Source organism: Paenibacillus sp. FSL E2-0178 (genome assembly GCF_038593005.1).
In the GTDB taxonomy this organism is placed as follows: Bacteria; Bacillota; Bacilli; order Paenibacillales; family Paenibacillaceae; genus Paenibacillus_AQ; species Paenibacillus_AQ phytohabitans.
Genome location: NZ_CP151953.1, coordinates 2,710,169 through 2,767,839, shown reverse-complemented (window position 1 = coordinate 2,767,839; position 57,671 = coordinate 2,710,169). Strand labels below are relative to the sequence as shown.

The window sequence follows — 57,671 nt, the reverse complement described above, 5'->3', positions numbered from 1 at the left end:
TATACCATTCCCAGCTTTCAGGGGGACGTCCCGGTGCTTAGCTTCGCCCGGAAAATCATGTATGAGAATGACTATCTGGGCGTGCTCGTCGTCCACATTAAGGCCAAGGAAATCCGGCAGCTGCTGACCGGCAATTCCTCCGGGTCAAACCGTATCATGGCCGACAGCGAAGGGAAGCAGATTCTGAGGATCGGGGAGACGCTCGAACAGAACGAGTGGTCTAAGTGGATCGATCTCAAGAGTAAGAAGTCGGGGTATGTGCATATTCCGGGCAAAGCAGGTGCCGGCAACACTCTGCTGGTCTATTCCCGAATGGATAACTCCATCTGGACGCTGATCGAATTCACGTCATGGAAGCAGATTACGGCAAGCAGTCTGAAGCTCGCAGAGTGGATTGGCCTGATCGGTATTGCAGCGATCCTGCTGGTGCTGCTGCTGACTCACTATCTGAGCAAGCAGTTTACCAAGCCGATCAAACAGCTTGTAAGCGCTATGAAGATGTACTCTGTTGGAGGGCATAAAGAGGAGCTGCCCACAGATTATGAGAACGAATTCGGTTATTTATTCTCCGGCTACCGTAAGCAGAATGAGCGGATTGAGGAGCTGTATCTCTCGCTGGAACGGCGTTATGAGCAGCAGCGGAAAGCTGAGATTGAAGCGCTGCAGGCCAATATCAATCCCCATTTCCTCTATAATATGCTGGATCAGCTGAACTGGATGGCAATCGATGCCGGGCAGGAGGAGCTCAGCCGGATTCTGGAGCTGATGGGACAGATGTTCCGGATCGGCTTATCCAACGGGGCGAGCTTCATTAAGCTCTCTGAAGAGCTGCTGCACATCCGGTGTTATCTCGAAATCCAGCAGCTCCGCTGGGGGGGAGGGCTGGAATACAAGATAGAGGCAGCCCCGGAGCTGCAGGATGTGTACATCCCGAAGCTTACCCTGCAGCCGTTCGTGGAGAATTCAATCGTACACGGATTCAATAAGCAGAGCAGCGGTGTTGTATCTGTCTATATAGGCAGAGCGGAGGAGACGCTGCAGATTATTATTGATGATAACGGAGCAGGCTTGAAGCAGCCGGAGGAGCGGCCGCGTAACCGCCATACCGGCGGCTATGGCATTCGCAATGTGCGGGAGAGAATTGCCGGATATTTCGGCAATGACTATGGGGTTACATTGAAGGAACGTGAAGAAGGCGGAACCAGAGTAGAGGTGAGTCTGCCTCTGCTTACAGAGGCCCCGGGGCAGCGGCTAAGCGAGCATAGAAAGAGCTAAGTGGAAGGCAGAAGTGGCAGCGCTTCCCTCGCTGTGCAGGGCAGATAACGTTGCAGCGGATAGTGATAGCAAGGAAGCTTAAGGAGGCAGAGACGATGTGGAAAATCGCCATTATTGATGATGAGCGCCAGGTCCTCCAGGGGATGAAGCGGGCGATCCCATGGGATGAGCTGGATGCAGAATGGGCCGGGGAAGCACTTAACGGGGAGGATGGCCTGGAGATGATCCGCGCAGCCTGTCCGGATATTGTGATCACCGATATCTATATGCCTGTGATGAGCGGCCTTACGATGATGGAGCATCTGAGGAAGGAAGGCTTCAAGGGCAAGATTATTATTTTGAGCGGATATTCAGACTTTGAGCATGCCAGGCAAGCACTCAGGCTTCAAGTAAGTGACTATGTCTCCAAGCCGATCAGTCTGCCGACGCTTAAGTCGATACTGGGCAAGATCATTGAGGAGCTGATCAAGGAGGAGGAGGAGCGGATCAGACAGGGGGAGCTTGAGCTGAAGATGCTGCTGTATGAGCCCTTTGTCGAGAAAGAATGGGTTCGTTCCGCAGCAGTCGGCACCTTGGACCCCTCTTACCGGAACAATACCCGCCTGCCGCCTTCTTATCAGTATTGGCTGGAACGCAAGCATGCCACCATCGGTATTGAGCTGATCCGCGATGAGCGGGCCAGCTCCTTCTCTGTCTCCGACTGGAATCTGTTTCGCTTCGCCGTCAGCAATATTGCCTGTGAGGTTGCGCGCAGGTTTTTCACGGACATGGAATATACAGAGCTGAACAGCTATAGGGCATTATTAATTATTCATCCCGGGGAAGAGTGCGCGCACCGGCTGGAGGAGCTTGGGACCCGGCTGATCGACAGCATCAGCTCATACCTGAGGCTGGTAATACGTATCGGAATCGGGAGCCTGAAGGATACGTGGATGAAGATCCCCGAATCGACGGAAGAGGCCTTCCGCGCGATGGATCAGGGAGCCTTGCGGATGAATCCGGCTTATGAGGTGTATCAGTACCGGGAGAGCAGCAGCGGCGGGCAGGAGAGGGGGGCATTGTTTCCGGTCAAGTTCTCCTATAAGCTGGCTGCTGCGATGAAGGCTACACAGGAAGCCGAAGCGCAGCAGCTTGTAAGCGAATATGTCACCGAGCTGCAGAAACAGCAAGGGGTCTCCGCCGGCTACGTGCAGATGCTTGGCAGTGAACTGTGGGGAATCATAACCTACTCGCTGTATGAATCGGGACTGGTACTGGATGATCTGTTCACCAATGACCAGATTGCCAAAGAGATCGGCAATCTGGCAGTGCCCGACCAGCTGGCAGGCTGGTTATCCGCCAAAATAACCGCGATCTGCGCCAGCCGGCAATGGAAAGGCAGCAGCAAACACAGACAGGTTGTTGATTTCATGACCAGTTACATTCATGAGCACTATGCGGAAGAGCTTACGCTGGCGGATCTGTCAGACAAGGTATATATCTCGCGGAATCATCTGTCCATTATATTCAAGAATATTACCGGGGAGACCTTCAACAATTACCTGACCCGGGTGCGGATTGAGAAAGCAAGAGAGCTGTTAATGGAACGGAAGATGCTGGTCTACGAAGTGGCGGAACGGGTAGGCTACAAAAACATCCCTTACTTCAGCACACTGTTCAAGAAAATTACCGGCATGAACCCTACAGAGCTGATCAACTAAGTAAAGCGTAAATGTAACATTCGGAAATTCGGGAGCGTGAGAGATTATGATTCGCATAGCTATAATCGGTACGGGTTCAATAGCGGCTGTTCATCTGCAGGCCTTCGCCTTGTTTGCAGACCGCTGCACAGTAGTTGCGCTGGCAGACAACCGGAAAGAGCGGGCTGATGCGCTCCGGGACCGATTCCGGCTGGAGAGCAGGTTTGTACAGGATTACCGCGAATTGCTTAACGATGAGGAAGTGGATATGGTGTCCATCTGCACACCCCCTCATTCCCATGCGCAGATTGCTGCCGACTTCCTGTGGGCTGGCAAGCATGTGCTGGTGGAGAAGCCTATGGCACTGTCGCTTGAAGAGTGCGACCGCATGCTGGCTGCGGCGGCTGAATCGGGCCGTATCCTGTCCGTCGTCGGACAGAACCGTTTCCTGGATTCCAACAGGAGATTGAAGGCTACACTGGACTCCGGATTATTGGGCAGGATTGTACATGCCCAGGCGGATTCCTTCTGGTGGAGAGGGCAGAGCTACTATGATGTATGGTGGAGGGGAACCTGGGAGGCAGAAGGGGGAGGCTCTACGCTGGGCCATGGAGTACATCAAATGGATCTGCTGCTGTGGATGATCGGCATGCCGGAGACCGTTCAGGCAGTCATCCGGAATACCTCGCATGACAAGTCGCAGCTGGAGGATCTGTCAATCGCCATTCTGTCTTATCCGGGAGGCGGCTTGGCCCAGATTACCAGCTCCATCGTTCATCACGGAGAAGAACAGCAGCTGGTGTTCCAGGGGGAGAAGGCGCGTATCTCAGCACCCTGGAAGGTGTATGCCTCTTCTTCGCGTGACAATGGATTCCCGGAGCGGAATACCGGGCTGGAGGAAGAGATCGAGCGGTATTACAGCAGCATAGGCCCCCTGCAATATACGGGACATGCCGGACAAATTGACGATATGCTGAAAGCGATCGAGGACCCGGCGCAGCGTGTTCTGATTGACGGGCATGAAGGAAGGAAGACGCTGGAGCTGGTCACCGCCATCTATGAAGCCTCGATTACCGGGCGGCCGGTAACTCTTCCATTAACTAAGGACAGTATGCTGTACACGAGGGACGGTATTCTCGCCCATGCTCCACGATTTCCTGTTGGCAGTTGATAAGGGAGGTAAGAATATGACAGTTAAGTTCAGTATTATCGGCGGTGCGGGCTTCCGCGCCCAATATTTCCTCAGAATCGCCCGTTCCATGCCGGACCGCTTTCAGATTAGCGGGCTTGTAGTAAGGGATGCCGCCAAAGGCAGAGCCATGGAAGAAGCATGGGGGGTTCAGACTTACCGTTCTCTTGAAGAACTGCTTACGAGCGAAACCCCGGATTTCGTACTGGTCTCGGTCAGCGGCCGGGACTCTCTGGATTATTTGTACCGCCTGGCAGAGCGCGGTATACCGGCGCTGACGGAGACGCCGCCAGCCCCAAGTCTGGCGGAGCTTGAGCAGCTGCACAAGGAACTGACTATGCACGGAGCGCGGATTCAGGTTGCCGAGCAGTATCCGTATCATCCGGTGCAAGAGGCGCGGCTGTCGCTGATCCGCTCGGGCAGGCTCGGACGGATCACGGAAACAACGGTATCCGTTTCGCAAATGTATCATGGAGCAAGCCTGATCCGCAGAATGCTCGGCATTGAGTTCGAGGAGGCCAATATTAGGGCTATGCGGTTCGGGTCCCGCTGGGTTAACGGCCCTACCCGCAGCGGCCCTCCGGCCAAGGACAAGCTGATTCCTCTGCAAAGGGATCTGGCCTGGCTGGATTTCGGAGACCGGCTGGGGATTTACGACTTCACCAAGGATCAGCACCGTTCCTGGACCCGTTCGAATCACCTCTCCGTGCGCGGAGAACGGGGAGAAATCTTCGATAACCGTGTGCTGATTCAGCAGGACAACCTGGTGCCGCTTCAGCTGGAGCTGAAGCGCATCAACAAGGGGGAACAGGAGAATGCCGAAGGCTATTATCTTCAAGGGATAATCTGCGGCGAACAATGGCTCTACAACAATCCGTTCACCCCTGCCAGATTATATGATGATGAGATCGCGATTGCGGCTTGCCTGGACAAGATGTCCGCCTATGCCGCCGGCGGCCCCGGATTCTATGGACTGGACGAGGCCTCACAGGACGTGTACCTGGGATTGATGATTGAGCAGGCAATACAGACCGGGGAGACCGTAAGAGCAGAGTGCCAGTGCTGGGCGATTGAGAGATAAGGCGAGTTAATTCAATTCCACAAAGCCTGTATCAGCTAAGCTATTCAATGAGAGATTTCCTTGCGCGGGTGTGGTAGCAATTTCCGCCCTGCGGGAATCTCTTTCGTATTATTAGGTCAGCCAGAAACTTCTGGTTGGCCTATTTATTTGTGTTTTTGACACTGGTAAGATGCTTCTTTCTTAGCAAAATGATTAAGACTATAGAGTGAATCTGCGGTTAATCCAAAATTTTATATTAAATTTACAATTTTAAAGGAATAATTATCCAGAATAAGATATAATATGATCTGTGTTATATTTCTCATTTAATAAGATGTGGAGGTTGAAATGATGAGGAGAACTGTCAATAAATGCATCCGTCTCTCTTTAATCGGAATCCTTGTTGCGGGTGCAGCCAGTCTGGGGGCAAGTACTACGAAGGCCTATGCAGCAGATAACTTCACCTTGGCAGCAGGGAATAACTCTGCCTTGTCCGTGGCTCTGTTCGCTCAGCCGCCATGGCCGCCCAATGTAACTGTAGATGATATTGCCAACACCATTACAGGTGCGAACGAGAAGATGGAATATTCCACCGATGGGGGCTTGAATTGGACATCCTATGATCCAGTCAACCCGCCGGTCTTCTACGGTGCGGTAACGGTGCTGGTGCGGATAGCTGGAGACAGCGTGAATTACATTCCGGCAGGGTTCATCACAACGCTGACCTTTACGCCGGATTAATATCAGCTCCATTATAGAACAGCAGGGGTATTGGTCCCGCGCCAGTTGCCGGAGGCCAACGATATCATTGACGCTGGTGAGCAGCACGAACTATAATCTATAAAAAGGATGAAGCACATCCCGTACTCATGGATCTTTGGGTGCGGGGTTTTTTTGTGCAGAGAAGGAGGCAGGAATGGGGTTCGCTGAAGAGCATCACCAATGGCTGGAGTATCACAAGAAACGGAGAACCGGGGAACGTCTGGACCGTCTGGAACGGGGACACCGGCATGGCGAGCAAATGTTTGTGGAGCGGGTGTGGTGGCCGATTTTCGGGAATATGGACGATCTTCATCCGGAGTATGAGGTTGCGGATTGGCGGGGAAGACCCTATTTTGTTGACTTTGTATGGAAGCCGGGTCAGGTTAAGGTAGCTATCGAGGTGAAAGGGTACGGGCCGCATGTTCAGAATACAGACCGGACCAGATACCGCCAGGAACTTAACAGGGAAACGTATCTGCAAATTGCCGGGTACCGTGTGGTTGCGATCCCTTATGATGATTTGGAATCATCGCCGGAGCTGACAATTTCTCTGCTGAAAGCCTTACTTACTCCATGTTTGTTGAAAAATACGGATGAAGGAAGCCGGCAATATACGAGGATAGAGTTGGATATTCTGCGGATTGCCAGCCGTAAGAACGGGTTCCTCCGGCCAGTGGAGGTGGTGAACGAACTTGCGATTGATCAACGTACAGTAAAGAAATATATGAATTCTCTATGTGAAAAAGGTAAGTTTAAACCTGTGTTGGTGCAGGGGGGCAACAGAGTGTGCCGGTATGAGCTTATTCCATCTTTTATGGACATAGAGTTATGGTAGAGTACTAACGCTAGAGGGATAAATCCCACTAATGCCGCCCCGACTGGGCGAAATGCTGAAATTAGAGGGATAAATCCCACTAATGCCGCTCCAACGGGGCGAAAGGCTGGAATTAGAGGGATAAATCCCACTAATGCCGCCCCGACTGGGCGGAATGCTGGAATTAGAGGGATAAATCCCACTAATGCCGCCCCGACTGGGCGAAATGCTGAAATTAGAGGGATAAATCCCACTAATGCCGCTCCAACGAGGCGAAATGCTGGAATTAGAGGGATAAATCCCACTAATGCCGCCCTAACCGGGTGAAATGCTGGAATTAGAGGGATAAATCCCACTAATGCCGCTCCAAGTGGGCGAGGAAAGGCTGGAATTAGAGGGATAAATCCCACTAATGCCGCTCCAAGTGGGCGAAAGGCTGGAATTAGAGGGATAAATCCCGCTAATGCCGCCCCAAACGGGCGGAATGCTGGAATTAGAGGGATAAATCCCACTAATGCCGCTCCAAGTGGGTGAAAGGCTGAAATTAGAGGGATAAATCCCACTAATGCCGCTCCAAGTGGGCGAAAGGCTGGAATTAGAGGGATAAATCCCGCTAATGCCGCCACATTCGGTTGGCACGCCGAAATTAGAGGGATAAATCCCACTAATTCCGCCAAAAACGGGCGTCAGGTGGCACTGAGGGGCAACTGCTCCGCCGCTGCCCTCCTCTTCATCTGCTGCCCCCGCTCACTCTCCTCCGCTCACTCTCCCCCGCTCACTCTCCTCCGCTCACTCTCCCCCGCTCACTCTCCCCCGCTCACTCCCCCGCAACCGGCAGCTTGATCGTAAACGCCGAGCCTTGCCCCGGCTCGCTGCGCACCTCAATGGTTCCCTTGCTTAAGCTGATGATGCGCGCGGTCAGCGGCAGGCCGAGGCCGTTGCCTCCGGCGGCGCGGGCGGGGTCGCCCTGGTAGAATTTCTCGAAGATATGCTTACGCACCTTCGGAGTCATGCCGATCCCGGTGTCGGAGATCATTACGGAGATCCAGGAGCTGTCCGCTTGAATGGAGACCGAAATTTCCCCGCCCTCCGGTGTGAATTTGATCGCATTGCCAAGCACATTGAGCCACACCTGCATCATCAGCTCTTCATTTCCATAATAGCGCTGCTCCTCCAGGTCGAGATTAAGATTAAGCTGCTTGGCAGACCAGAGGGACTCCAGCAGCAACAGCGCCTGGCGGAGCTGCTCATCCAGAGGGTATTCAGCCAGCTCGGTAAGCATTTCCTGATTTTCGAGCTTGGATATTTTGAGGATATTGCCGGACAGATTGGACAGCTGACGTGAGCTCTCGATGATCATCCCGGTGTATTCGTCATGCTCCTCTTTGCTCAGGTTCTCTTCCTGCAGAAGCATGGCGTAGCCTTCGATAGCTGCAATAGGGGTCTTGAACTCATGAGACACATTGACAACGAAATCATTCCGCAGGGTCTCGATGCTGCGCAGCTCCTGGACCATGAGGTTGAAGTGATGTGCCACCTCACTGATCTCATTGACGCGGTGCGACTCATTCAAATAGATATCGAAGTTGCCGCCTGCGATCTCCTTGGCCGCTTTGCTGAAGTCCGTAATCGGGGACAATATTTTGCGGCCTACCATAATGCTGATGGTGGTCCCGATGACCAGACTGAATAACACCATAGTCAGAATAGGCGGGAAGGGGTTCCCGTGCTCCCAGGTGTTATTTTCTACCCGGAAATACAGGAAGGCCAGCACAGCCATAATGAAGACAAACGACAGAATGATGATAAATACCATGGATACAAAATACCACCACAGGCCGCTGTTTTTGCCGCTCCTCATCCCCGTTTCACCGCCTTATAGCCAAGCCCCCTGACGGTGACGATTTCAAAATCAGCGCTATCCCTGAATCGCTCACGCAGGCGGTTAATATGAACCACCACCGTATGCTCATCGGATTCGGAATCCATCCCCCATATTTCATCCATCAGCTGCTGCTTGGTGAAGATTTTATTGGGATAAGAGATCATTTTATAGAGGAGATAGAATTCCTTCTGCGGAAGCAGGATACTCTCAAGCCCCTGAATTACAGTTAACGTATCATAATCCAGCACGGTTTCTCCCCATTCAATTTTGCGCTCGCTGATGATTTTGGCCCGGCGCAGCAGCGCCCCGACACGCAGGATCATCTCATTCACATTGATCGGCTTGACCATATAATCATCGATCCCGACGAGGAAGCCCTGCTGCTTATCGGCAAAATTCTCCCGTGCGGTCACCATAAGAATGGGAAGCTGCTGATTGTTGTCCCTAAGCGTCCGCGTCAGCTCGAAGCCATCCATCCGGGGCATCATAATATCGCAGATAATCAGATCAATATATTCCTTATCCAGCACGTCCAGCGCATCCTCGCCATTCACGGCCGGCAAGGCCTGGTATCCATTTCTGGTGAGCACGGTACAGAAAAGCTGGCGTAACTTGGCATCATCCTCAACCACAAGAATATTAAACATAAGGTCTCCTCCTGGAACGGTTCCATGTTATTCAACGTATAGCTTGTTTATATGGTTATGGGTTCCCCGCAAAGTACCGGAGTAACCCTCGAAGCCAAAGCACCACTTTGTGGGGTTATTTTAGTATACCTCATCAAGATCAAGCCAGTCTCAACTGGGAGTTTAGGTTTAGTTTATATTGGGCGGCTATACTGGGGTACAGTAAGACTAGAAGATTTCAGAGAGACTAATGATTACAGGGATGGAAAGGGAGATCGGACAATGCTGCAATTAAAAAACATCACCAAGAGCTACAAGACCGGCGAATTTACACAGGTTGCACTGGATAAAGTGAATCTCAATTTCAGGGAAAGTGAATTCGTCGCGATTCTCGGCCAAAGCGGCTCGGGCAAGACCACGCTGCTGAATATCGTCGGCGGGCTCGATCAGTATGACAGCGGAGAGCTGATCATCAACGGCCAATCGACAGAACGCTTCAAAGACAGCGAGTGGGATGCGTACCGTAATAATAGTGTCGGCTTTATTTTTCAAAGCTATAATCTGATCTCACATCTGAGCATTACAGACAACGTGGAGATGGGGATGACGCTCAGCGGGATAGCTTCAGCCGAGAAGCACCGCAAGGCGCTTGAAGTACTGGAGAAGGTTGGACTGAAGGATCATGTGCACAAAAAGCCGAATCAGCTGTCAGGCGGACAGATGCAGCGTGTAGCAATTGCCCGTGCGCTGGCGAACAATCCGGACATTATCCTGGCGGATGAGCCTACAGGTGCCTTGGATTCAGAGACCAGTGAGCAGATCATGGAGCTGATCAAGACCATTGCGGAGGATAAGCTGGTGATCATGGTTACCCATAATCCGGAGCTGGCAGAGAGCTATGCAGACCGCGTCATCCGCTTCTCGGACGGTCATGCGATCTCGGACAGCAATCCGCTGGCCACGCAGAAGACCTCAAGTGCGTATAAGCTGAAGCAAACGAGCATGAGCTTTTTCACAGCACTGAAATTATCCGGTAAAAATATCGCCACCAAGAAATGGCGTACGGGGTTGACCGCTTTTGCCTCAAGTATCGGAATTATTGGCATCGCGCTGATCCTGTCCTTATCCAACGGCTTCGATAAACAGATCAGCTCGTATGAAACCGGGGCCTTGTCCAACTTCCCGATCTCTATTAACCAGACGGCGATTAATTTGCAGAATGCAGGTCCTCCGGGTCAAGAGTCAACGGAACTTACCTCATATCCGGCAGATAAAAAGCTCTATCCGTATGACCCCACCGTGAATTCAGCAATGCATACGAATGTGCTGACCCCGGAGTATATCGAGTATCTGGATGGAATCGATCCGAAGCTGATTGACGGCGTCTCTTATACCCGTACCGTGAATATGAACTGGCTGGTTATGGATGGGGACAAGGCAACCACGCTGGATAAAAGCAATATCACTGTAGCCCCATATCCAAGCAAACAGGGCAGTGCCTCGGGAAGCTATCTGGAGCAGTACTATGACCTGCTGGAAGGATCATTTCCCACAGAGAAGACCGATCTTGTGCTCATCGTGGATGAATACAACCGTCTGACCGATGCAGCAGTGGATGCTCTGGGGCTGGATTATGAAGCGGAGAGCATCAATCTGAGCGATCTTGTCGGAACTCAATTGAAGCTGGTAATGAACAATGATTATTATAAGAAAAATGGCGAGCAGTTTGTTGTCAATGGAACAGCTGCTGATCTGACCGCTCTCTACAACAGTCCTAATGCCGTGACGCTGAACATTGTTGGTGTTCTGCGCGGGCAGGAAGGTTCCAGCATTTCTACGCTGTCTCCCGGCATTGTCTATTCCGATGAGCTGGCCGCTACGTTCATTGCCGATGCACAGAAATCTGAGATTGTACTTGCACAGGAAGCCGCAGATATCAATGTGTTGACAGGGCAGGCCTTGTCAGAAGGGGTAGCCGGCATGGGTTCAAGCGGCGCAATGGGCGGGTCACCACTCATGAACGCTGGTATGGCAGCAGCAGGCAGTATGGCTTCCTTAACTAAGGACGATGCACTTGCCGCTCTGGGGGCAACTGAAATTCCAAGCGCAGTCTCGCTGTACCCGATTGATTTCAGTGCCAAAGAATCCGTTACAGCCTATCTGGACAAATGGAATGAAGGGAAGGCAACGGAGGATCAGGTGCAGTATACCGATCTGGCGGCTATTGTCACCAACATTTCCGGCGGGATTATGGACGGAATTACGATGGTGCTGATTGCTTTTGCAGCAATTTCCCTCGTGGTGTCACTGATTATGATCGCGATCATCACTTACATTTCCGTTATGGAACGGACGAAGGAGATCGGCGTACTGCGTGCGCTGGGGGCCCGCAAGAAGGATATTACACGGGTCTTCAATGCCGAGACCTTCATTATCGGGGCTTGCTCGGGGATTCTGGGGATCGGCATTACCTATCTGCTGACCATTCCGGTTAACGCGATTCTGTATAACCTGACCGAGCTGAAGAATGTGGCTCAGCTTAACCCGCTGCATGCGCTCATTCTAGGTGTGATCAGCGTCCTGCTGACCATGCTCGGCGGTGCGATTCCGGCCAAGATGGCAGCGAAGAAGGACCCGGTTGCTGCACTGCGCAGTGAATAATCAGGCTTAGTCCTGATCCATCTGAATGAAATGAAATGCTGAAAGAACCAAGGGAATCCGTTCCTTTGGTTCTTTTGTGCGTTAATTGCCATTAATCACAGACAAGCAAGAAATGCATGGGATAAAATAACATAAATGAGAGTTATTCAAGTGCACAGGAGGGATCGAATGAAAACGAGAAATATCATCCAAATCATTGCGTGTTTTGTTGGACTGGCGGCTGTGATTACAATGCATGATATGTTCAAGAATCAGAATCTGAGGATAGTGTTGTCTTTAGCCATCGCTGTTGCCGCTGCCTACCTCATTTCAAGAAGCGCCATTCCGAAGCAGGTATCCGCCAGAACCATGAACGTGGTATTAGCGTCATTTTTTGTATTTACTTGTCTGTATCATATCCTGCTCTCCGCAGCATTAGGGCAGAGTATATTCGCTAATTACTTTTGGGGTTTCTTATGCGTGATCTATTTGCTGGCCTGGCTGCGTGTCCGGCAAGACCAGAAGGGCTAACTGCCGGGCTCTGCTTAAACCGATCAGCCAGGAAACGGATTACTCCGCAGAAGGCAGCTGGGCGCGCGTGGACTTCTTTTTGTTAATCTCCTTGGACAGCTCTAAATGCTGCTGGGAGATTTTTTTGAGTTCTGCCTGTAATTTGGTGATCCGGCTCATTTTGCTGCTAAGTGCGCTGGGGGAAGTGCTTAATTTGCAGTCTTTTTCGATCTGGTTAATTTTGAGCCGGGTCTTGTGGGTCTTCTTCTGTAGCTCTGCTATACCCGATTCCATCTCTGTGATTTCCTGATTTAAGCGGTTAAGCATAGATTTCGTGAAGCTAATAGCCATCCGGGCACCTCTTACTCTTCTTCTATAATGTACAGCCAAGATATCATTGTACTACAAGCGTTTGGTTTATGCGAGGAATACAAAGAGATCAGCAGGTGTAATCCCGCTGATCTCTTGAGCATGCTATTTGATATTAGACTTCCTTGGCAACAACCGTCTTAAGCTTCATTTCGGGTTCTTTCTCCGATGCATGGCCTACCTTCTTGATGAAGAAGGAGAGCAGCAGGCCGATGATGCCGATACCCACGATGACCAGATACGCATCATTGATACCCTGGATGGAAGCTGCTGTAATCATATGTTCCTTGGTGTCTTGTACACCACTTACCATCATATCCTTCATGTGGGTAGTGGTACGGCTGGTCATTACGGTAACCAGCAGGGAAGTACCCACAGCGCCGGCCACTTGTCTTACAGTATTCGAAATGGCTGTACCATGCGAATTAAGCTTGGATGGCAGCTGGTTCAGCCCGAGGGTCTGAATCGGCATGAGCAGCAGCGCCATCCCGATCCGGCGTCCGGTGGACATGAGCATCAGAAAGGCATAGCTTGTCGAGTCGGTCAGATTCACGAAGCTCAGGGTAGCGAGGATCGTGATCAGCAGGCCGATAATGGCCAGCCATTTCGCACCGAAGCGGTCAAACAGCTTGCCGGTAACCGGCATGAGCAAGCCCATAATGACTGCACCGGGAAGCAGCAGCAGGCCGGATTCCATCGCTGTGAAGCCGCGGGCGTTCTGCAGGTAGAGCGGCAGCAGCATCATATCTGCATACATTACAATCGTAACCATGACGCTGATAACAGTGGTCAGGGAGAACATATTATATTTGAAGGCCCGCAGATCCAGCAGCGGGCTATCCGAAGCCAGCTGTCTCCATACGAACAAGCCGAGGGAAATCACACCTGCAGCCAGCGACAACAGCACCTCTGCGCTAGACCAGCCTGCGCTGGCGGCCCGGCTGAAGCCATACAGCAAGGTTCCGAATCCGATGGTGGACAAGGCTACGCTGGTTAAGTCGACTTTTGGATAAGAACGCTCTGCTACATTTCTCAGATAAATAAATCCGCATACGATAACGATGACTGTGAGTGGAAGCATGCCGTAGAACATAGTCTCCCAAGAGTAGTGTTCCATAATGTAACCGGCCAGTGTAGGGCCGATCGCCGGGGCGAAGATAATGGCCAGCCCGACCATACCCATGGCGGCGCCTCTTTTCTCACGCGGGAACAGGGTTAAAATGACATTGGTCAGCAGCGGCATAATAATACCGGCACCGGCTGCCTGAATCATACGTCCGGTAAGCAGAATCGGGAAGCTTGTCGCCATAGCGGAGACGACCGTTCCTGCGAAGAAGATAAACATAGATGCCTGGAACAGTTCACGTGTAGTGAAACGCTGCATCAGATAAGCTGTGATTGGAATCAGTACACCGTTAACCAGCATATAGCCGGTGGTCAGCCACTGGGCCGTTGCGGCCGTGATGTTGAAGTCATGCATTAACTCCGGTGTGGCAACGCTCATTATCGTCTGATTCAGTGTGGCCAGAAAGGCACCGAGAATCATTACGAAAAGAATAGGTCCCTTTTTGATGGAACTGTCTTTAATGTCTGTCTTGTTACTCACTATTCTCCATCCTTTCAAATCGCCGAATCATGGACTAAATTTACAGTGTGTTGTATAGTTTACAATGTATAAAGTAGATTATAGATGAAATTTTCATGTAATCAAGCAACGATTTCTGAAAAACTGTATATTAGTTTACGATTAAGACATTAATGTAGTTTATATAGGTGATAAACGACATTTTAACGAAAAGTGTAGTCTGCTATTTGAACGTTGAAGAATGGAGTGGTTAAAATGACGAAAACTCCCCCGCACACGGACCCTCGTGTCCTGCGTACACGCCAACTGCTGAGAGAGGCTGTAATTGATCTGATGGAAGAAATGAGCATTGAGAAAATTACGGTCAACCGCATCGCGGAACGGGCCAAAATTAACCGGGTGACCTTCTATCTGCATTACCGGGATATCCCCGATATGATGGAGAAGATGGCGGATGATATGGCCGAGGACGTGCTTCAAGTGGTAAGCGGTTATATGGGGAATGCTGAAGCGGCTGAAGGAGAGCAATGGCCGATGCTGGAGCGCCTGCTGACGCATATTGCGGAGAACGCGAAATTCTATAAAATTGTGCTAACGTCGCGGAAGAGTACGATATTCACCGATCGTCTGTTCAGGCTGATGGCTGATATCATTTCCACCCGGGTGGAGAGAAGATTGGCTACCCGCAACGCTTCGGAAGTTACGGTTCAGAAGGACATTGCCGTGTGGTACGGCTCTGCGGCCCTCATAGGTACGATTATCGCCTGGCTCCGGGAGGATATGCCGTATTCGCCGCAGTATCTGGCCAAACAGATCACTTCGCTGCGTTCGAGCTAAGGAAGGGTCCATATCCATAGGTCCAAGAACCGCCAATTCATTCCGCATATATATAGTAGATATCACTGTGCATTGCGAATCTATTGATATGAGGTGGTTCAGGTGAAGAGGCAGGCAGGTCCAAAACGGAAAAGGGTGCTTCCTGCAAAGCGCCAGGCTGTGCCCGGAGTGAAACGCAGAGTGAAGGCACAGACCGTCGAATTTGCGGTGTTTGGCGACAGCCATGTAGGATACGGAAACAGCTTGAGTATTTTTAAAAGTCTTTTGCCCAAAGCAGTGGGCAGCGGCAATAAACGCTTTATTATCTTTGGCGGAGATAATGCACAGGCAGGAGCGGATCACGGGAATAATGCGAACGCGTATTACAAAGACTTCAAGGATACAGTAACAAGCACGCTTGGAAGCATTCCGTATAAGGCCTCTATAGGAAATTGGGAGGCAAGCACCCGGTCCCTATTTACGCAATACTTGGGGGCGGTTACCGGACAGATGAATTTCCCGGGCACACAGGGTAAGGTGAAATATGTATGGCTTGATTGTGCTCTGGGACAATTCACTCCGGCGAGTATCAATCTGCTGCGCAATCTGGATGACCGTTATTTCTATATTATTGATTTTCACTGGCCGCTAAGAGTGCAGGGGATCACGGTTGAATCCAGCCATGTGCTCAGCGCTGCGGAGACATCCAGGTTCTTCTCGGCAATTCCGGTAAAAGCCAGAGACAAGGTCCTGGCTATCTTCACACATCATGGACATAAATTCTACCGGAAGCTTAGCAATATTAATCCGGGATACCCACGGACGAAATTCTTCGTGTGCGGCTGCTCCGGGGATTATAAATGCAAGCCGGATGGAAACATGGGTTACTATAATGCCAAATTAACCAGCAGCGGCTCCGGATATAAAGTGGACGCGTATATTGCACACTGAGTCTGCTCAGGCTCCGGGTTATATTTAGTAGAGGAAAGAGTGTTCCTGCGGGAGCATTCTTTTTTTGCAAATATGAGAATTTATATGTTTCACGTTATAAATTATCCTTCTATTTCTCGCTGAAACGGTACCGTCCTTTATAAGGACGGCAAAGCCGTTTCTACTTGCTATCTGGTAGGCATAGCTGACATACACTAAGGCCAAAATAAGCGGGATTTACTGTGTAATGGGGCAGATAAGCAAGTTGAAAGCAGTTTGTTTGGACGATAATTGTTTGTTTATAAGGTTTTCTTACATATATAACGTGTGTTTTAGGGTGGAAAATGGTTTATTGTGCGCTTAACTTAATTCATGTAATACTAAGTGACATCAAAGGCGCTGGCAACAAGTTAATCGGCAACTGAAGATAAGTTATCTGACATTGATAAGGGGAAAGGTGATGAGAGAATGACAACAAGAGGGTCTAAGAAATGGGCAAGCCCGGCAATAGCGGTGCTGATGGCCTCCACAATGCTGTTATCCGCGTGTTCTTCGAAGGAGGATACGGCGAGCGGCAATGCCGGTTCCGGGTCTCCTGAGCCTGCTACATTAAAGGTAGAGGTGTTCGACCGCGGGAATACGCCTTCCGGTTATACGATCTCTGACAGTTACCTGACCCGGCTTGTGCAGGAGCGGTTCGGTAAGCCGAACAACATTGATGTAGAGTTCGTTCCTGTTCCCCGCTCAGAGGAAATTCAGAAGCTGAATGTGCTGATGGCCAGCAAAAGCGAAGTGCCTGACATCGTGTTCACCTATGATTCGGGAACGTTCAACCGGTATGCCGAGCAGGGCGGGCTTACCGATCTTACAGAGCTAATTGATGAATATGCCCCGAACCTGAAGAAGTTCCTCGGCGAGGACACGCTGGCTTACGGACAATACAACGGCAAGCAGTTCGCGCTTCCGGGCAGAAGGCTTGTACTTGGCAAATACGCCGGATATGTCCGTCAGGATTGGCTGGATAAGCTGGGACTGCCGGCACCGACGAATACGGAAGAGCTCTACACTACACTTAAGGCCTTTAAGGAACAAGATCCTGGCAACACTGGCGGCAAGGTGATTCCGTTCGGAGTAAGTCTGGCAGCTGCGCAGTATGAACCGCTGATCTGGTCGTTCATTAAGCCGCTTACCGATGAGCAGCGGTATACGCTGACCCAGCAGCTGGGCTCAAGCGATTACCCGGCGCTGCTGCCGGGCTTCGAGGATGCGCTGAAATTCATGAATAAGCTCTATAATGAAGGGCTGATGAGCAAGGACTTCGGTCTGGATAAAGATAAAAAGCAGCTATGGCAGAGTCTGCAGAATGGTCTGGTAGGCTTCTATACAGAGGATGCCGGTGAGCCGTACTTCACCTGGAATGACTTCTATGAGAATCTGCAGACCAATGTGCCGGGTGCCTCGATTACTCCGGTGGATACCTTCACGAATGCGGCGGGTGAGCATGCCAAACCGGCCTATGCACCCAATGCTATGTATGTCATGATCCCGAAATCGAGCAGCAATGCTGTAGCAGCGCTGAAATATCTCGACTGGATGGCTTCGGATACGAACCTGTTCGATATTCAGTTCGGTGTGGAGAATGAGAACTATACTCTGGTGAACGGAGTTCCGGTTGTTAAACCGGACGCGACCTCTGAAATTACCGACCGCCTGTATAACTTTGGGGATATTGCGGTAATTGTTAACGGTAAATTCGCCGGTGATGATGCCAAGAATGAAGCGGCTTATATTGCCCAGACTCCCGAGAAGTTCCAGGCAGATATGAAGAAATCGGTTGAAATCTCGAATGTCGATACCATTCAGCCGGTACGGTTCGGCCATCCGATCGAGGCTGAAGCGAAATACGGAACGGCACTGGCCGACAAGTTCCAGGAAATCATCGTGAAGATGACCATGATTAAGCCGGAGCAGTTCGAGAGCACTTATGATTCGATGATCAAAGATTATATGGCGAGCGGCGGTCAGGCGATTCTCGATGAACGTACGGCAGCTTATAAGGAAATGACGTCCAAATAAACGGACGGAGCGTAGAAAGAGGACGGTATGCGCAAGTGGAGGCCGGTCACGGCCTCCAGCCGCTGCCGTATACAAAGGGCAGGAGAGGAGAGTGAAGGCAGTGAAGAACACGACTTACTTACGCAGAAACTGGCAGTTGTACGCTTTGCTTATGCTGCCGGTCATTTACTTCCTGATTTTTAAATACGGGCCGATGTACGGGGTACAGATTGCGTTCAAAGAATTTAACTTCTTTGAAGGTATCGCCGGCAGTGAATGGGTCGGGCTGGATATTTTCCGCGAGGTGTTTCAGAGTAATGATTTTTTCAAAGCACTGCGCAACACGCTGTTGCTCAATCTGCTGGATCTGATTATTTCTTTTCCCGCACCGCTGATTCTGGCAATTATGCTCTATGAGCTGCGGATCATCTGGTTCAAGAAATTCGCCCAGACCATTCTGTATGTCCCGCATTTCATCTCTTGGGTCATTATCGGCGGCATCGTGCTGCAGGTATTCGGCACAGAGTCAGGCTTCATTAACAACCTGCTGACCGGTATGGGGCTGGATGCTATTCCGTTTCTCTCCAATAAGCATTACTGGCTGATTACGTATTTGCTGGTCGGGGTGTGGCAAAGTGCAGGCTGGGGAACGATCCTGTACCTGGCAGCATTAACCGGCATCAACAAAGAGCTGTTCGAGGCTGCAGAGGTGGATGGCGCTGGCCGCTTCAAAAAAATCTTCCATATTTCTCTGCCGGGCATCAAAACAACGATTGCTACCCTGCTCATTATTAACCTGGGCAATATGATCTCCATTGGCTTTGACCGGCCGTTCATCGTCGGCAATGTAGCCGTCCGCGATTACTCCGAGGTGCTCAGTACCTTCGTATACCGTGTAGGCATTGAATCCGGACAAATCTCTCTGGCGACTGCAGTCGGGTTGTTCCAGGCGCTGGTAGGCCTGATCTTCCTGCTCGGTGCGAACTATGCATCCAAGAAGCTGGCGGATGAGAGCATACTCTAGCCAGTCCAAAGCAAATAGAGACGAGGGGGAACAACTATGAGCGAACGCGCATCTAACCGGATATTTGATATCCTTAATGTCCTGATCATTATTGTCGTAATTCTTGTGTGTCTGCTGCCCTTTGTTCATATTATTGCGATCTCGCTCAGCTCCAGCCGTCCGATCATGTCGGGCCTGGTGACCTTTTTCCCGCGGGAATTCACTTTTGAGGCCTACACCAAGGTCTTCTCCGATATGTCGATGATCCGTTCACTGGGCTTCACGATTATGCTGACTATTCTGGCTACCGTGCTGTCGATGGCCATGACAATAGCCGTTGCTTACTCCTTGTCCAAGAAGGAGCTGCGCGGACGAAAATGGTTCATGCTGATTATTGTCGTTACGATGTTCTTCAGCGGAGGCATTATTCCGGATTATATCCTGATCCGGAACCTCCACCTGCTGGATACCGTCTGGGCGCTGGTGCTGCCCGGTTTAATCAGCCCTTTCTATATGATTATCCTTATTTCCTTCTTCAACAGCATTCCGAAGAGCCTGGAAGAGGCAGCGGAGATTGACGGGACAACGCATCTGGGCACCTTGTTCCGCGTTATACTTCCGTTGTCACTGCCGTCACTGGCCACATTAAGCTTATTCTATGCCGTAGGCCGCTGGAATGGATTCCAGGATGCGCTGATGTATATCAACCGTCCGGATCTCTATCCGCTGCAGCTGAAGTTGTATCAGATGATCCAGAATAATCAGGTCAGCGAGCTGATGCAGCAGGAGGGTCTGGGTATGGCACAGCTGATGCCGGAGAGCTTGAAGGCGGCAAGCGTAGTCTTCTCCACGGTGCCGATTCTGATCGTATATCCATTCCTGCAGCGTTATTTCATCAGCGGCATGATGGCAGGCGCGGTTAAAGGCTGAGGAAGACGAAGAGGAGGGAAATACCGTGACACAGGCGATGATCAACAGGCTTACGGAAAAACAGCGCCATCTGGTGGACCAGGCGATGGCGCTGATGGATTCATTCTATGACGCAGAGATGGAACTGCTGATTGATGAGGAGCAAAGTGACCGGCATAATACGCGCAGCAGTGCGCACTATGCGCTGGGACTGCTGATCCGCAGCGGCGAAGGTGATCAGGAACGGGCAGCGGGATTGCTGAATAAGGTCATGGATCTGCAATTCAATGTCCCTGACGAAATTTATCACGGCACCTTCCGCGTGTCGCCCCAGGCCGCGCTGCCACCGGCCGGGAACTACAATTGGAAGGAATTCGCGCCGGGTTTTGCGTACTTTCTCAGTGAAACTACTGACAAAATCGGTAAGCGGCTCGGCGCCGCACTTTCCCGGGAAATAAGTCAGGTTCTGCCGGATTGTGATGAGCTGACGGTTAGGGGATATCTGCAGTCCGCAGTGGATGAGGTGCTGCCTCCGGTATGGAAGAGCTATGACCCGAACTGGCGTGAATTCATCGCAAGTACGTTCGCGGTGATTCTGGAGGAGTTCGCGGATGTCCTGCCGGCGGAGCTTGTCTCACGCATGGACGAGTCTATGAAGAGGGCGGTTTCAGCGTCCATTGACCGGCGTCTATCCGATGCCGTGCCGATGAACTCCAATATTGAGCTGATGCACATCTTTATCGTCCATTATTACGGGCACAGGTTCGCCCGTGAGGACTGGACCCGCCATGCTGGCCAAGAAGCCGCTGCATTCCTCGTGGCATATGCCGAATTCGGCTCAATAGCCGAGTTCAATACAACGACCTATTACGGCGTCGACCTTACGGTGCTGGGCTTATGGAGAACCTATGGATGTTCTGCCGCTTTCAGGGAAATCGGGCAGACGCTGGAGCGGGGGATGTGGAGTAATATCGCCTTGTTCTATAATCCGGTATTGGAGAACCTGTCGGGACCGTTCTCCCGGGCTTACGAGATGGAGATGACCGGACACAGCTCCATTGGAGTGTTCCTCTATCTGGCACTGGGGGCAGGCTATGAGCATCTGGCTGCGCCGAACTGCGAGACAACACATGATCCGCTGATCGCGCTGGCTGGTGCAGCTATTCCGGCTGAACTGCTGCCGCAATTCGTAAGCTTTGGCGGGAGCCGCAGAGTGGAGAAACAGTTCCGCGAGCTGTGTGAACGGGACAAGCCGGGAGAGAACCGCAATCTGTGCACCGCAGCGGCCTGGATTGAAGAGCGCCGGATGATCGGGGCGATGTCGGGAAGCCGCAATACGAACGGCCAGATGCATCCGGCCACCATTCACTGGATGGATACCAACTGGAAGGATGCCGCCGGCAGTTCCCGCTATTACCTGCGCCTCATTCGCAGGGAGCAGGGCAAGAGCTGGAACAGCCATCTGCGGGGCATGATCTTCGAAGCTGAGGTAGAGAAGGATCTGCTGACAGCCACAGTCCGGCTGGATACAGAGGTTTCAATTGAAGTGTTGTTTGAAATTACCGGACCGGGGCTGGCCGCTGCCCGGATAACGCCAGAGCGCTGGACATTGCCGGGTCTTGGCTGCAGTGTATCAGCGGCTGCACCGTCCCCGTCCATACAACTGGATGAGCAGGGTGAGAAGCTGGAGATTATCTATCTGCACCGTCCCGAAGACGGGGTGCAGGAGATGGCCTTCACGCTCCGGCTGGACCCGGCTTCTGAATAGTTAAGGCCTGTGAAGATAGACCTCAAGCAAATGGTGAGGTCTATCTTTGTCTACAATGGGGCATCCGCTGAAGCGGAGAGCCTGAATCTGGAAGGTGGCGTACAGCGATGACAGAGGCGAGAGTAAACCGGATTTACGCCGGTATTGATGTCGGCGGCACCAAGACGATGTTCTGCGTCACCGGCGGCAGCGGAGAAATTCTGCTGCTGGAGCGGAGAAGTACAGCGGCGCATGAAGCCCCCGGGTCCTTTATGGCTTGGCTGTTTGCTGAATTAGCGCAGCTGCTGGCGGGGATTCAACTGGAGGTTCCACAGCTCTCGGGCATCGGCATCGGCTTCCCGGGTGTTATAGGCGATACGGAGGGCTGTTTGACTCAGGCTCCATCGCTGCCCTGGCCGGCGGAGGATATCCGCCCGCTGATCCGCCGTCATTATGCAGGACGGATCTATCTGGATAATGATGTGAATCTGGCTCTGCTTGGTGAATGCTGGAAGGGCGCTGCGGAGGGGAAAGAGCATGTACTGATGATCACGGTCGGCACGGGCATCGGCAGTGCGATGCTGCTGAACGGACGGCTGTATAAGGGGGCGGATTTTGCGGCAGGCGAGGCCGGGTACATGATCGTTGATGCCGGTCAGGACCGTCATCGCCTGCCGGCCTCAGGCGCGGGCTTCGGGCCGCTCGAAGCAGTAGCGTCCGGCAGCGGCATCACGGCGCTGGCCCGGGCGTGGCTCGCCGAGGCGGAGGCACGCTCCGCGTCGCGGATTCTGGAGCTGGCCGGAGGCGGCGGGGAGAACGTCGATGCCCGTCATGTGCTTCAGGCAGCAGCTGAAGGTGACCCCGCTGCCCTTAGTCTTATGGACCGGCCGCTCGAGCATCTGGCGGCTGCAATAGCCAGCGCAGCCGTGCTGTTGAATCCGCAGCTGGTCGTGCTTGGCGGCGGGGTTGCCGTATCCGGCGATTATTATATGAAGGAAATCCGTGAACGGGCCGGCAAATATTTGCCCTTTCCGGTCAATATCGAACAGGCGAGGCTGGGCAACACGGCAGGGGCGGTTGGAGCTGCGGCAGCTGCTGCGGCCATCTTGTGGTAAAGGAAGAATGCATCATGGATAATACGGCGATCATACCTCTGGAAGCCAGGACCGAGCTGCTGAAGCTCCGCTTATTATATTTGCTCTCGGGTCTTGCTGGCGGACTCTTTAATCCCTATCTAACGACCCTGTTTGTACATCAGGGCATCGGAGCCAATGTCGTGGGGGTACTTATGTCCATCGGCACACTGCTGGCCATCGTAGTTCAGCCGGTATGGGGGCTGATGGTCGACAGGTACCGCCAGACCAAGCTCGTGCTGTTACTGAGTATTTCTGTACCGGCTGTTTTGTCTTGCCTATACGGCTTCAAGTACACTGCGGTAATTATAATGGTCTATATACTCTCTATAGTCTTTCAGGCTACCCAAAGTCCGGTGGCGGACTCCTATGCCGTTACTGCAGCCCGCAAAGGACGTACCTCCTACGGGACAATCCGCAGCCTGGGCAGTCTGGGCACGGCAATAGGCGGTTATGCCGGAGGATTCTACCTTTCGCATTTTGAAATTACTCAGCTCTGGATGCCGTTTCTGTTCCTGAGCCTGGGCGGGGCGGCAACAGTCCTAACACTGTCACGCAGTACGGAGCGGACAGCAGCGGCCATATCACTGTCGCAAGGAATGAAGGAGCTGCTGGGGAACCGGCTGTTTGTGTTGTTTCTGATGGCCTGCTTTTTCGTAAACCAGACGCTTACGGCTTATAATTCCTTCTTCGTCCTGGCCTTTCAGGAAGCCGGGGGCAGCTACTCCCTGGTCGGGACAGCGCTGCTGCTGGCTTCATTAACTAATATCCCTTCGATGCTGCTGGCCGCCAGAATCCTGAAGCGGATCGGACATGAACGGACGCTGCTGCTGGCTGCCTTCTTTTATGCGCTGCGCTGGGGGATTCAGTGGTTGTTCCCGGTGCCGGCGGTCATGGTCGGGATTCAGGTGCTGCATGGATTGTCCTTCGGGCTGTTCTATGTGGCTGCGGTGGAATATGTGGCAGAGGCTTCCGGCAAAAAAATGCAGGCGACCGGCCAAAGCCTGTTCAACATGGTTTTTTCCGGACTGGGCGGGATTGTAGGGAACCTCTTAAACGGTTATTTGTTCTATTCAGGCGGTGCACAGATGATGTATCTGGCCTGCACGGTTAGTGCGCTTATCGGCGCGGGCATGCTATATTGGATAAACCGAATGACCAAGGCACCTGTGTAAGCTTTTCTTTCATCCCGCAGGCAGAAGGCTTCGGATTCCATTTCAAGAAGGGCGGGAGTACATATGAAACGAAACTGGTCGAGCAGAATGATGTTCTCCTATTTCCCTATCTTTTTGCTGACCGTGTCGATCCTGATTTTCCTGTCGTTCCTGATTGTGGGCGAGCTTTCACGCAGTGAAACGGACAAAGCCAACCGCATCTCTACCGGCTACGTAGTAGATTCCCTGCAGAATGCGTTGAGTGATGTGGAAATATCTGTGCTCCAGGAGATGGAGACCAATCATGATTACGGCGATTTCTTGAACGGGCTGAGCGATGAAGGCGACCGGACCCGGCTCTATAATACTGTAAAAGATATGAGTGCTGTCCTCTACCGCAATCAGCTGATTGACTCGATCTATATTTACCGTAAGTGGGATGATAAGGTGCTGACACTCAGCGGCCTGGTGGACAGGGAGGTGTTCGCCGACCGGGAATTTCTGAACCAGGCGCTGGCGGGCAGCGGTGAGCGGAACTGGAGTGATGTGCGTACGCTGCGGATATTCAGCTCTGACCAGCCGGTGCGGGTAATCAGTATGCCGAAGATGCTGCCGCTTCCCTTCGGAGCCGAGGGGATGATCGTCGTCAACTTAAGCATGTACCGGCTGGAACAGATGATTGACAGCATGACGAACAGCCAGGTGTCCTTCATGCGTGTGGTAGACGGACAGGGTCAGCTGATCTATACGGCGCATGGGGACAATAATATGCAGGAAGGCAGCGTGCTCACCCGCATCCATTCGGATAATACAGGCTGGACCTTTGAGAGCGGCATCCGTGCGGGCGAGCTCTTCGCCTGGATGTCGGTCGTGTCGTATGTCTGGATTATTATCGGCATCCTGACCGTCGTGTTGGGCACGCTCTATATTCTATATATCACCCGCAAAAACTACCGGCCGATCCAGGCCATGATGAACCGGATTCAGGCGCTGCAGTTCCGCGAGGAGAGTCTGGACAGCAAGTCGCGCAGCGAGCTTGTGCTGATTGATCAGGCGCTGGAGACGCTGATTAACCAGACGGTAAGCTATCAGGAGCAATATGACGAGAACCTGCTGGTGCAGCGCCGCCAGCTGTTCCTGGATCTGATGGAAGGTGAGCGGGGCGATTCCCCGGACGGGAAGCTGGAGCGGTTCAAGCCGTTCACGGAAGAGGCTGAAGCCTATGCGTTCATTGCCGCAGAGATGAACCAATATGACGGGTTCCGCCGCAAATACCCGGCCAAGGAGCAGAATATGCTCAAGCTGACGCTGATGAATCTGTTCCAGGAGCTGGCGGCGGAAGAAGGCCTGCAGGGCTGGGCCGAGTGGGTGAGCGGCAACCGGATTGGACTCATTATCGGCAGTGATGACAGTCTGAAGGATGACAAAATTACTCTGCGTAAACTCGCGGAACGTTATCTCCGCTGGGTCAGTGACAACCTGGGGTTGTCGCTGGCGATTGGAGTAGGTCCGGTTGTGACCGGACTGGAGGCCATTTCGGATTCCTGCAAGGCAGCGGAAACGGCACTGCAGCATAAGCTGTCACTCGGCAAAGATATGGTGGTGCTGAGTGACAGCCTGCCTGACCGCTCCACGCTGCATTCCTACAAGTACCTGCAGATGCTGAGCGAGATTGTCCGTGAATTCCGGATCGCTGATGAGAATTGGCGGAAGCGGGTGGACGAGCTGTTCGTCTGGTTCAGCGGCGATCAGATCAGGGATGAAGAGATTCATATGCTGCTGCATATGCTGATCCAGATGCTTGACCGGGAGCTGGGGCAGCTGTCGGACAGTCTGCGGCGGATTTTTGGCGGGCCGAGTCTACAGGGGTATTACAGTGAGATTGAGGCGCAGGCCACGCTGGAGCAGGTTCATACAGTAATGCTGAAGTGGCTGGCGGAAATTTACCGGATCTATGTCTCCGTCAATGAATCGAAGAGCTACCGGGCAATGATCAGCGAGATGAAGGTATATATAGAAGAGAACTTCGATAATCCCGATCTTTCGCTTAAGCATCTAAGCGACCGGTTCCAGATCTCGGGCAAATATGCCAGCCATTTGTTCAAAGAGGAATTCGATATGAAATTCGTCGATTTCCTGACTCAGCTGCGGATGCAGCGCGCGGAATATCTGCTCGCGACAACCAGCGATAATTTGCAGGATATCGCCCTGAAACTGGGCTATACCAGTTCGATCACGTTCGGCCGTGTCTTCAAGCGGGTCGTCGGGGTTACACCGGGTGACTACCGCAAGCACCGGATGAAGCCGGGAGCGGAGGATTAAGACAACGGATGAGGGTGTCCGGTGCATAACACTTAAGACTATAACCAGCCAGCCAAGTGCCAATCCATAGGGAATGGGAGAAGCCGTGTGCCGGCATCTAATTAGCTGATAATGAGGGCCTCTCAAGTTGACAACTGGAGAATTGTTGTATATATTGCAACTCTAGTCCGCAGATGCCGGAGTATTTGAGCAGATTGTTGTACGAAATACAAGAATTGTTCCAATAATCGGCTTGGATGGCGAGAATTGCTGCATTTCGTACAACAATTCCTGCTTACGGCCGTATTGACGGGCAGAATGTTGTATTCTGTGCAGGAATTCAGATTGGCTCATTACTTTTGTCGGCAGTCACCGGGTCTCCGGCACATCAGGAGGGTTAAGCCGGTGATTCTTGCGACACAGTCTACCTGAAGTGCAAGGATTTGCTGCTCTGAAGAGCAGAATCTGTTGTCTTTTACGGGGAGTCATCTCTGTGCCAGGCTTGACAGCCCTTTCATCGTTTGGGTATGGTAGTCTGGTCAGAATAGAAGGAGGTATAGCCTGATGTCAGGATTGCTTGGGAATCACTTCATTACGCAGATTGGAATTCTGGTGAACGATATCGAGAAGGTAAGCGCGGCGTATGCGGACTTCTTTGGCATCGAGAAACCGGAGATCGGCATTACAGATACGGCAGATATTGCTCAGACTAACTATAATGGCGGGGCGACGGAGGCTCGGGCGAAGCTTGCTTTTTTCGATATGGGCTCACTGCAGCTGGAACTGATTGAACCGGATCATCAGCCGAGCACATGGCGCGACTATCTGAATGAGCACGGGGAAGGGCTTCACCACATTGCTTTTGCAGTGGAGGGAATGAAGGAGAAGATTATGCTGCTCGAAGGCAAGGGCTTCCCGCTTCAACAGAAGGGGGAGTACACCGGAGGACGTTATGCTTATATGGATACGTTCAAGGAGTTGAAGGTGATCCTGGAGCTGCTGGAGAACGATAAATAAGCAAGAGTGTCATAGAGGAGGAACGATCATATGAATATACTGATTACCGGGGCCGGGCGGGGACTGGGTTTGGATCTGGTTACGATAGCGCTGGAACGCGGACATTCAGTCATTGCCGGTGTGCGTGATTTAAGCCGGGGGCAGGACGCATTGTCCGGGCTTAGCGCAGATTATGGAGACAAGCTGACGGTGGCTGCGCTCGATGTTACGGACGAAGAGGGGATCGCGGCGCTTGCCGCCAGCCTGAAGGAAGAGGGGCGGACGCTAGGCTCCATTGTTAATAATGCTGCCGTGCTGAATGCCTCGGATACTTCGCTTGAAGAGCTGGATATTGCCGAGATGCAGCTTGCGCTGGATATTAACCTGTATGGGCCGATGCGGGTGGTCAAGCACTTCCTGCCGCTGCTTACAGAGCCGGATGCGTCGATCATCAACATTTCGTCCGAAGCAGGCAGCATTACGAATGCTTACCCGGGCAGCTACCCGTACACCATCTCCAAGACAGCACTTAATATGTTCTCGCAAAAGCTGCATGTTACCCTGAAAGAGCGTGGTTTACATGTACTAAGCGTGCACCCCGGCTGGATGCCCACCGATATGGGCGGAGCGAAAGCGCCAACGAGCCCGCGTACCAGTGCCGAAGGTATTATTACCCTGATTGAGCAGCGCACCGCGCCGGAGGGGCACTTCATGTTCGTGGATTACACGGGTAAGGATATGGAGATTTAGTCGTATATATTGAAAAAGAGATCAGCGGATCGTTCACCGCCGGTCTCTTTTTGCGTGCTGCCGTAATTATAGGTCATATCATCTGGTCTGAGCGCTGGAGCTCCGCTTGTTCGAGATAGGGATGATCATAACCGCCGCTCATGCCTGCTGATCCAAGCAGCACCTCTTCCAGCGCACCAAGTTCAATGGGCTTTAGCAGAGAATCAATGCCGCCCTGGCAGAAGGCCTTCAGGACAAATTCATGGCTGCTGGTGACGATGATTCTGCCGTTTGTCTGCTGATCATACCACTGGTCCAGCGGCATGGCTTCGCTCAGCAGCAGCAGTCTGGCATCTGTAATAATGAGTTCAGGTCTATGCTTCTGAATAAGCCGCAGGGCAGAAGGCTCGCAGCCGGATTCCAGAATATCCGCCGCTTCGGGGAAGAGCTGCTCCAGCATGTGCTTCAGGCGATCACGTACATGAGGGTTATCGTCAATGAGTAGTATTTGCATAGGAATGCCTCCTGTCAGGATGCCATTTGATGGGTAATCTTCTCTTCCGGGGAACGCTGCGGCCAGAGCAGCAGTCCCAGTGAACCTACAATAAGGATCAGGCACAGCCAGTAAGAATGCCGGTAGCCGACCCACTGTGCGGCTGCTCCGCCTGCCAGGCTTCCGGTCAGTCTGCCGATCGTTGTAGCATTGGTATACAGCGTTGATGCGTAGCCCGGGAGGTCCGGCAGCAGGTCCTGGATATAACTGATTCCAATCGCTGAGATTACGGCTACGAAGAAAGCCAGCAGCACCTGTCCGGCAATGAGCTGCCACAGCTCTCCAGCTCCAAGCACCAGCAGGTAATAGAGTGCACCGAGCATGATTCCCCAGCCCATCAGCAGCTTGTTAGAATATTTGGCGGATAACAAGCCAAGCATGAACATGAACGGAATTTCCAGCAGTGCGCAGATACTCGCAACCGAAGCCACATTCTGCGTATTGCCTCCAAGCGTATTGATGATGAAGAGTGAAATGTTCAGGTTATTGGCCCAGTGTCCGGCATAGAGCAGGGTCAGGACGAGAAAAGGCACCAGCACCCGGGTATTCCGGTGCAGCCGTACCGGCTTGTGTCCACTTTTGCTGACCTGTCTGACGGCTGCGGCTGCGGAGGAACGTACGAAACTAAATACAAGCAGTGCATTAAGTAAGAAAATTATGGTGGTAGACAGGAACACACCCTGATATCCGAAATGGCCCAGCAGGACGGCTCCTGCCAGCGGACCGCTAATGAATCCGAGCGAGAACATAGAGCGTAAGGTAGAATTGGCAAAGGCATGGTCAGCGGACGCGCTGGCGTTCACAGCTTCCCTGCTACTAGCGAATAATTGCGGCATCGCCGGAGCGCCGGCTGCGGTGAACACAGTCATATAGATCAGCAGCGGATAGAAGTCATGGATAAATATATATCCGGCAAAAGCGATGGCATTAAACGTCATGCAGATGACCATAAGCTTGCGGCGGCTCAGGCCGGTATCCGAGCGTTTGGCAATTAACATACTTATAGCGACACCGCTGATGAGCGTCACGGCAGTGAAGATTCCGAAGGTTCCGGCGGATACGCCAAGCTCTTCCGTGAAGTAGACAGCCAGGAATGGGGCACTGATCGAGATGGCCATTCCCTGCAGCAGCATGCAGAGCATGAATATCGGATAGGTTGGAATCAGAAGCAGGGCATAGGTTCTTTTCAACATAGAGGCAGTGAAGTTCCTTTCGGCATAAGCTTGCAGACTTATCTTTGATTTGGTTATAGTATAATTAATTATTTGGGAATATTGAATGTTTTATCTGATCATAAAAATATACTATTTGGCTGGGATGGTGACGATTGTGGACGTGAGACTGCATGCCTGCGCGTATTCTTTTCATACGCTGCCCTTCAAAACCTCCTTCACTCCCCCGCCGTTCTTCCTCTTCCGGCTGCAGGTGGTAGGCAGCTGCAAGGCGCTGGTCAACGGGAGAATGACAAGAATTCAACCCGGCGATTTGCTCATCTACCAGCCCGGGGAGCCCTATCATCTGGTGGTGGAGGAAATGGACGGAAGGATTGAGAGCGGCGATTATTACCTGCTCTGTGAAGGCTCGTGGATTCAGCAGTGGTGGGAATCGCGGCCCCGTCTGCTGCATCAGCGGATCCATCTGGATGCCGGCATGCTGTCCCTGTGGCAGCAGCTCAGCATGGAGCAGCACCGGATCGTCCAGGACAGCCCCGAGCTGATCCGCCATTTGCTCTGCGCGCTCTGCCTGTCGCTTGACCGCTTGTCGGTGGAAGCCGTCTCTGTTGAGGATGCGCCGAAGCGGTCCAATGAAATGGTGATGAGAATGCGCCGCTACATTAACGAGCATGCGCTTAGTCCGCTGCGGGTAGAGGATGTAGCGGATCATGCCGGACTCAGCGTGTCGCGTGCGGTGCATCTTTTCAAAGAGCTGTCGGGATATACTATCATTCAATATACGCAGGAAATCCGGCTGTCGAACGCCCTGGAGCGTATCCGCTATACCGACTTCAGTCTGGAGAATATTGCGAATGCCTGCGGCTTCGCGACCTATTCTTATTTCCACAAAGTATTCAAGGCCAGGTACGGCATCTCCCCCAAAGAGATCCGCAAGCGGCCGCTGGAGAACAAGCCGGAAGGGGATTATGTAATTACGAGCGGAGACCTTAAATTTACCGGATTGTCGGCTGATGCGCTGAGGTTTCATTATCCGCACGGAGATCCCCCGCAGCCCGGCAACTCCTGATTTCAGCTGATGATTCTCTAATTATGAACTGATTTTTATGTTAATTGTTCAGGTGTTGCTGTAAGCGCTAATCTTTTATGATGAGGAAGGATAGAACAACCGGGCTGTGCGGAGGAATGTGAACGCCTGGCTTTGGATGTAATGAAACCGTTGTCATAAAGATTAAAGGAGCGATTATCCATGGAAACAGCTACATATCCGTTTAGGCAAATTGAAGTACAGCTGAATGAACGTGTTCAGGATCTGCTCTCCCGGCTGACGCTGGAGGAGAAGGTAAGTCTGATGCCGCAATATCAGGCGGCGATTGACCGTCTTGGTGTAGGCGGTTACAAGCATGGTACAGAAGGGGCGCACGGGATTTCGTGGCTGGGCAAAGCAACCTCATTCCCGCAGCCAAGCGGACTGGCCTGCACCTGGAACCCGGAGCTGCTGCAGCGGATCGGTTCAGCGATCGGCGATGAGGCGAGAGCGTTCTACCGGAAGAATCCAACCGTTAACGGCCTGACCCTATGGGCACCGACCGTGGACATGGAGCGGGACCCGCGCTGGGGCAGAACAGAAGAAGCCTACGGGGAAGATCCTGAGCTGACGGGCCAGCTGAGCACCGCACTTGTCAAAGGCATCCAGGGCGATCATCCGGTGTATTTGAAAGCGGTAGCAACCCTTAAGCATTTCCTCGGCAACAACAATGAAATTGACCGCGGTGTGGCTTCATCCAGCATTGATCCGCGGAACATGCGTGAATATTATCTGGAAGCCTTCAAGCCGGCCTTCAAGGAAGGCGGAGCACAATCCATGATGACCGCCTACAACTCCGTGAATGGCGTACCGGTTATCCTGCACCCGGCCGTGATGGAGATTGTGAAGGGTGAATGGGAAATGGACGGGTTCATTGTAAGCGATGCCGGGGACCTGTTCGGGATTGTAAAGGACCATAAGTATTACGATTCATTCGCCCAGTCGATGGCCGAGTCGATCAAGAACGGGATTGACAGTGTAACCGAAGAGACGGAGGAGACCATTAAAGTCATCCATGAGGCGATTCGTGAAGGCCTGCTGACCGAGGAGGATCTGGACCGCGCGCTGGCGAACACCTTCCGCATCCGCTTCCGGCTGGGTGAGTTCGATCCGGAGGAAGGTAATCCTTATGCGGCAATTGATGATTCCGTCATTCTCAGTAAAGCGCATAGCGACTTGTCTCTTGAAGCGGCCAAGGAATCCATTGTCCTGCTGAAGAATGACAACGCAGCGCTCCCGCTGAGTGCATCCGCGCTGTCCAAGGTAGCGGTCATCGGCCCGCTTGGGGACGAAGCCTTCAGAGACTGGTATTCCGGCACACTGCCTTATGCGGTGACACCTCTGCAGGGAGTGACCAAGAAGCTGGCAGGCAAGCAGGTCTCCTTCGAGAGCGGCGATGACCGGATCCTCTTAACCTCTGCGGCCAGCGGCCGGACGGTGGGCATCACCGGCGAAGATGGACGATTGGCTGTGCTGCATGACAAGCCGGAGCGCGGAGAATTGTTCCGCCATACCGCTTGGGGCTGGAGCGCTAATACCCTGGAGGCCACAAGCCGGGGCCAATATGTCACTCTGACGGATGCCGGTATACTGACAGCTTCCGCTGATGAGATCTACGGCTGGTATGTGAAGGAATCGCTGAATCTGGTGGCGGAAGCGGGAGATTTGGTATCGCTGCGGACCTGGAATAACAAGCCGCTGTTTATTAGTGGTGAGGACGGAACCATTTGCGCAGCTGAAGAAGAAACATCTGCCGCAGCTGAGTTATTCCATAAGAACGTTGTAGTGAACGGCGTAGAAGCTGCGGTAGAAGCGGCCAAAGCCGCCGAGGTTGCAGTCGTATTCGTCGGCAACCACCCGCTGCTGAACGGGAAGGAAGAGATCGACCGGCCGGATATCGTGCTGCCCGTAGAACAGGAGAACCTGGTTAAGGCCGTCTATGCCGCCAATACGAATACAGTAGTTGTGATTGTCGGCAGCTACCCGATCTCTTCCACCTGGATCGATGAACATATCCCGGCGGTGCTGTACACCTCCCATAGCGGGCAAGAGCTCGGCAATGCGGTGGCAGATGTCCTGTTCGGCGATTACAGCCCGTCCGGCAGACTGAATATGACCTGGTACCGCTCTGTGGATCAGCTTCCGGAATTCATGGACTACGACATCATCAAAGGCAAAAGAACGTACTTGTACTTCGACGGGGAGCCATTGTATCCGTTCGGCCATGGTCTGAGCTATGCACAGGTGTCTTACAACAAGCTGAAGCTGGAAGCGGAAGAAGTGCAGGAGGACGGCACGATCAGCCTGACGGTAGAGCTGGAGAACAGCGGAAGCGTAGACGGCGCTGAAGTGGTTCAGGTGTATGTGCAGTCCTTGTCGACCCGGATCAGACGCCCGCTCAAGCAGCTGAAGGGTTTCGACAAAATCCATCTGGCCGCAGGACAATCGCAGACCGTAGCCTTTACTCTGCCGGTGTCTGATCTCGCCTTCTGGGATGTAAGCCGTGAGCAATACTGTGTAGAAGACGGAGAATACAACATTCTTGTGGGCCGTTCCTCCGGTGACATCAAGCTGTCGGCCAAGATAAGAGTACACGGCGACACTGTACCGGCGCGTAACCTGTACACAGCCGTCAAAGCCGAGAACTACGATGATTATGAAGCGGTATTCCTGGATGAATGCAAGGCAGGCGGAGCTTCGGTACATCCGGTGAAGGATGGGGCCTGGATTGCCTTCAATAATGTACAGTTTGCCAAAGGCGCAGCTGGTGTCGAAGTGCTCGTATCTTCCGTGAAGGGCGGCAGCATTGAAGTCAGAACCGGAAGCCCTTCAGGTAAGCTGGCAGCAACGCTGGAGATCCCGGCAGGCGAAGCCCAGAAATGGCATAGCCAGTCCGCGATTGCGGGTGTAGATGCCGGAACCGACGATGTGTATCTGGTATTCACTGGTGAGGTATTGCTCAGCCGCTTTCAGTTTACTTTGTAAAAGGCAGGACTTAGCAGATTATTACAGCTTAAGCTAACTATTATATGTGATGTCCAAAAAGCTTCTGAATTGCCTTCGTGCAGTTCGGGGGCTTTTTAATTGGATTGGATAGTAATTCCTTCCTTAGGGTACACCTGTTCATGGGATAACTGTACTTTGTACAACTAAAGTAGGCTATTTTTGTGCAGGCGGAGGTTTAATTGCACTCTGTACACTTATTTAACTCTCCTATGCCATAAAAGGACACTTTCCCCTTTTTTAGTTGTACAGAATACAGTTATCCCTGCTCATGCGGTTATTCGCCGGTTTTTAGCTGTACGAAATACAACTATCCGCTATGCACTCCGCAGTGCCAGCTCAAGTACACCTTGCTTCCCAGTGGCCTGTCACTCATGCCCGGTATATTTTTAAGTCCCCCCAATTTAGATACATATATTAGGAGATAAGTCACTGCCAATTCGGAACGTATGTTCTATTATGTGTGGAAGATGTAACAAGCTTCCGGGAGGATGATAGTTATGATGGATAAGATTAAGTTTCTGATAGAGGCCAAGCAAGCAACTTATGCAGGTAAGGGTCCGGAGTTAATCCCGTCCCGGCCGGCGTCTCATGATCTGGAATTTGTGCGCGGGAACTTGAAATACATAGACACCTACCTCGGTTCGGAGAAGTTTGCCGGAGAGGAAGCCTTGTGGGAGGATGACCAGCCGCTGTGGGCGATGAATTACGCCGGGCGTGTGACCGCGGAAGGCTTCAGCGGTGACTTCCTGAAAGCCGCCCTGCTGCTGGTGCCTGAGGATAAACCCTTCCGCGGGCCGGAGTATTATACGGATGGCCATCTCATCTATAAATGCTCAGTAGACGGGGACTTCTCCTGGTTCAACGGGTCAGAGGTGATTTGGGCCGGAGATACAATGGTCTATGAATGTATGTTTCATGGCGGTGTAATTAAGGAGTAGCACGCGGAACGTCCTTTCCTGCCAAACTCCCGCTGAACAATCATGCTCAACACAAAAAGCCTCCCAAGCAGCCCATTCATGGCTTATAGGAGGCTCTGTTATTCGGTCAATCGCCGCCGCCCCCACCGCCGGAATCCCCGCCACCGCCGGAATCGCCACCACCACCACCGAAATCACCGCCACCGCCGCCATGTCCTCCATGACCGCCGCTGTCCCAGCCGCCGTGGCCGCCGTGATGGTGGCTGCCGCTATCCCAGCTGCTGCCGCCATGGCTGTGGTTGTGATGCCCGTGGTGATGGCTGGCTCCGCTGTGCCCGTCATTGTGACGGTGATCATCGCTGCGGCTGTCCCCGGCAGAGTTGTTCAGATCTGGCCCCGGAAAGAAATAATTATCAGCGGAATTATTTCTGTGCCCGTAATGCCTGTTCTTGCGTTGAAGACGATTACTGTGATTAATCCCCAGCACAGCGACATATACAACTACTCCAACAAATACAATGCTACCGATCATGCTGAATCGCTCCTTTGTAAGAAAGTATAAAAGCGTCCTTAACCGGATCATACCATAATTTTGCAAATCTATGCTGTGATTGTACGGAAAGGCAGAGCGCAGGCGCGGAATAACTCGGAATAATCAGAAGCTTATTTCAGCTGTCTGCTCAGGTGAAGCGGGAGAACCGCTCTGAATCCTGCTTGTATTGTCCGGGAGTGAGGCCCGTGTATTTCTTGAACACTTTGGTGAAATAACTCTGGTCGTTGAAATGCAGACGGGAGGCGATGTCCGACAGCGTAATGCCGGGCAGCTCCATCAGCCGTTTGGCTTCTTCGATCCGCTCCTGCCGGATATAATCGCTGATGGCGGTTCCGGTCTCTTGCTTGAACAGCTGGGACAGATAACTGGCGTTCAGTCCGGTGAATTCGGCCAGCCTGCTGAGCGGAATCTCTTCATATAAATGATTGTATATATAATTCTGGCACAGCGCGGAGATACGGGAGAGCTTCGAACTGCGGCTGTCCAGCACCTGGTCGGCGAAGTCACAGAGAGCGGCAAGCTGGGCGCGGTCCACGGCCGGAATATCGTGAAGCTCTTCAATATGCTGGATATGAAAGTCGCTGAGGGTATAGGCAATCTCCCAGAACAGCCCGCCTTCAATCGCTGCGCGTGTCGCCAGTGTAATGGAGGAGACGGCCAGATTTTTTTTGCTGCGCAGCTGGCTTTTCTTCGACAACCGTCCGTAGCTCTCTTCCGAAAAAGAAGCCTGGGTCCGCAGCAGCCCTGCCTTGTCCCCGTTCCTGATATGGCGGAACATCTCCCGCTCCAGCATCGGATCATGGTGCAGCCAGGTGTTCTCGCGGCGGTAGGACAGGTCCAGATCCGGGCTGTCATCCGGCTGAGGGCCAGACTGATCCGCCTTGCCCGCAGCCAGCAGCAGCTCCGTAATGGACAATGCCTCACCGGTGGCGAGGGTGTAGAGCAGCAGCGCGGCATGATACCAGCGCATCCGGCTGAGCACAGGCAAGCTGCGGTAATACTGCAGCCAGCCTTCCTGTTGCCCCGGAGGAATGCTGTAATCGCGCATCAGGCTGGCCGCGTTATCTCCGGTGACCGGTGCGCTTAGCACCGGACCGATGACGATGGCCCCACCGGTGCGTGCGGCTTCAGGCAACTGGAGAATGATGAAATTCTCCAGGAAGCCGGTGGTATGCAGATACGGCGGAGCAGTCGTGCGGGCGGCCTTCCCGGCAGCTGTTGCCGCAGGACTGCTCCTGCGGGCAATATCCATGACCTCGTGAAGCAGGGAGTGAGCCCACTGGACGGACGGGCGGCATTCGAATGCCGGAGGCAGGGTCAGCCGGGGAGTGTCTGCGGCATCCAGCCACATGACCGGAACCCGGTAAGCCTCATATATCAGCTTGCAGATATATTCTATTCCTTCGCGTTCTTCCATTTCACCGGGCATAACCAACACTTCCTTTTCTTATATAACCAAATTACCAAAAATCCAATTAAAATGCCATAAATGTCGGAACAAGTCGTATAAAATAAAGAAAAGAAAACGTATTCTTAGGAGGGCTACACTATGGCAACGGCAACAGCAGCGGATATCCGGCAGCTTATTTCACAAATGACACTTGAAGAGAAAGCCGGACTTTGCTCCGGACTGAATTTCTGGAATACCAAAGGCATTGAACGGCTGGGCATTCCTTCACTGATGGTAACGGATGGGCCTCATGGTCTCCGCAAGCAGCAGGGAAGTGCGGACCATCTGGGCCTGCATAACAGCGTACCGGCGACTTGTTTTCCGTCAGCGGCGGGTCTGGCTTCTTCCTGGGACCGTAAGCTGATTGCCCGGGTAGGCGAGGCATTGGGGGCAGAATGTCAGGTCGAGAATGTCGCTGTTCTGCTCGGGCCAGGCAATAATATCAAGCGTTCACCGCTGAATGGCCGGAACTTTGAATATTTCTCGGAAGATCCTTATTTGGCTTCGGAGATGGCCGCGCATCATGTGAAGGGAGTGCAGAGCCAGGGGGTCGGCACTTCACTGAAGCATTTTGCCGCCAATAATCAGGAACACCGCCGGATGTCCGTGGATGCCGTTATTGATGAGCGGACCCTGCGCGAGATCTATCTGGCCAGCTTCGAAGGCACGGTGAAGCAGAGCCAGCCTTGGAGCGTAATGTGTTCCTATAACCAGGTGAACGGTGAGTATGCTTCAGAGAGCCACAAGCTGCTGACGCAAGTGCTTCGCGACGAGTGGGGCTTTGAAGGCTTTGTTGTGTCCGACTGGGGTGCGGTCAATGAGCGGGTGAAGGCGCTGCAGGCGGGTCTGGAGCTGGAAATGCCGTCAAGCGGAGGCATAGGCGACGCCAAGATCGTAGCTGCAGTGAATAACGGGGAGCTGTCCGTAGAGACTCTGGATCTTGCGGTAGAGCGGATGCTGGCCTTTATCTTCAAGAGTGCGGACAGCCGGGACGAAGAGGCCGTCTTCGATCAGGACAAACATCATGCACTGGCACGTGAGGTGGCCCGGGAGAGCATGGTGCTGCTGAAGAACGAGGGTAATGTTCTGCCGCTCGCCAAGAGTGGTACCATGGCAATTATCGGCGAATTCGCCAAGACACCGCGCTATCAGGGCGGCGGCAGCTCGCATGTAAATCCGACGAAGCTGGATGATGCTTTCATCGAGATGCAGGCGGTTGCCGGTGATGCGGCAAGCTTCCTCTACGCACAGGGATATGAGCTGGCCAGCGATGAGGTTAATGAGGAGCTGCTGCAGGAAGCCCGGGATACAGCAAGGAAGGCGGATGCTGCCGTGCTGTTCCTCGGATTGCCTGACCGCTATGAATCGGAAGGATATGACCGCAGCCATCTGTCGCTTCCGGCGAGCCATCTGGCACTGATCCATGCTGTGGCTGAGGTTCAGAGTAACATTATCGTGGTGCTCAGCAACGGATCTCCTGTAGAAATGCCTTGGCTGCCGCAGACGAAGGCCGTGCTGGAAGGATATCTCGGGGGGCAGGCTTTTGGCGGCGCGGTGGCCGATCTGCTATTTGGGGTAGTAAGCCCAAGCGGCAAGCTGGCGGAGACGTTCCCGCAGAAGCTGAGCGACAATCCTTCATTCCTGAACTTCCCCGGGGAAGGCGATACTGTGGAGTACAAGGAAGGCTTGTTTGTAGGCTACCGTTATTATGATAAAAAAGAAATTGAGCCGCTGTTCCCGTTCGGCTTCGGGCTCAGCTATACAGAATTCGAGTACAGCAATTTGTCGCTGGATCAGACCAGCATCAAGGATACGGACACCGTACAGGTATCGGTGACCGTTAAGAACACCGGCAGCAGAGCAGGCAAAGAAACCGTACAGCTCTATGTCAGCGATGTAGAGAGCAGTGTCATCCGTCCGCTGCAGGAGCTGAAGGGCTTCGACAAGATTGAACTGCAGCCGGGGGAAGAGCGCGAGATAACCTTTACATTGAACAAGCGCTCCTTTGCCTATTACAATGTGAAGCTGGCCGACTGGCATGTGGAGAGCGGAGTGTTCACTATCGCCGTAGGCTCATCCTCACGGGACATCCGCCTCACCGCAGAGCTGGAGGTAGTATCGACGACGAAGCTGGCCGTAAGGTTCAACCGTAACTCTACGGTTGGTGATCTGCTGGCGAATCCGCTGACTGAGGGCAAAGCCAAGAATTACGGCAGTATCTTCGGGATGGAGGATGCAATGGGTGATAATCCTGAAATGTTCCTGGCCATGATGAAATACATGCCGCTGCGCGCACTGATCGGCTTCGGCCAGGGCAAATATACCGAAGCCGATCTGGCTGAGGATTTGCGTGAATTGAACGTGTTGGCCGGACAGGAATAAGACGCAGCAGCAGTGCCGGAAGAATATAGGGGTTGCTTTTCGCAGCGCAATTTGCTAACATACGATGTAACTTAATAATGCTTTATATGTTCTCTAGGGTTCCGCAGCTGTTGTACAATGCTGGTCTGGTCCGAGGGGGAACGCACGGAGTGAACCATGGCCGTGTATACACGGAGGGATAAAAGCCCGGGAGGTATCGTCATACGACGATAACCTTCCGGGCTTATTTTATTTTCAGGAGGCAGAAGAGAAATGAGCAAAAATAACAACAGCAAGTCATGGGCAATGATTGCAGGTGCCGCCTGCTTTGAAGTGGTATGGGTAATCGGGCTGAAGCACGCTGTGGCCCCCTGGGAATGGGCGATAACGATAGTGGCAATACTGGTCAGCTTCTACGCCCTCATATGGGCCAGCGGCAGGCTGCCGGTCGGTACAGTCTACGCTGTATTTGTCGGGCTCGGGACTGCGGGAACCGTTCTGGCTGGCGGAATCCTGTTCGGAGAGCCACTGCGTCCGCTGAAGCTGGTACTGATACTGGTGCTGCTGGCCGGAGTCGTTGGTCTGAAGCTGGCCACGCCTGCGGATGGGGCGGATAAGCAAGCAAAGGAGCTGAATTAATATGGCATGGGTAATGTTGATTGCTGCCGGGTTATGTGAAATGTTCGGGGTGGCCATGATTGGTAAGCTGCATAAGAACCGCAACTGGCAGTCTGCTGGTCTGCTTGTCCTGGGTTTTGGTGCAAGCTTCCTGCTGCTGTCACTGGCGATGGAGAGTCTGCCGATGGGCATAGCGTACGCGATCTGGACAGGGATTGGCGCGTCTGGAGCCGCGATTATGGGTATGGTGTTCTATGGTGAGGCCCGCGATCCGCGGCGTATTTTCTGCATCGTGCTGATTCTTGGAGCTGTAGCCGGGCTGAAGCTGATCGGCTGATTCCGCCGTCTCTGCTGAAAGTTTATGATTTGGACACTTGCCGGATGTTTCGGGAAGGTTAATATGGTAAGTATAGTAAGTAGCAAGCCACACCATTCATCCTATAAGGAGACTTCCATTATTATGAGCAAACCTGTATCTGATACTATCCTTATGCCGGACGGAGCTGTGCTGCCCAGACTGGGCCAGGGAACCTGGACCATGGGCGAGCATGCAGCAAACCGGGCTGAAGAAATTGCTGCATTGCGCCACGGTGTTGAGCTGGGAATGAATCTGATTGATACTGCTGAAATGTATGGAGACGGCCGTTCCGAGGAGCTTGTCGGTGAAGTGGTGCAGGGAATCCGTGACAAGGTGTTCCTGGTCTCCAAGGTCTATCCGCATAATGCTGCAGGATCCGCACTAATCCGCAGCTGTGAAGCAAGCCTGAAGCGGCTGGGCACCGACCATCTGGATCTGTACCTGCTTCACTGGCGGGGGACCATCCCGCTGGAGGAGACTGTAGAGGGAATGGAGGCACTGGTGGCTTCCGGCAAAATTGCCCGCTGGGGCGTCTCCAATTTCGATACACCCGACATGCAGGAGCTGCTGCGTATTCCCGGCGGCAATCATTGCGCTGTGAATCAGGTGCTCTACCATCTCGGCTCCAGAGGCATCGAGCATGAGCTGCTGCCATGGCTGAGCGGACACAAGATTCCGGTAATGGCGTATTCTCCGCTGGCCCAGGCGGGAACGCTGAGAAAAGGATTGACGGAGAATGAAACCGTGCAGAGGATTGCCCGGGACCATGAAGCGACTCCGCTGCAGATTCTGCTCGCCTGGAGCATCCGTGAAGCAGAGGTGCTGGCGATTCCCAAGGCGGGCACCCGCCAGCATGTGGAAGAGAATGCAGCCGCCGGCAAGCTTGTGCTTACGTCAGATGAGCTTTGGCAGCTGGACGATGCTTTTCCGCAGCCGTCATGGAAGGTTCCGCTGGATATGATTTGAGAACGTGAACTAAGCATGATAAGCATGAAGAAGATGACAAACATGATAAACATGATAAACATGATAAACATGACAAACATGATAAGCATGATAAGCATCACAAGACAAGGCTGTCCTCTTAATGGGGGCAGTTTTTTTGTTTGATTAGGAAATCATGATATTCCGCAAAGATAACCGGGCCGAATGTATGCGAAAAACCGAATACAATGAGCTACTGCAAGGGTAAACGGGCCAAATGTATGCTAAAAACCGAATACAATTTGTATCCCTGGAAGAAATGAGGAGCATAAGTAGCAACTGGCAATCCAGCAACTTTATGCGGTTATTTTGTACAGCAAGGCTGGCGGATATGATAAATAACGTTAATCGGGTGCATCCTAAAAGGGGAATGCGGCGGACAGAAAGTTTGCCAACAGAGCGGAGTAGCCTTGTTAACAGGCCAGCTATAGGTCATTCGGAGTAGTGAAAACACCGTACTTAAGCCCCTTGGCAGGAACTCTTAAATGATGTCAACAACATTCATGACGAAACCGTGTTTTCAATTTGGTGACAAAGAAAGCGCTTTGATTTACGATGTGTTCATAGGAGATAACCTTTCACGAAGAAGTAAACGAAGGGGTCTCATTCAATTAATTAGGGGGGCATTTTAAATGGCCACAACGGCAACTCAGCAAACTTCATCCGGTGGTGCACGGGTAAAAGTCCAGCAATTCGGACGCATGCTCAGCGGTATGGTTATGCCGAATATCGGCGCATTCATCGCATGGGGGTTAATTACAGCATTATTTATTCCAACCGGCTGGTATCCAAATGAAAGCCTAGCAGCTCTGGTTGATCCAATGATCAAATATTTGCTTCCGCTGCTGATCGGATATACCGGCGGTCAGATGGTTCACGGCAAACGCGGCGGTGTTATCGGGGCAGTAGTTACCATGGGGGTTATTGTCGGATCATCTATTCCGATGTTCCTTGGAGCTATGCTGGTCGGTCCGCTGGCTGGCTGGGTATTGAAGCAATTTGACAAAGCGGTTGACGGCAAAATCAAAGCCGGCTTCGAAATGCTCGTTAATAACTTCTCACTCGGTATTATCGGTGGCGTATTATCTGTAGGAGCTCTTAAAGGTATTGGACCTCTGGTTGAAGGCTTGACCAACATTTTGTCCAATGGTGTTGAGTTCCTGGTAAATCATAATCTGCTGCCGCTCATCAATATTATCATTGAGCCAGCCAAAGTATTGTTCCTGAACAATGCGATCAACCATGGTGTACTTGGACCAATCGCGCTTGAACAATCACAACGGGTAGGCAAATCTATTCTATTCATGCTTGAATCGAACCCTGGTCCAGGTCTTGGTATCCTGCTTGCTTACTGGCTGGTTGGTAAAGGCTCTGCTAAATCTTCCGCACCGGGCGCAATCATCATTCACTTCCTGGGCGGTATTCATGAAATCTACTTCCCTTACATCCTGATGAATCCGCGTCTGATCCTTGCCGTTATCGGTGGCGGTGTATCCGGTACATTCACCTTCCAGATGCTGGGTGCAGGTCTTGTAGCTTCTCCTTCTCCAGGCAGTATCTTTGCATACTTCGCGATGACACCTAAGGGCGGATATCTTCCAATGCTGGCCGGGGTTATCGTCGCAACCGTCGTATCGTTCGCTCTTGCGGCCCTGCTGCTGAAGACTGTTAAGAAGAACGACGAAGAAGAAATGGATATTGAGGAAGCAGCAGCCAAGGTTAAAGACATGAAATCTGCCGGAACTGCAGCTCAAACTGCGGCAACTGCAACTACTATAGCTGCTAATGTACGCACTAAAGCCAATGTGAACAAAATCGTCTTCGCTTGTGATGCAGGGATGGGTTCCAGTGCGATGGGCGCTTCCGTCCTGCGCAAGAAACTGCAAAGCGCAGGGGTTAACATTACGGTTGTGAACTCTGCTGTCAGTGAAATTCCTGCGGATGCCGACATCGTAGTTACGCAGAAGACACTTACTGACCGTGCCATTGCCGTGAATCCAAACGCAGAGCACATCTCGATCGACAACTTCCTGAAGAGCCCGAAATATGATGAGCTCGTGGAACGTTTGAAGTAAGACGCAGAAGTGTAAGATAAATTAATAAGCGTAATGTCAAATAAGGAGACGCTGGCCGCCAAAGCCAGCGTTTGTCTCCCAAATATAAGAAAGTATATGTTCCACTATACTTTACCTTATATTTCTTGCTGAAACGGATGCCGTCCCTTAGAGGACGGCATAGCCGTTTCTACTTGGTGTAGGGCGGAGGGTGTTCGCGGAATATGAGGAAAATTACCGCCAGACAGCGCCAGATTATATGGCTTCTGCTCGGAGTCAGCGGAGAAATTACGGCTGCTGAAATCGCTGAGGCTACCGGTGTGAGTGTAAGAACCGTTCACCGGGAGATGGAGGACATAGAGTCTGCGCTGAAGAATTTTGGTGTGAATCTGATCAAAAAATCGGGGAAAGGCATACAATTGAACGGCCCGGAGGCCGGTCTTGCGGAGCTGCGCCTGTTTTTGCGGGAAGAGAAGCCGGCGGAATATTCTGGAGAAGACCGCAAGGTGTTTGAGCTCTGCGCCCTGCTGGAGGCGGAAGAGCCAGTGAAGCTGTTTACGCTCGCCCATTCGCTTAAGGTAACAGTCGCGTCTGTAAGCTACGATCTGGATGAACTGGAGCAATGGGTCCGTAAATTCGGCCTGGAGCTGGTCCGCAGAAGAGGCTACGGCGTTGAAATCACCGGCAGTGAGATCGATAAGCGCCGGGCGATTGGCCGGCTGGCCGCCGAGCATCTGGATCTGTCTGATCTGGTTGGCCATGGCTCCCAGGCTGAGAGCAACCCGGTCTTCAGTGTTCTGCTGTCTACGGTTGGGAAATCCAATCTCATGGAGGTAGAGAATACCCTGTGGGATATGGAATGGAAATGGACCGCTGAGCTTCCGGAAATTGTCTACATGGAAATGCTGCTGGGTCTTGCCGTGACGACCAGGCGGATCGAAATCGGCCGGAGCATTGACAGCGGAGAAGAAGCGGGATATTCCAGAATGTCAGATCACCGCAACATTGCCGGGGCCGAGAGCTTTGTCCAGCAGCTCGGAGCGGCGCTTGGGATGGATATTCCTCGGGTAGAGGTCTTGTATATCGCCGGATTATTCGACCGGGTGCAGGATTCTTTCTCTTCTGCCGGCTTTGCCTACGGTGATATCGAGTTAATGGAGATCGTCTATAAGCTGACGGAGAGTGTGGTCAAACGGACAGGGCTTCCTTTCCAGAGTGACCGTTCCCTGCGCGAAGGCTTGCTGGAGCATATCGATCCCGCCTTGAAGCGGATTCGTGAAGGTACACGCATCCGCAATCCGCTGCTCGGACCGATCCGCCGGGATTATGAGTATCTGTTCAACATCGTCCGTGCCTCCGTAGAGGATATGCAGCTTGAGCTTGAAATTCCGGATGAAGAAATCGGATTTCTGGTGATGCATTTCGGGGCTTCCGTCGAGCGGCTTAATCAGCTAAGGCGTAATGTCAGAGCCATTCTGGTCTGTGCCAGCGGACTCAGCTCCTCCCGTCTGCTGGCTACCCGGCTGACCAAAGAAATGCCGCAGATTGAGATTCTCGGCAATATTTCCTGGTATGAAGCCGCACGCCTGCCGGATGTGGACTATGACCTGATTATTTCTACCATTGATCTGCCGATTGATAAGGAACGTTATATCAAAATCAGCCCCCTGCTCACAGGGGAAGAGATAGAGAAACTACTGAATTATATCCAGAACACAACGCTGCGTGAGCGGGAATCAGGCCCATTAGGTGAGCAGGACCGGACTATGCGGGATGAGGCTTCACTGGAGCGGCTGAAGAGCTACAAGGGGATTCTTGACGAAATGGTCAGCCTGCTGGAGCGGTTCCGGTTCCATCCCATTGACAACAAGGATATGGATTTGTCTGCAACACTGGTGGAAATGCTGGCAATGCTGAATGGAAGCGGCGTAATTGGGGATGCGGACATTGTCCTGGAGCGCCTGCTGGAGCGGGAGCGGATGACCAGTCAGGTAATACCGGACACGGGGCTGGCGCTTTTCCACACCCGAAGCAGCCATATTCATCTGTCATCGCTTACGTTGTACCGGCTGCGCCAGCCTGTGATTCTGGAGGGAGACACTGAGGTTAGAGTGATTCTGCTTATGCTGGCTCCGCGCAGACTGTCCAAGGAGAGTCTGGAGGTGCTCAGCGAGATCAGCGCTTTGCTGCTTAATTCCGAACTGGTACAATTGCTGGAGGAGCGTACGGAGCCTGAGATCCGGGGATATCTGTCCTCGGAGCTGCTTCATTTTTTCCAAAATAAAATTTAATTTGAAAGTGAGAGAAACCATATGAGTATACTGTCAGAAAATAAAGTAATTATGCACGGTGCCGCTAAAGATAAATACGAAGCGATCACTATGGCGGGTAAGCTGCTTGTCGATGCAGGACATGTAACGGAGGAATATATTCCCAAGATGCTGGAGCGCGAGGAAGTGGTGTCCACCTATATGGGCGGAGGGCTGGCGATTCCCCACGGTACCAAGGAAGCACGGCCGTTCATCAAATCCACAGGACTGTCTGTAATCCGTTTTCCGGACGGTGTGGATTTCGGCGGGGATGAGCCGGCATTCATCGTGATCGGTATTGCTGCCGCAGGCGACGGGCATATGGAGGTCCTGACCAACGTGGCGATGATTTTCACAGAAGATGATGCCATTGAGCGCGTAATGAATGCTCCAACGGCCGCTGATGTGATCGCGATCTTCGAAGGAGGCATGGAATAATGAAGGCTGTCCATTTCGGCGCGGGCAACATCGGCAGAGGTTTCATCGGACTGCTGCTGTCGCAGGCAGGGTATGAAGTAACTTTCGTGGATGTAAATGAGGCTTTCGTATCCCAGCTTCAGGAGCGCGGCGAGTATCCGGTAATGCTGGCCAGCGATGGTCAGGAGACGGTAGTCGTCAAAAATGTAACTGCACTCAGCAGCGTAACTCACGGTGAAGAAGTTGCCGCAGCCATTGCTGAAGCCGATCTGGTTACCACAGCTGTCGGCGTGTCGATTCTGAAGCATATTGCGGGTGTTCTGGCTGATGGCATCAGCAGACGGGTAGCGATCTCTTCCGCACCGCTGCATGTGATTGCCTGCGAGAACGCGATTGGCGGCAGTGCTCAGCTCAAAGAGCTGGTGTATGCCAAGCTTGATGAAGCAGCCCGCGCCAAAGCGGACGCGTCCGTAGCCTTCCCGAACGCGGCTGTGGACCGGATTGTTCCGCTGCAGCAGCATGAGGATATTCTGAAGGTAGTCGTAGAGCCATTCTATGAGTGGGTGGTAGATTCCTCCCAGATGATCCCGGGCTATACACCTGTTGAAGGTGTGCATTACGTGGATAACCTGGAGCCTTATATCGAGCGTAAATTGTTCACCGTGAATACCGGACACTGCTCCGCAGCGTATCTTGGCTTCCTGCGCGGGTACGAAACCATCCAGCAGGCTATGGCGGATGAAGCTTTGACTGCACAGGTCCGTGAAGTGCTGGAAGAAACGGGTGCGGTGCTGATTCAGAAGCATGGCTTCGATCAGGCAGAACACAGCAAGTATATCGACAAAATCCTTGAGCGCTTCCGCAACCCGGCGCTGACCGATGAAGTGTCACGTGTAGGGCGTTCGCCGCTGCGCAAGCTGTCGCCGAATGACCGTCTGGTGTCTCCTGCTCTGCAGGCATACGACAGAGAGCTCAGCTATGCTGCCCTGACTCGCTCTATGGCCGGCGCACTGCTGTTCAATGTGAGTGATGACCCGGAAGCGGTCGAGCTGCAGGCAGCAATTGCCGAGCTAGGCGCAGAAGCTGCTCTGGCGAAATATACCGGCATTGCTGCTGATCATCCGGTTCATAAGTCTGCGATGGAGCAATATGCGAAGCTGAAATAAATCTATAGAAGTACAGCCGCAGGGGCAACCTATCCCTGCGGCTTTTTGCGTTCCGGTGCGTATGATGTCGGCATAACAAATACGGCGCCCCCTTTTAAGAGAGGCACCGTAGTAAGGCTGGCATAACCATACCCGCCGAATTAAAGCTCTGCTTAGCTGTTCTCCAGAATCGTCTGCAGTGTAGTGCGGTCCAGGCCTTCAACCAGCTTGACCAGCAGCTCCTTGGCCGCTGCATAATCGTCGCTATGAATAATGGAAGTAGCCGTATGGATATAGCGTGAACAGATCCCGATAACCGCTGAAGGAATGCCGATACCGCTGACATGCACCTGACCAGCGTCCGTTCCCCCCTGGGCGACGAAATACTGGTATTTAATCCGGTGAGTGTCCGCCGTATCCTGAACGTACTCAATCAGCCCGCGATGCGTAATCATCGTAGGATCAAAGATACGCAGCAGGACGCCCTGTCCCAGGTGGCCGAAGGCCTGGCGGTCGCCGGTCATATCGGCAGCAGCACTGGCATCCAGGCCGAAGAAAATATCCGGCTGAAGCAGATTGGCCGCGGTCCGCGCACCGCGCAGTCCGACTTCTTCCTGGACGGTGGCGCCGGAATAGACGGTATTCGGTAATTTTTTGCCATGTAATTCCTTCATTAATTCAATCGCCAGACCTACGCCATAGCGGTTGTCCCAGGCTTTAGCCATAATCTTCTTCGGATTGGCCAGCGGGGTGAACGGACAGACCGGCACAACCTGCTGCCCCGGAGCAACGCCGAAGCTCTGCGCTTCCTCGCGGCTGTCCGCACCGATATCTATGTACATTTTGCCGATATCGCCGGTCTTGCCCCGCTCCTCCGCGCTAAGCAAGTGGATCGGTGTGCTGCCGACAACGCCATTCAGCGTTCCTTTCGGGGTAATAATCTGCAGCCGCTGCGAAGCCACAGCCGAAGCAAGCCATCCGCCCAGCGGCGTGAAACGGATCATTCCGTTGTCAGTGATGCCGGTAACCATGAATCCCACTTCATCCAAATGTCCGGCGACCATGATCTTGGGGCCGTTCGCCTCACCGCGCAGCACGCCGAACAGGCTGCCCAGGCGGTCCTGCACGAATTCATCGGTGTAAAGCGTCATCGCCTCTTTGACATAAGCGCGTAATTCACGCTCGAAGCCGGGGGCTGAAGGGAATTCAGTCAATGTTTTGAACAAATCGAGTGTTTCTGGATTCATACACATATCGCTCCTTTTTACACTTATATAGGATGAACTTAAGTTATCGATAAAAGATAAGAATTTATATGCTCCGTGCATAAATTATCCTTATCTTTCTCGCTGAAACGGTACCGTCCTAAAAAGGACGGCAAGGCCGTTTCCACTTGTCAGGATCAGGTGTTATTGCAGTTCCTTCTCGCTTTTGGTTATTTTCTTTTGTTCATCTTACCCAGTATGAACATTGTTACGCCGATTGTCCATGGCAGGAGGGCATATGAACACAGTGACCCGGGAGGCGAATACTATGTTGTAAGGGCTCTGCATGCAGGAGCCGGGAAAGGAAGCGAGGAGAATGTGGCTATCAGGAAGCGTAGCCGCAGCAGGCAATCGGGGAGTGCCCAGGAAGGTGCAGGCCCGCGGGCTGCACAAGCGGTACCCCCGCCGGTACCGGCGGGACAATGAAGCCGTACTGATACTGGTGCTGTTTATGCTGCTGATTGTTGTGCTGCTTTATTTTTCCTGAGCTTAAGGGGACATAACGGGGCCGCCTATAGTGAACAATAAGGAAAAACATTGTATTGAAGCACAACCCGGAGGGACGGGAAATGCGTATCCCGCTGCCCGCTCCCTTTCGTATCCTACAGGAGGTGTCTGTATTGCCGGCGAAAACAAAGAAATCAGGCGTCAAGCTGCGGCTTGATACTTTGACCCCGCAGGATTATCAGGAATTGGCCAAGCCTTATGTGCCCTCCCGTCCTGTATTCAAGAATTGTGTGCGAGCCTTCCTATCCGGCGGTTTGATCTGTGTGCTTGGACAAGGCATCCAGGAAGCATTCATGGCAATATTCGACATGACTTCCCGCGAAGCAGCCAGTCCAACAGTTGCTATTCTGATTCTGCTCTCGGTCATTCTCACCAGCTTCGGTGTGTACGACAAACTGGCCCAGTGGTGCGGTGCGGGTTCAGCGGTGCCCGTCACAGGGTTCGCCAACAGTATGTGCTCCGCTGCTCTTGAACACCGGGCTGAAGGGCTCGTACTCGGCGTTGGCGGCAATATGTTCAAGCTGGCCGGATCAGTCATTGTGTTCGGTGTGGTTGCCGCATTTGTTGTAGGTGTAGTGTATGCCGTTATGGGCTGGGGAGGTGCACATTAAACGATGAAGCAGCTCGGCAGTCAGACCTGGGAATTTACCAACCGTCCGGTCATTCTTGGCTCTTCCGCAGTAGTAGGTCCGGAGGAGGGAGAGGGCCCGCTTGCTTCAAGCTTTGATTTTATCTACGATTCACTGGAAATGGGTGAGAAGACATGGGAGAAGGCAGAGCGAGCATTGTTCGAAAAAGCTTCCAAGCTCGCGCTCATGAACGCGAATCTGGAGCAGGAGAAGCTGGAGTTTTTTGTCGGCGGTGATCTGATGAACCAGATCATCAGCAGCTCCTTCGCCGCGCGGAAGCTCGGCGTGCCTTATCTTGGCGTCTTCGGCGCCTGCTCGACCTCCATGGAGAGTCTGGCTATCGCCTCCATGATTGTCGACTCCGGCGGCGGCAAGTATGCACTGGCCGGCACATCAAGCCATAACTGTACCGTGGAGAAACAATTCCGCTATCCTACAGAATATGGCTCCCAGAAGCCCCCAACGGCCCAATATACCGTTACCGGCTCAGGCTGTGCAGTGATTGGTGTTAATGATGGTACTGTAAAAGGCCCTTATGTGGTATCAGCGACGCTTGGGCGTATTATGGACCTTGGCCTGAAGGACCCGTTCAATATGGGAACCGCCATGGCACCGGCCGCTGCTGATACCATTACAGCACATTTCAGGGATACGGGATTGTCGCCCGGCCATTACGATCTTATCGTGACGGGGGACCTTGCTTCCGTTGGTCTGCCGATTGCCAAAGATCTGCTGGCCAAAGAGGGCATTCCCATGGAGCAGACAGTCTTTAACGACTGTGGTCTTATGATCTATGACCTGGACAAGCAGAAATATGTCATTGCCGGAGGAAGCGGCTGCGGCTGTTCTGCGGTAGTGACCTACGGGCACATTCTGAGCCGGTTGAAAAAGGGCGAATTGAAACGGGTGCTGATTGTGGCGACCGGAGCACTGCTATCACCGCTGTCTTATCAGCAAGGGGAGAGTATTCCGTGCGTAGCCCATGCGGTAGCCCTGGAGAGCGGAGGTGAAGGAGCATGATTTATTTGTGGGCTTTTCTGGTCGGGGGAGCCATTTGCGTTATCGGGCAACTGATGTTCGATGTGCTCAAGCTGACGCCCGCCCATACCATGAGTACGCTGGTCGTACTCGGTGCGGTGGCCGATGCGTTCGGAATTTATGATCCGCTGGTGAAGTTTGCCGGAGCGGGGGCGAGCGTCCCCATTACCAGCTTCGGGAATTCCCTGGTCCATGGCGCGCTGACAGAGCTGGAGCGCGACGGCTGGGTCGGGGTGGTCACCGGGATCTTCGACGTAACGAGTGCGGGGATATCCTCCGCGATTGTTTTCTCATTCCTGGCAGCACTTGTTGTCCGGCCGAAGGGCTAGGGTAACAAAACTTAGTGGAACTAAGTGAAATAAAACTAAGTGAAATAAAACTAAGTAAATTAGGAAGGCCGCCTTTGGCGGTCTTTTTACTTTGGGATTAGCCTATAAACCGGAGCAAATTCAAACTGATTTCAAAGATAGTAACTATAAATTTGCTGTAGGCGATTGCGGTGGGCGGTGGAGAGTGGGTGGAATAAGGCAGGGAGAGAGTCGCTTTGATATTCCGGGAAGTAGAGGTACCTTTGAGAGAAATTGAGGTAGGCTAAGTGTTGGTATGTGAGGTGGGAGTGCGTTTGGATGGGCTTGAGGTAGGCTAAGTGCAGGAATGTGAGGTTAGGTAGTGCGTCCGAAAGGTCTTGAGGTAGGCTAAGTGCAGGAATGTGAGGTAGGAGTGCGTTTGAAGGGGCTTGAGGGAGAGTGAGTGGGAAGGTGTTTGAATGGTCTTGAGGTAGGCTAAGTGCAGGAATGTGAGGTAGGAGTGCGTCCGAAAGGTCTTGAGGTAGGCTAAGTATGGAAATGTGAGGTTGTAAGTAATCTGAGCCGGCCGGCTAGCAGAGCAGAATCAGTGAAACTCCAGAAATCTTGCACAAATTACAACAATGCTGGGATGAATTCTGCCGAAATGCAGAAATCCTGCAGAAAATACAACAATCCAGAGCTCGAAGCTGCCAAGCCGCCGGAAATCTTGCAGAAAGTACAACAATACCGGATTTGCCCCCTTTAGACGCGAGAAATCCTGCAAAAAGTACAACATTATCTATTTAGCCTACCGAACACACCAGCTCCCGAACACCTTAGCACCAGCCCTACCCATCACATCAGCCCCCGTACGCACGAGCGCTATCGAACGAACCAGCCCTCCCGAACACCCAAGATATACCCAACACACCAGTTCCTCCGAATGCACCAGTTCCCTATACATACTAGCCCATCGTCTTCCCTACCGAACACACCAACTCTACCAACACACTAGCCCTCCCGAACACCTCAGCCCCGCCTGCTAATTCCGCCATGAAGTCAGTATTTCCTCGAACCCGGTAAAAGCGGGCAACCACAACTTAATGAAAGGTAGCTGTGACGCTCACTTTGCCAGTGGCTTCCCGGCGGAGTCTCCTCCGGGCTATTTGTCAGCAGCCGCCCTGCCGGCGGGACTGTCATTAATAGCAGACACTCAGCACGGGAAATGCCGCAGACGGAAGATGCTGTGTTTTGCTGCGCCCCATAAGTGTTTCTTTTTGACAAATCTCGTAAGCCGCTCTATAATTTCACGGCCCCTAACATGTACTTTCACTACTCGAATCATGTAAAATGTATATATTACTGCTTATTCTGACATAGGAGGTTTACCATATATGCCCGTACGTCAAGAATCTACGCAAATTATGAACGCTGTCCGCACTAATCTGGAATCCTGTATACTCGGTAAAAGCTTCGAAATCGAACTGCTGCTCACGGCACTCCTTGCCGGCGGACATGTCCTGATTGAGGATGTTCCGGGGACTGGCAAGACGCAGCTGATCCGGGCGCTATCCCGTTCCATGTCTGGTGAATACCGCCGGATTCAGTGCAATCCCGATATTCTTCCGAGTGATATTACCGGTGTATCCGTCTATCATCCGCGCGATGAGATGTTTCACTTCCGCCCGGGGCCGGTCATGACTAATATTCTGCTTGCCGATGAGATTAACCGGGCGACCACCAAGACTCAGTCCGCACTGCTTGAGGTCATGGAAGAGCGCAATGTGACGGTCGACGGGGAGACCTATCCTCTGCCGCATCCCTTCATGCTCTGCGCAACACAGAATCCGATAGACTTCGAAGGCACCTATACCCTTCCTGAGGCTCAGCTGGACCGCTTCATGTTGCGGATCAGCTTGGGTTATCCCGATGCCGAGACGGAGAAGAATCTGCTGATTACCCATCAGCAGGGCCAACCGGTGGACAAGCTGATTCCGGTCACCGGAATGGACACCATTGCCGCCATCCAGGAGGAGATCCGCGATATTTATATCAGCGATCCGGTCCTGAACTATCTGCTGGATGTAGTCCGGCAGACGCGGGAGCACCCGCTTGTACTCCTTGGGGCAAGCCCCCGGGCATCCCTGTCATTCATGATGGCATGCAAAGCTTATGCTTTCCTGCAAGGCCGCGATTATGTTCTGCCTGACGATGTGAAGACCCTTACTCCGTTTGCACTGGGACACCGCATTCTGCTGCGGCCGGAATCACGCCTTGATAATGTCAGCGTGGATTCCCTGCTGCAGAAGCTGCTGCAGAGCATTCATGTGCCTGTAACCATGAGGCAATAAGATGAGGAGCATCCTAGCGGGAGCGGCCGCTGTCATTCAGCCAAGGAAATTCATGGGCGTGCTTGCGATTTGGGTCATCACACTGCTCTATGTGCTGTTTCAGGGCGGCAAAACCTCGTTCATGCTGTTCATTATGGTATCGGTTCTGATCCTGTATCTAATCATTGGGGGACTGGGCGGCGTTCGGCGGGCCAAGGGTACCCGCAGCCTCTACTCGGAGCAGGACAAGCCTGATCTGCTCTACGCAGGCGGTTATCTGCGGGTGAAGCTGAATGTTAACATTCCGGGTTTTCTGCCTCTGCCGTATGTGGTGGTGCGGGAAATTCTGAAGCGCCATAACGGGGAGTCCTGGGTGTTCGAGGAAAGTCTGGTCCCCAGCCTGAGAGGGCGGGGAGAGCTGCTGTTCCAGACACCGGTGCTGGAGCGGGGCTGCTACACTTTCGAGAGCACGGATATCCTCAGTGAGGATATCTTCGGACTGATGGAGCACAAAGGCACATTCAAGGCCGAAGGACGGTTCCGCGTGCTGCCCCGGGCAGTCGTAGTGCCGCGCTGGCAGCTGTATGAGCGGAGAGCGCGCCTGTCCGGGCCTCAAGCCTCGCTGCTCCAGTCCCGGCGTGAGACCACGCAAATCAACGGTGTCCGTGATTATGTCTACGGAGACCGGCTGACACGGATTCACTGGAATGCTACCGCGAAGACAGGTGCCTGGAAGTCGAAGGAATTCGAGCATGAATCGGTCCCCCGGACCATTCTGGTGCTCGATGGCAGTGCAGGTGCATATTACAGCTCAGGACAGTTCGAGCTGGCGGTTTCGATTGCGGCGTCACTGCTCGGATTCGGCATACGCGAGCGAATCGGGATCGGCCTGTGCTGCCTGGATAAGGATACGAAGGTGTTCAGTCCGGCAGAAGGCAGTGCCGAGCGGCAGAAGATGATCCAGTATCTGATTGATATCAATGCGGAGGGCCGGGGGCCGCTGATTACGAGGCTGGACAAGGCTCAGCGGATGTTCCCCAAAGGCGCATATTTTGTGCTGATCAGCCCGCAGAGCGGCAAGCCGGTGCTGGATACCCTGCGCTGGGCAGACAGCCGGGGGCTGACCCCTTCGCATATTCATGTCCGCAATCCTGCCGCTAAGAACCGGGGAGAGGAGTGGGCGGAGGTTCTCAAATCACGCGGGATCACCAGCTATAATGTCAGCTCGCTTCATGAGCTCCCTGCGGTACTTGGAGGTGATCCTGTACGATGAAGCATTGGATGAACGGAGTCAAATCCTCATGGCATCACGCGTTGACGCTGCTCTGGCTGATGATTATCGCCTTACAGTGGATCTCATACACTGAGCCCTTCTGGCTGGAGGAGACCACAGCCGCTGTATTGCTGACTCTTGTTGCAGTAGCCTTAATTGAAATTATTATACCTGTTAAATGGATTTACCGCCTCATGCTTGAAGGTGTGGCGATAGTGTATCTCGTGTATCGTATTCTTCTGCATTACGGGGAATATGTTCCGAATCCCTGGCTGCCCACACTTCGTGAACGGCTGCCGGATATCATCACACATATGAATCCGTACATCTGGTTTGCGCTGGGTGCCTGGGCGCTGATGCTGCTGTCATCCTGGTGGGTGAATGGCAAGGCGCGGATTCTGATGTTCATCGGGATGAATATTACGGCGTTCGCCGCGCTGGACTCTTTTACAACATCTGTATTATGGCAGGAAGTAGCCTGGACCGTGTTTGCCGGAATGGGCTGGCTGGTCACCAGGCATTTAAGAAGCTTCCAATTGCATTATCCGCGGGGCTGGACCTATCTGCTTCAATATCCTTTCAAAGTAGCCCTTAATATAGCGATCATCTTCTCACTTGTCATTATTGCCGGAGTGAATATGCCGGATGTACGCCCTACACTAACTGACCCGTATACGGTTTGGCAGGAATGGAGCGGAAATACACCTTCCTCCGGAACTTCCGCCGGCGGCAGCGGTGAAAGCTCGAGCGGTGAAGGAACGGGAGGAGCAACCACCTCCGGCTACAGTCTGAATGATGATAATCTTGGCGGCGGCTTTAACTTTGATTATTCGCCCGTAATGACCGTCACCTCCGATTTGCGCACCTATATGCGCGGAGAGATCCGGAGTACGTATTCCGGAAAAGGCTGGAGTGACGATGATACATTCAGCCGGGGAACCTTCAGGACAGTCCAGGTAGGAGAGCCGCTGGAGCCTGTCGCGGCCCCTAAGACAGAGACCCGGACACTGACGCAGACGGTTAAGCTGCTGGGCGGCAACAACTATCCTGTGCTCTTCGGCGGCTACTCGATTGTAAAAGTGAATTCTGTGGATGGAGTAGCGGAGAGCAACGGGCTGTCATGGCGGGGTGAAGACAGTGAACTGCTGTGGAACGCGGCGGGCAGTGCACGCTCTTACCCGCAGACCTATGTGGTGACCTCGGAGGTGCCAGTGGTACCGTTTCAGGAGCTGAGTACACAGACTTATGAACAGCTGTACGGAGATCTTGTTCTTGACCCGTATCTCCAGCTGCCGGGTAACTTCCCGGAGCGGGTCCGTGCGCTCGCGGAGGAGATTACTGCCGGAGCACAGACGCCGTACGAGAAGGTCATGCTGCTGCAGCAATATCTGCAGCAAACCTTCCCGTACACGAATCAGCCGGATGTCTCACGCGCAAGAAGCAAGGATATGGTTGAGAGCTTCCTGTTTGAGATTATGGAAGGCTACTGCGATTATTATTCCACTGCACTCGTCACAATGGTGCGTTCCCTGGATATCCCGGCCCGCTGGGTCAAGGGCTATGCGCCCGGGGAACAGGCAGAAATCCCGGATAATCTGGCGCTTCAGCAAGGCGGTCTGGTGAATAATAACTATACGATCACAAACGCAGATGCCCACTCCTGGGCAGAGATTTATTTCGGTGACTATGGTTGGGTTCCGGTGGAAGCCACGCCCGGCTTCAATGTTCCGGTGCTGACCCAGACGGAGGAAGACAACGTAGCAGAACCAGAAGTGCAGGAGGAAGAGCAAGCGGAGCCTGAACAGGAAGCGGCAAATACGGCCGCCGGAAGTGAAGGATTCCATCCTGGTGTCTGGGTAGTAACAGGAGCGGCGGTTGTTCTTCTGCTCTGGAGCGGCTTCCTGCTCTGGCAGCGGCGCATGAGTCTGCGGTTCCTGATCACGCGTCTGCGCATCGGCCATCAGCTGACTCCGGTACAAAAAGTTGTGGCAGAAACGCAGCGCTGGGTAAGGTATGTCCGAAGTAAGGGTATGCTGAAGAAAGAGCATGAAACTTTGCGCGAATCTGTGGAACGCTGGAGCCTTGAACGGCCTGCGGCGGCGGTAAATCTGTCCACACTCCTGGGCATGTTCGAGCGGGCGAATTACAGCCCTGAGGTTATTGAAGACAAAGACTGGCACAGCGTGTATACTGAAGCTTTGCGGCTGCGAAAAAGCATGAAATCCGGCAAGTAATGCTCCAGTATCATAAAGTACCGCTAACAGGTGGATTTTGACAGTTGGATATAGCGCTGGATACAAGTTTTACGTATGAAAATGAGGTGAAAGTATTGTTTGAAAGGTTAGTTCCCAAACTCCGGGTAAATACGGTATTTGATATTGATCTGGAAGAGCTGTTCCGTCAAGGATACCGCGGGATTATTACGGATCTGGATAATACGCTGGTCGGCGCCAAGGCGCCTCTGGCTACGCCTGAGCTGCTGCTCTGGTTCACGAAGGTGAAGGAGCTTGGCTTCAAGCTGATCATTGTTTCAAATAACAATATGGACCGGGTGTCGCGCTTTGCAACGCCGCTAAATATTGAATTTGTACATCAGGCCCGTAAGCCGAGCAATGCCCCGTTTCTGAAGGCGATGAAGCTGATGGATCTGAAGCCGGAGCAGACGGTGGTGGTCGGCGACCAGATGCTTACAGATGTATACGGCGGCAACCGGCTCGGCCTGTACACGGTGCTCGTGCTTCCGATCTCCGTCAAGGATGAAGGCGTGGGCACAAGAATCAACCGCAGGGTGGAGCAGATTGCTCTGACACGTCTGCGCAAGCAAGGATTGTGGCAAGAGGAGGATAAATCTTAATGAATGTAGTGAACGACGACAAGAATCGGCCTGAGAAATGCAGCGGCTGCGGTATCAAGCTTCAGACTGTAAACAAGGAGCTTCCCGGGTATATTCCGGAGACCGCTTTTGAACGGGAACCCGTAATTTGCCAGCGCTGTTTCCGGATTAAGAATTACAACGAAGCTTCTTCCGTATCGGTGAACCAGGACGAATTCCTGAAGCTGCTCAGCGGAGTGGGCGAGAAGAACGCACTGGTAATCCACATTGTGGATATTTTTGATTTCGAAGGCAGTCTGATCTCCGGGCTGCAGCGGTTTGTCGGCAATAACCAGGTTATTCTGGCGGTCAACAAAAG

The 57,671-nt window shown here is 52.8% G+C and carries 48 protein-coding genes and 1 riboswitch (2 of these 49 running past the window's edge); of the genes, 39 read left to right on the top strand and 9 right to left on the bottom strand.

The genetic code is table 11. The features are described from left to right. The 6 genes from MHI42_RS12125 to MHI42_RS12100 form a co-directional block, all read left to right on the top strand. Nucleotides 1-1,275, top strand: partial view of a sensor histidine kinase gene (locus MHI42_RS12125; protein WP_342423929.1) — the 3' portion only. 480 nt of this gene lie to the left of the window's left edge; 1,275 of the gene's 1,755 nt are visible here — the last part of the coding sequence; its start codon lies beyond the left edge, outside the window; it ends in the stop codon at nucleotides 1,273-1,275. A 95-nt stretch (nucleotides 1,276-1,370) separates the two neighbouring features. Beyond that, a complete protein-coding gene (locus tag MHI42_RS12120) occupies nucleotides 1,371-2,975 on the top strand; it encodes a response regulator (RefSeq protein WP_342423928.1) in 1,605 nt (534 codons plus the stop codon). Between the two features lie 46 nt (nucleotides 2,976-3,021). Further along, nucleotides 3,022-4,125 carry a Gfo/Idh/MocA family oxidoreductase gene (locus MHI42_RS12115; protein ID WP_342423927.1) on the top strand — a complete coding sequence of 368 codons (1,104 nt, stop codon included), beginning with the start codon at nucleotides 3,022-3,024 and terminating at the stop codon, nucleotides 4,123-4,125. 16 nt (nucleotides 4,126-4,141) lie between these two features. Then, the gene (locus tag MHI42_RS12110) at nucleotides 4,142-5,224 is read left to right on the top strand and encodes a Gfo/Idh/MocA family oxidoreductase (protein ID WP_342423926.1); all 1,083 of its coding nucleotides are present in this window, start codon (nucleotides 4,142-4,144) and stop codon (nucleotides 5,222-5,224) included. 327 nt (nucleotides 5,225-5,551) lie between these two features. After that, complete coding sequence (locus tag MHI42_RS12105) at nucleotides 5,552-5,944, top strand: DUF4073 domain-containing protein (protein WP_342423925.1); 393 nt, start codon at nucleotides 5,552-5,554, stop codon at nucleotides 5,942-5,944. Between the two features lie 175 nt (nucleotides 5,945-6,119). Then, complete coding sequence (locus MHI42_RS12100; RefSeq protein WP_342423924.1) at nucleotides 6,120-6,800, top strand: hypothetical protein; 681 nt, start codon at nucleotides 6,120-6,122, stop codon at nucleotides 6,798-6,800. A gap of 796 nt (nucleotides 6,801-7,596) precedes the next feature. Here the strand turns inward: MHI42_RS12100 and MHI42_RS12095 are convergent. Continuing rightward, nucleotides 7,597-8,640 carry a HAMP domain-containing sensor histidine kinase gene (locus MHI42_RS12095; RefSeq protein WP_042134756.1) on the bottom strand — a complete coding sequence of 348 codons (1,044 nt, stop codon included), beginning with the start codon at nucleotides 8,638-8,640 and terminating at the stop codon, nucleotides 7,597-7,599. Beyond that, a complete protein-coding gene (locus MHI42_RS12090; protein WP_342423923.1) occupies nucleotides 8,637-9,311 on the bottom strand; it encodes a response regulator transcription factor in 675 nt (224 codons plus the stop codon). The genes MHI42_RS12095 and MHI42_RS12090 overlap by 4 nt, the downstream gene beginning before the upstream one ends. Nucleotides 9,312-9,572: 261 nt before the next feature. On the opposite strand from MHI42_RS12090, the gene MHI42_RS12085 reads away from it, so the two are divergent. Together MHI42_RS12085 and MHI42_RS12080 are read left to right on the top strand one after the other, a co-directional pair. Beyond that, nucleotides 9,573-11,951, top strand: a complete 2,379-nt coding sequence (locus MHI42_RS12085; RefSeq protein WP_342423922.1) for an ABC transporter ATP-binding protein/permease — start codon at nucleotides 9,573-9,575, stop codon at nucleotides 11,949-11,951. 168 nt (nucleotides 11,952-12,119) lie between these two features. Further along, nucleotides 12,120-12,461, top strand: coding sequence for a hypothetical protein (locus tag MHI42_RS12080; protein WP_342423921.1), 342 nt, complete (start codon nucleotides 12,120-12,122; stop codon nucleotides 12,459-12,461). Between the two features lie 39 nt (nucleotides 12,462-12,500). Here MHI42_RS12080 and MHI42_RS12075 read toward each other — a convergent pair whose 3' ends face one another. Together MHI42_RS12075 and MHI42_RS12070 are read right to left on the bottom strand one after the other, a co-directional pair. After that, a complete protein-coding gene (locus MHI42_RS12075) occupies nucleotides 12,501-12,791 on the bottom strand; it encodes a hypothetical protein (protein ID WP_171717006.1) in 291 nt (96 codons plus the stop codon). Nucleotides 12,792-12,924: 133 nt separating this feature from the next. Next, nucleotides 12,925-14,355, bottom strand: coding sequence for a DHA2 family efflux MFS transporter permease subunit (locus MHI42_RS12070; RefSeq protein WP_171717061.1), 1,431 nt, complete (start codon nucleotides 14,353-14,355; stop codon nucleotides 12,925-12,927). Nucleotides 14,356-14,649: 294 nt separating this feature from the next. Between MHI42_RS12070 and MHI42_RS12065 the strand changes: the two genes are divergently transcribed. The 11 genes from MHI42_RS12065 to MHI42_RS12015 all read left to right on the top strand — a co-directional run bounded on the left by MHI42_RS12065 (nucleotide 14,650) and on the right by MHI42_RS12015 (nucleotide 28,188). Next, on the top strand, nucleotides 14,650-15,231 hold the full coding sequence (locus MHI42_RS12065) for a TetR-like C-terminal domain-containing protein (RefSeq protein WP_171717007.1): 582 nt from the start codon (nucleotides 14,650-14,652) through the stop codon (nucleotides 15,229-15,231). A 135-nt stretch (nucleotides 15,232-15,366) separates the two neighbouring features. Continuing rightward, nucleotides 15,367-16,161, top strand: coding sequence for a metallophosphoesterase (locus tag MHI42_RS12060; protein ID WP_342423920.1), 795 nt, complete (start codon nucleotides 15,367-15,369; stop codon nucleotides 16,159-16,161). Between the two features lie 447 nt (nucleotides 16,162-16,608). Next, entirely contained in the window at nucleotides 16,609-18,216 is a 1,608-nt protein-coding gene (locus MHI42_RS12055; protein ID WP_342423919.1) for an extracellular solute-binding protein, read from the top strand. 100 nt (nucleotides 18,217-18,316) lie between these two features. Continuing rightward, entirely contained in the window at nucleotides 18,317-19,219 is a 903-nt protein-coding gene (locus MHI42_RS12050) for an ABC transporter permease subunit (RefSeq protein ID WP_342423918.1), read from the top strand. A 36-nt stretch (nucleotides 19,220-19,255) separates the two neighbouring features. Continuing rightward, nucleotides 19,256-20,128 (top strand): carbohydrate ABC transporter permease, encoded by an 873-nt coding sequence (locus MHI42_RS12045; protein ID WP_171717011.1) that lies wholly within the window; start codon nucleotides 19,256-19,258, stop codon nucleotides 20,126-20,128. A 25-nt stretch (nucleotides 20,129-20,153) separates the two neighbouring features. Next, nucleotides 20,154-21,875: a hypothetical protein gene (locus MHI42_RS12040; RefSeq protein WP_342423917.1), complete on the top strand. Its 1,722-nt coding sequence runs from the start codon at nucleotides 20,154-20,156 to the stop codon at nucleotides 21,873-21,875. A gap of 107 nt (nucleotides 21,876-21,982) precedes the next feature. After that, nucleotides 21,983-22,969, top strand: a complete 987-nt coding sequence (locus MHI42_RS12035; protein ID WP_342423916.1) for an ROK family protein — start codon at nucleotides 21,983-21,985, stop codon at nucleotides 22,967-22,969. Between the two features lie 14 nt (nucleotides 22,970-22,983). Further along, the gene (locus MHI42_RS12030; protein WP_342423915.1) at nucleotides 22,984-24,162 is read left to right on the top strand and encodes an MFS transporter; all 1,179 of its coding nucleotides are present in this window, start codon (nucleotides 22,984-22,986) and stop codon (nucleotides 24,160-24,162) included. Between the two features lie 63 nt (nucleotides 24,163-24,225). Beyond that, nucleotides 24,226-26,463: a helix-turn-helix domain-containing protein gene (locus MHI42_RS12025; RefSeq protein ID WP_342423914.1), complete on the top strand. Its 2,238-nt coding sequence runs from the start codon at nucleotides 24,226-24,228 to the stop codon at nucleotides 26,461-26,463. 540 nt (nucleotides 26,464-27,003) lie between these two features. Further along, nucleotides 27,004-27,459: a VOC family protein gene (locus MHI42_RS12020; RefSeq protein ID WP_042140871.1), complete on the top strand. Its 456-nt coding sequence runs from the start codon at nucleotides 27,004-27,006 to the stop codon at nucleotides 27,457-27,459. A 30-nt stretch (nucleotides 27,460-27,489) separates the two neighbouring features. After that, a complete protein-coding gene (locus tag MHI42_RS12015) occupies nucleotides 27,490-28,188 on the top strand; it encodes an SDR family oxidoreductase (RefSeq protein WP_342423913.1) in 699 nt (232 codons plus the stop codon). 73 nt (nucleotides 28,189-28,261) lie between these two features. On the opposite strand, the gene MHI42_RS12010 is transcribed toward MHI42_RS12015, so the two are convergent. Continuing rightward, nucleotides 28,262-28,681: a response regulator gene (locus tag MHI42_RS12010; RefSeq protein ID WP_342423912.1), complete on the bottom strand. Its 420-nt coding sequence runs from the start codon at nucleotides 28,679-28,681 to the stop codon at nucleotides 28,262-28,264. A 14-nt stretch (nucleotides 28,682-28,695) separates the two neighbouring features. Further along, complete coding sequence (locus MHI42_RS12005) at nucleotides 28,696-29,913, bottom strand: sugar efflux transporter (protein ID WP_342423911.1); 1,218 nt, start codon at nucleotides 29,911-29,913, stop codon at nucleotides 28,696-28,698. A gap of 136 nt (nucleotides 29,914-30,049) precedes the next feature. Here MHI42_RS12005 and MHI42_RS12000 point away from each other — a divergent pair, with 136 nt between their 5' ends. The 3 genes from MHI42_RS12000 to MHI42_RS11990 all read left to right on the top strand — a co-directional run bounded on the left by MHI42_RS12000 (nucleotide 30,050) and on the right by MHI42_RS11990 (nucleotide 34,923). Then, entirely contained in the window at nucleotides 30,050-30,961 is a 912-nt protein-coding gene (locus MHI42_RS12000) for an AraC family transcriptional regulator (protein WP_342423910.1), read from the top strand. 180 nt (nucleotides 30,962-31,141) lie between these two features. Further along, nucleotides 31,142-33,964: a glycoside hydrolase family 3 C-terminal domain-containing protein gene (locus MHI42_RS11995; RefSeq protein WP_342423909.1), complete on the top strand. Its 2,823-nt coding sequence runs from the start codon at nucleotides 31,142-31,144 to the stop codon at nucleotides 33,962-33,964. Nucleotides 33,965-34,482: 518 nt separating this feature from the next. Further along, nucleotides 34,483-34,923 carry a DUF5680 domain-containing protein gene (locus MHI42_RS11990; RefSeq protein ID WP_342423908.1) on the top strand — a complete coding sequence of 147 codons (441 nt, stop codon included), beginning with the start codon at nucleotides 34,483-34,485 and terminating at the stop codon, nucleotides 34,921-34,923. Between the two features lie 106 nt (nucleotides 34,924-35,029). Here the strand turns inward: MHI42_RS11990 and MHI42_RS11985 are convergent, their stop codons facing one another. Both MHI42_RS11985 and MHI42_RS11980 read right to left on the bottom strand, forming a co-directional pair. Continuing rightward, the gene (locus MHI42_RS11985; RefSeq protein ID WP_342423907.1) at nucleotides 35,030-35,434 is read right to left on the bottom strand and encodes a hypothetical protein; all 405 of its coding nucleotides are present in this window, start codon (nucleotides 35,432-35,434) and stop codon (nucleotides 35,030-35,032) included. A 148-nt stretch (nucleotides 35,435-35,582) separates the two neighbouring features. Next, nucleotides 35,583-36,884 carry a helix-turn-helix domain-containing protein gene (locus MHI42_RS11980; protein ID WP_342423906.1) on the bottom strand — a complete coding sequence of 434 codons (1,302 nt, stop codon included), beginning with the start codon at nucleotides 36,882-36,884 and terminating at the stop codon, nucleotides 35,583-35,585. A 120-nt stretch (nucleotides 36,885-37,004) separates the two neighbouring features. Between MHI42_RS11980 and MHI42_RS11975 the strand changes: the two genes are divergently transcribed. From MHI42_RS11975 to MHI42_RS11940, 8 genes are all read left to right on the top strand, one after another. Further along, entirely contained in the window at nucleotides 37,005-39,287 is a 2,283-nt protein-coding gene (locus MHI42_RS11975; protein ID WP_342423905.1) for a glycoside hydrolase family 3 C-terminal domain-containing protein, read from the top strand. Nucleotides 39,288-39,369: 82 nt separating this feature from the next. Further along, nucleotides 39,370-39,482, top strand: a riboswitch (guanidine-I (ykkC/yxkD leader). Between the two features lie 57 nt (nucleotides 39,483-39,539). Continuing rightward, nucleotides 39,540-39,905, top strand: a complete 366-nt coding sequence (locus MHI42_RS11970) for a multidrug efflux SMR transporter (protein WP_342423904.1) — start codon at nucleotides 39,540-39,542, stop codon at nucleotides 39,903-39,905. A gap of 1 nt (nucleotide 39,906) precedes the next feature. After that, a complete protein-coding gene (locus MHI42_RS11965; RefSeq protein ID WP_042134787.1) occupies nucleotides 39,907-40,221 on the top strand; it encodes a multidrug efflux SMR transporter in 315 nt (104 codons plus the stop codon). A 123-nt stretch (nucleotides 40,222-40,344) separates the two neighbouring features. Beyond that, on the top strand, nucleotides 40,345-41,208 hold the full coding sequence (locus tag MHI42_RS11960) for an aldo/keto reductase (protein ID WP_342423903.1): 864 nt from the start codon (nucleotides 40,345-40,347) through the stop codon (nucleotides 41,206-41,208). Nucleotides 41,209-41,858: 650 nt separating this feature from the next. Then, complete coding sequence (locus MHI42_RS11955; RefSeq protein WP_342423902.1) at nucleotides 41,859-43,301, top strand: PTS mannitol transporter subunit IICBA; 1,443 nt, start codon at nucleotides 41,859-41,861, stop codon at nucleotides 43,299-43,301. Between the two features lie 203 nt (nucleotides 43,302-43,504). Beyond that, entirely contained in the window at nucleotides 43,505-45,571 is a 2,067-nt protein-coding gene (locus MHI42_RS11950) for a BglG family transcription antiterminator (protein WP_342423901.1), read from the top strand. 21 nt (nucleotides 45,572-45,592) lie between these two features. Next, nucleotides 45,593-46,027, top strand: a complete 435-nt coding sequence (locus MHI42_RS11945; RefSeq protein WP_039308269.1) for a PTS sugar transporter subunit IIA — start codon at nucleotides 45,593-45,595, stop codon at nucleotides 46,025-46,027. Then, the gene (locus tag MHI42_RS11940; RefSeq protein WP_342423900.1) at nucleotides 46,027-47,172 is read left to right on the top strand and encodes a mannitol-1-phosphate 5-dehydrogenase; all 1,146 of its coding nucleotides are present in this window, start codon (nucleotides 46,027-46,029) and stop codon (nucleotides 47,170-47,172) included. Before MHI42_RS11945 ends, MHI42_RS11940 begins: the two co-directional genes overlap by 1 nt. A 152-nt stretch (nucleotides 47,173-47,324) precedes the next feature. On the opposite strand, the gene MHI42_RS11935 is transcribed toward MHI42_RS11940, so the two are convergent. Then, nucleotides 47,325-48,398, bottom strand: coding sequence for a M42 family metallopeptidase (locus tag MHI42_RS11935; protein ID WP_342423899.1), 1,074 nt, complete (start codon nucleotides 48,396-48,398; stop codon nucleotides 47,325-47,327). 304 nt (nucleotides 48,399-48,702) lie between these two features. Here MHI42_RS11935 and MHI42_RS11930 point away from each other — a divergent pair, with 304 nt between their 5' ends. From MHI42_RS11930 to yqeH, 9 genes are all read left to right on the top strand, one after another. Next, a complete protein-coding gene (locus MHI42_RS11930; protein ID WP_342423898.1) occupies nucleotides 48,703-48,903 on the top strand; it encodes a hypothetical protein in 201 nt (66 codons plus the stop codon). A gap of 133 nt (nucleotides 48,904-49,036) precedes the next feature. Next, nucleotides 49,037-49,534 carry a stage V sporulation protein AC gene (gene spoVAC / locus MHI42_RS11925; RefSeq protein ID WP_342423897.1) on the top strand — a complete coding sequence of 166 codons (498 nt, stop codon included), beginning with the start codon at nucleotides 49,037-49,039 and terminating at the stop codon, nucleotides 49,532-49,534. Nucleotides 49,535-49,537: 3 nt separating this feature from the next. Continuing rightward, nucleotides 49,538-50,572 (top strand): stage V sporulation protein AD, encoded by a 1,035-nt coding sequence (spoVAD, locus tag MHI42_RS11920; protein WP_342423896.1) that lies wholly within the window; start codon nucleotides 49,538-49,540, stop codon nucleotides 50,570-50,572. Continuing rightward, nucleotides 50,569-50,919, top strand: coding sequence for a stage V sporulation protein AE (gene spoVAE, locus MHI42_RS11915; protein ID WP_042134802.1), 351 nt, complete (start codon nucleotides 50,569-50,571; stop codon nucleotides 50,917-50,919). The genes spoVAD and spoVAE overlap by 4 nt, the downstream gene beginning before the upstream one ends. 1,352 nt (nucleotides 50,920-52,271) lie before the next feature. Then, a complete protein-coding gene (locus MHI42_RS11910; protein WP_171717043.1) occupies nucleotides 52,272-53,228 on the top strand; it encodes a MoxR family ATPase in 957 nt (318 codons plus the stop codon). A 1-nt stretch (nucleotide 53,229) separates the two neighbouring features. Further along, nucleotides 53,230-54,480: a DUF58 domain-containing protein gene (locus MHI42_RS11905; protein ID WP_342423895.1), complete on the top strand. Its 1,251-nt coding sequence runs from the start codon at nucleotides 53,230-53,232 to the stop codon at nucleotides 54,478-54,480. Beyond that, complete coding sequence (locus tag MHI42_RS11900; protein WP_342423894.1) at nucleotides 54,477-56,714, top strand: transglutaminase-like domain-containing protein; 2,238 nt, start codon at nucleotides 54,477-54,479, stop codon at nucleotides 56,712-56,714. The genes MHI42_RS11905 and MHI42_RS11900 overlap by 4 nt, the downstream gene beginning before the upstream one ends. A gap of 95 nt (nucleotides 56,715-56,809) precedes the next feature. Next, complete coding sequence (locus tag MHI42_RS11895; RefSeq protein ID WP_042140875.1) at nucleotides 56,810-57,334, top strand: YqeG family HAD IIIA-type phosphatase; 525 nt, start codon at nucleotides 56,810-56,812, stop codon at nucleotides 57,332-57,334. Next, on the top strand, nucleotides 57,334-57,671 hold the 5' end (the start) of the coding sequence (gene yqeH, locus MHI42_RS11890; RefSeq protein ID WP_342423893.1) for a ribosome biogenesis GTPase YqeH. Its footprint extends 793 nt past the window's final position; 338 of the gene's 1,131 nt are visible here — the first part of the coding sequence; it begins with the start codon at nucleotides 57,334-57,336; the stop codon falls past the right edge of the window. The genes MHI42_RS11895 and yqeH overlap by 1 nt, the downstream gene beginning before the upstream one ends.

Excerpts from the sequence above, each read along its gene's own strand:
- MHI42_RS12120 (WP_342423928.1), top strand. The coding sequence starts at position 1,371 with ATGTGGAAAATCGCCATTATTGATGATGAGCGCCAGGTCCTCCAGGGG.
- MHI42_RS12115 (WP_342423927.1), top strand. The coding sequence starts at position 3,022 with ATGATTCGCATAGCTATAATCGGTACGGGTTCAATAGCGGCTGTTCAT.
- MHI42_RS12110 (WP_342423926.1), top strand. The coding sequence starts at position 4,142 with ATGACAGTTAAGTTCAGTATTATCGGCGGTGCGGGCTTCCGCGCCCAA.
- MHI42_RS12105 (WP_342423925.1), top strand. The coding sequence starts at position 5,552 with ATGATGAGGAGAACTGTCAATAAATGCATCCGTCTCTCTTTAATCGGA.
- MHI42_RS12100 (WP_342423924.1), top strand. The coding sequence starts at position 6,120 with ATGGGGTTCGCTGAAGAGCATCACCAATGGCTGGAGTATCACAAGAAA.
- MHI42_RS12095 (WP_042134756.1), bottom strand. The coding sequence starts at position 8,640 with ATGAGGAGCGGCAAAAACAGCGGCCTGTGGTGGTATTTTGTATCCATG.
- MHI42_RS12090 (WP_342423923.1), bottom strand. The coding sequence starts at position 9,311 with ATGTTTAATATTCTTGTGGTTGAGGATGATGCCAAGTTACGCCAGCTT.
- MHI42_RS12085 (WP_342423922.1), top strand. The coding sequence starts at position 9,573 with ATGCTGCAATTAAAAAACATCACCAAGAGCTACAAGACCGGCGAATTT.
- MHI42_RS12080 (WP_342423921.1), top strand. The coding sequence starts at position 12,120 with ATGAAAACGAGAAATATCATCCAAATCATTGCGTGTTTTGTTGGACTG.
- MHI42_RS12075 (WP_171717006.1), bottom strand. The coding sequence starts at position 12,791 with ATGGCTATTAGCTTCACGAAATCTATGCTTAACCGCTTAAATCAGGAA.
- MHI42_RS12070 (WP_171717061.1), bottom strand. The coding sequence starts at position 14,355 with ATGATTCTCGGTGCCTTTCTGGCCACACTGAATCAGACGATAATGAGC.
- MHI42_RS12065 (WP_171717007.1), top strand. The coding sequence starts at position 14,650 with ATGACGAAAACTCCCCCGCACACGGACCCTCGTGTCCTGCGTACACGC.
- MHI42_RS12055 (WP_342423919.1), top strand. The coding sequence starts at position 16,609 with ATGACAACAAGAGGGTCTAAGAAATGGGCAAGCCCGGCAATAGCGGTG.
- MHI42_RS12045 (WP_171717011.1), top strand. The coding sequence starts at position 19,256 with ATGAGCGAACGCGCATCTAACCGGATATTTGATATCCTTAATGTCCTG.
- MHI42_RS12035 (WP_342423916.1), top strand. The coding sequence starts at position 21,983 with ATGACAGAGGCGAGAGTAAACCGGATTTACGCCGGTATTGATGTCGGC.
- MHI42_RS12030 (WP_342423915.1), top strand. The coding sequence starts at position 22,984 with ATGGATAATACGGCGATCATACCTCTGGAAGCCAGGACCGAGCTGCTG.
- MHI42_RS12025 (WP_342423914.1), top strand. The coding sequence starts at position 24,226 with ATGAAACGAAACTGGTCGAGCAGAATGATGTTCTCCTATTTCCCTATC.
- MHI42_RS12015 (WP_342423913.1), top strand. The coding sequence starts at position 27,490 with ATGAATATACTGATTACCGGGGCCGGGCGGGGACTGGGTTTGGATCTG.
- MHI42_RS12010 (WP_342423912.1), bottom strand. The coding sequence starts at position 28,681 with ATGCAAATACTACTCATTGACGATAACCCTCATGTACGTGATCGCCTG.
- MHI42_RS12005 (WP_342423911.1), bottom strand. The coding sequence starts at position 29,913 with ATGTTGAAAAGAACCTATGCCCTGCTTCTGATTCCAACCTATCCGATA.
- MHI42_RS11995 (WP_342423909.1), top strand. The coding sequence starts at position 31,142 with ATGGAAACAGCTACATATCCGTTTAGGCAAATTGAAGTACAGCTGAAT.
- MHI42_RS11990 (WP_342423908.1), top strand. The coding sequence starts at position 34,483 with ATGATGGATAAGATTAAGTTTCTGATAGAGGCCAAGCAAGCAACTTAT.
- MHI42_RS11985 (WP_342423907.1), bottom strand. The coding sequence starts at position 35,434 with ATGATCGGTAGCATTGTATTTGTTGGAGTAGTTGTATATGTCGCTGTG.
- MHI42_RS11980 (WP_342423906.1), bottom strand. The coding sequence starts at position 36,884 with ATGCCCGGTGAAATGGAAGAACGCGAAGGAATAGAATATATCTGCAAG.
- MHI42_RS11975 (WP_342423905.1), top strand. The coding sequence starts at position 37,005 with ATGGCAACGGCAACAGCAGCGGATATCCGGCAGCTTATTTCACAAATG.
- MHI42_RS11970 (WP_342423904.1), top strand. The coding sequence starts at position 39,540 with ATGAGCAAAAATAACAACAGCAAGTCATGGGCAATGATTGCAGGTGCC.
- MHI42_RS11965 (WP_042134787.1), top strand. The coding sequence starts at position 39,907 with ATGGCATGGGTAATGTTGATTGCTGCCGGGTTATGTGAAATGTTCGGG.
- MHI42_RS11960 (WP_342423903.1), top strand. The coding sequence starts at position 40,345 with ATGAGCAAACCTGTATCTGATACTATCCTTATGCCGGACGGAGCTGTG.
- MHI42_RS11955 (WP_342423902.1), top strand. The coding sequence starts at position 41,859 with ATGGCCACAACGGCAACTCAGCAAACTTCATCCGGTGGTGCACGGGTA.
- MHI42_RS11950 (WP_342423901.1), top strand. The coding sequence starts at position 43,505 with ATGAGGAAAATTACCGCCAGACAGCGCCAGATTATATGGCTTCTGCTC.
- MHI42_RS11945 (WP_039308269.1), top strand. The coding sequence starts at position 45,593 with ATGAGTATACTGTCAGAAAATAAAGTAATTATGCACGGTGCCGCTAAA.
- MHI42_RS11940 (WP_342423900.1), top strand. The coding sequence starts at position 46,027 with ATGAAGGCTGTCCATTTCGGCGCGGGCAACATCGGCAGAGGTTTCATC.
- MHI42_RS11935 (WP_342423899.1), bottom strand. The coding sequence starts at position 48,398 with ATGAATCCAGAAACACTCGATTTGTTCAAAACATTGACTGAATTCCCT.
- MHI42_RS11930 (WP_342423898.1), top strand. The coding sequence starts at position 48,703 with ATGCAGGAGCCGGGAAAGGAAGCGAGGAGAATGTGGCTATCAGGAAGC.
- spoVAD (WP_342423896.1), top strand. The coding sequence starts at position 49,538 with ATGAAGCAGCTCGGCAGTCAGACCTGGGAATTTACCAACCGTCCGGTC.
- spoVAE (WP_042134802.1), top strand. The coding sequence starts at position 50,569 with ATGATTTATTTGTGGGCTTTTCTGGTCGGGGGAGCCATTTGCGTTATC.
- MHI42_RS11910 (WP_171717043.1), top strand. The coding sequence starts at position 52,272 with ATGCCCGTACGTCAAGAATCTACGCAAATTATGAACGCTGTCCGCACT.
- MHI42_RS11905 (WP_342423895.1), top strand. The coding sequence starts at position 53,230 with ATGAGGAGCATCCTAGCGGGAGCGGCCGCTGTCATTCAGCCAAGGAAA.
- MHI42_RS11900 (WP_342423894.1), top strand. The coding sequence starts at position 54,477 with ATGAAGCATTGGATGAACGGAGTCAAATCCTCATGGCATCACGCGTTG.